This window comes from Rhodosalinus sp. FB01, from assembly GCF_041365715.1.
Lineage (GTDB): Bacteria > Pseudomonadota > Alphaproteobacteria > Rhodobacterales > Rhodobacteraceae > Rhodosalinus.
Map to the genome: position 1 here is coordinate 501,370 of NZ_JBGFSH010000001.1, position 53,209 is coordinate 554,578.

General features: G+C 68.3%; 53 protein-coding genes, 2 tRNA genes and 2 pseudogenes. 23 read left to right on the plus strand and 34 right to left on the minus strand.

The genetic code is table 11. The annotated features are described in order from the left end of the window. Window positions 1-17 precede the first annotated feature (17 nt). A complete protein-coding gene (locus tag AB6A65_RS02410) occupies window positions 18-1,187 on the minus strand; it encodes a 2OG-Fe(II) oxygenase (RefSeq protein WP_371036752.1) in 1,170 nt (389 codons plus the stop codon). Window positions 1,188-1,354: 167 nt separating this feature from the next. Here AB6A65_RS02410 and AB6A65_RS02415 point away from each other — a divergent pair. Continuing rightward, window positions 1,355-1,429: transfer RNA gene (locus AB6A65_RS02415), tRNA-Gly, on the plus strand. A 97-nt stretch (window positions 1,430-1,526) separates the two neighbouring features. Here AB6A65_RS02415 and AB6A65_RS02420 read toward each other — a convergent pair. Then, the gene (locus AB6A65_RS02420; RefSeq protein WP_371036753.1) at window positions 1,527-1,766 is read right to left on the minus strand and encodes an Lrp/AsnC ligand binding domain-containing protein; all 240 of its coding nucleotides are present in this window, start codon (window positions 1,764-1,766) and stop codon (window positions 1,527-1,529) included. Window positions 1,767-1,897: 131 nt separating this feature from the next. Between AB6A65_RS02420 and hisB the strand changes: the two genes are divergently transcribed. Next, on the plus strand, window positions 1,898-2,485 hold the full coding sequence (gene hisB / locus AB6A65_RS02425) for an imidazoleglycerol-phosphate dehydratase HisB (RefSeq protein WP_371036754.1): 588 nt from the start codon (window positions 1,898-1,900) through the stop codon (window positions 2,483-2,485). Window positions 2,486-2,489: 4 nt separating this feature from the next. Continuing rightward, window positions 2,490-3,128 carry an imidazole glycerol phosphate synthase subunit HisH gene (gene hisH / locus AB6A65_RS02430; protein ID WP_371036755.1) on the plus strand — a complete coding sequence of 213 codons (639 nt, stop codon included), beginning with the start codon at window positions 2,490-2,492 and terminating at the stop codon, window positions 3,126-3,128. Window positions 3,129-3,143: 15 nt separating this feature from the next. Here hisH and AB6A65_RS02435 read toward each other — a convergent pair whose 3' ends face one another. Then, window positions 3,144-3,530 carry a DUF2147 domain-containing protein gene (locus tag AB6A65_RS02435; protein WP_371036756.1) on the minus strand — a complete coding sequence of 129 codons (387 nt, stop codon included), beginning with the start codon at window positions 3,528-3,530 and terminating at the stop codon, window positions 3,144-3,146. Window positions 3,531-3,677: 147 nt separating this feature from the next. Here AB6A65_RS02435 and hisA point away from each other — a divergent pair, with 147 nt between their 5' ends. Further along, window positions 3,678-4,400, plus strand: a complete 723-nt coding sequence (gene hisA / locus AB6A65_RS02440) for a 1-(5-phosphoribosyl)-5-[(5-phosphoribosylamino)methylideneamino]imidazole-4-carboxamide isomerase (RefSeq protein WP_371036757.1) — start codon at window positions 3,678-3,680, stop codon at window positions 4,398-4,400. A 2-nt stretch (window positions 4,401-4,402) separates the two neighbouring features. Here the strand turns inward: hisA and AB6A65_RS02445 are convergent, their stop codons facing one another. Beyond that, a complete protein-coding gene (locus AB6A65_RS02445) occupies window positions 4,403-4,855 on the minus strand; it encodes a DUF302 domain-containing protein (RefSeq protein ID WP_371036758.1) in 453 nt (150 codons plus the stop codon). A gap of 135 nt (window positions 4,856-4,990) precedes the next feature. Here AB6A65_RS02445 and hisF point away from each other — a divergent pair, with 135 nt between their 5' ends. Continuing rightward, a complete protein-coding gene (gene hisF, locus AB6A65_RS02450) occupies window positions 4,991-5,752 on the plus strand; it encodes an imidazole glycerol phosphate synthase subunit HisF (protein ID WP_371036759.1) in 762 nt (253 codons plus the stop codon). Further along, the gene (locus AB6A65_RS02455; RefSeq protein WP_371036760.1) at window positions 5,749-6,063 is read left to right on the plus strand and encodes a phosphoribosyl-ATP diphosphatase; all 315 of its coding nucleotides are present in this window, start codon (window positions 5,749-5,751) and stop codon (window positions 6,061-6,063) included. The genes hisF and AB6A65_RS02455 overlap by 4 nt, the downstream gene beginning before the upstream one ends. An 11-nt stretch (window positions 6,064-6,074) precedes the next feature. Here AB6A65_RS02455 and AB6A65_RS02460 read toward each other — a convergent pair whose 3' ends face one another. The 5 genes from AB6A65_RS02460 to ectA all read right to left on the minus strand — a co-directional run bounded on the left by AB6A65_RS02460 (window position 6,075) and on the right by ectA (window position 10,565). Beyond that, window positions 6,075-6,557 (minus strand): CoA-binding protein, encoded by a 483-nt coding sequence (locus AB6A65_RS02460; RefSeq protein WP_371036761.1) that lies wholly within the window; start codon window positions 6,555-6,557, stop codon window positions 6,075-6,077. A 177-nt stretch (window positions 6,558-6,734) separates the two neighbouring features. Then, window positions 6,735-8,210 carry an aspartate kinase gene (locus AB6A65_RS02465; RefSeq protein WP_371036762.1) on the minus strand — a complete coding sequence of 492 codons (1,476 nt, stop codon included), beginning with the start codon at window positions 8,208-8,210 and terminating at the stop codon, window positions 6,735-6,737. A 100-nt stretch (window positions 8,211-8,310) separates the two neighbouring features. Next, a complete protein-coding gene (locus AB6A65_RS02470) occupies window positions 8,311-8,709 on the minus strand; it encodes an ectoine synthase (RefSeq protein WP_371036763.1) in 399 nt (132 codons plus the stop codon). Window positions 8,710-8,713: 4 nt separating this feature from the next. Further along, window positions 8,714-9,988, minus strand: coding sequence for a diaminobutyrate--2-oxoglutarate transaminase (ectB, locus tag AB6A65_RS02475; RefSeq protein ID WP_371036764.1), 1,275 nt, complete (start codon window positions 9,986-9,988; stop codon window positions 8,714-8,716). A 64-nt stretch (window positions 9,989-10,052) separates the two neighbouring features. Beyond that, window positions 10,053-10,565, minus strand: coding sequence for a diaminobutyrate acetyltransferase (gene ectA, locus AB6A65_RS02480; RefSeq protein WP_371036813.1), 513 nt, complete (start codon window positions 10,563-10,565; stop codon window positions 10,053-10,055). A gap of 263 nt (window positions 10,566-10,828) precedes the next feature. Between ectA and AB6A65_RS02485 the strand changes: the two genes are divergently transcribed. Continuing rightward, window positions 10,829-11,344 (plus strand): MarR family winged helix-turn-helix transcriptional regulator, encoded by a 516-nt coding sequence (locus AB6A65_RS02485; protein WP_371036765.1) that lies wholly within the window; start codon window positions 10,829-10,831, stop codon window positions 11,342-11,344. Between the two features lie 132 nt (window positions 11,345-11,476). On the opposite strand, the gene AB6A65_RS02490 is transcribed toward AB6A65_RS02485, so the two are convergent. The 9 genes from AB6A65_RS02490 to AB6A65_RS02530 all read right to left on the minus strand — a co-directional run bounded on the left by AB6A65_RS02490 (window position 11,477) and on the right by AB6A65_RS02530 (window position 23,336). Next, window positions 11,477-12,601, minus strand: a complete 1,125-nt coding sequence (locus AB6A65_RS02490) for an ABC transporter permease (RefSeq protein WP_371036766.1) — start codon at window positions 12,599-12,601, stop codon at window positions 11,477-11,479. A gap of 4 nt (window positions 12,602-12,605) precedes the next feature. Further along, the gene (rbbA, locus tag AB6A65_RS02495; protein WP_371036767.1) at window positions 12,606-15,332 is read right to left on the minus strand and encodes a ribosome-associated ATPase/putative transporter RbbA; all 2,727 of its coding nucleotides are present in this window, start codon (window positions 15,330-15,332) and stop codon (window positions 12,606-12,608) included. Then, window positions 15,322-16,311: an HlyD family secretion protein gene (locus AB6A65_RS02500; protein ID WP_371036768.1), complete on the minus strand. Its 990-nt coding sequence runs from the start codon at window positions 16,309-16,311 to the stop codon at window positions 15,322-15,324. The genes rbbA and AB6A65_RS02500 overlap by 11 nt, the downstream gene beginning before the upstream one ends. Before the next feature lie 243 nt (window positions 16,312-16,554). After that, window positions 16,555-17,883: a TRAP transporter large permease gene (locus AB6A65_RS02505; RefSeq protein WP_371036769.1), complete on the minus strand. Its 1,329-nt coding sequence runs from the start codon at window positions 17,881-17,883 to the stop codon at window positions 16,555-16,557. Then, entirely contained in the window at window positions 17,880-18,449 is a 570-nt protein-coding gene (locus AB6A65_RS02510) for a TRAP transporter small permease subunit (protein WP_371036770.1), read from the minus strand. The genes AB6A65_RS02505 and AB6A65_RS02510 overlap by 4 nt, the downstream gene beginning before the upstream one ends. A gap of 84 nt (window positions 18,450-18,533) precedes the next feature. Beyond that, window positions 18,534-19,586: a C4-dicarboxylate TRAP transporter substrate-binding protein gene (locus tag AB6A65_RS02515; RefSeq protein WP_371036771.1), complete on the minus strand. Its 1,053-nt coding sequence runs from the start codon at window positions 19,584-19,586 to the stop codon at window positions 18,534-18,536. 41 nt (window positions 19,587-19,627) lie between these two features. Beyond that, window positions 19,628-22,009 (minus strand): xanthine dehydrogenase family protein molybdopterin-binding subunit, encoded by a 2,382-nt coding sequence (locus tag AB6A65_RS02520; protein ID WP_371036772.1) that lies wholly within the window; start codon window positions 22,007-22,009, stop codon window positions 19,628-19,630. After that, window positions 22,006-22,506, minus strand: coding sequence for a (2Fe-2S)-binding protein (locus tag AB6A65_RS02525; RefSeq protein WP_371036773.1), 501 nt, complete (start codon window positions 22,504-22,506; stop codon window positions 22,006-22,008). The genes AB6A65_RS02520 and AB6A65_RS02525 overlap by 4 nt, the downstream gene beginning before the upstream one ends. Continuing rightward, the gene (locus tag AB6A65_RS02530) at window positions 22,503-23,336 is read right to left on the minus strand and encodes a xanthine dehydrogenase family protein subunit M (protein WP_371036774.1); all 834 of its coding nucleotides are present in this window, start codon (window positions 23,334-23,336) and stop codon (window positions 22,503-22,505) included. The genes AB6A65_RS02525 and AB6A65_RS02530 overlap by 4 nt, the downstream gene beginning before the upstream one ends. Before the next feature lie 197 nt (window positions 23,337-23,533). Between AB6A65_RS02530 and AB6A65_RS02535 the strand changes: the two genes are divergently transcribed. Beyond that, on the plus strand, window positions 23,534-24,118 hold the full coding sequence (locus AB6A65_RS02535) for a TetR/AcrR family transcriptional regulator (RefSeq protein WP_371036775.1): 585 nt from the start codon (window positions 23,534-23,536) through the stop codon (window positions 24,116-24,118). Window positions 24,119-24,236: 118 nt separating this feature from the next. Here the strand turns inward: AB6A65_RS02535 and AB6A65_RS02540 are convergent, their stop codons facing one another. The 8 genes from AB6A65_RS02540 to AB6A65_RS02575 all read right to left on the minus strand — a co-directional run bounded on the left by AB6A65_RS02540 (window position 24,237) and on the right by AB6A65_RS02575 (window position 31,273). After that, window positions 24,237-24,887 carry an NAD(P)-dependent oxidoreductase gene (locus AB6A65_RS02540; protein ID WP_371036776.1) on the minus strand — a complete coding sequence of 217 codons (651 nt, stop codon included), beginning with the start codon at window positions 24,885-24,887 and terminating at the stop codon, window positions 24,237-24,239. Window positions 24,888-24,932: 45 nt separating this feature from the next. Further along, complete coding sequence (locus tag AB6A65_RS02545; protein ID WP_371036777.1) at window positions 24,933-25,187, minus strand: hypothetical protein; 255 nt, start codon at window positions 25,185-25,187, stop codon at window positions 24,933-24,935. A 344-nt stretch (window positions 25,188-25,531) separates the two neighbouring features. After that, on the minus strand, window positions 25,532-27,046 hold the full coding sequence (locus tag AB6A65_RS02550) for a sugar ABC transporter ATP-binding protein (RefSeq protein ID WP_371036778.1): 1,515 nt from the start codon (window positions 27,044-27,046) through the stop codon (window positions 25,532-25,534). Beyond that, window positions 27,043-28,044, minus strand: a complete 1,002-nt coding sequence (locus AB6A65_RS02555; protein ID WP_371036779.1) for an ABC transporter permease — start codon at window positions 28,042-28,044, stop codon at window positions 27,043-27,045. Before AB6A65_RS02555 ends, AB6A65_RS02550 begins: the two co-directional genes overlap by 4 nt. 11 nt (window positions 28,045-28,055) lie before the next feature. Further along, a complete protein-coding gene (locus AB6A65_RS02560; RefSeq protein WP_371036814.1) occupies window positions 28,056-29,054 on the minus strand; it encodes an ABC transporter permease in 999 nt (332 codons plus the stop codon). Window positions 29,055-29,114: 60 nt separating this feature from the next. Next, complete coding sequence (locus AB6A65_RS02565; RefSeq protein WP_371036780.1) at window positions 29,115-29,927, minus strand: SDR family oxidoreductase; 813 nt, start codon at window positions 29,925-29,927, stop codon at window positions 29,115-29,117. 82 nt (window positions 29,928-30,009) lie between these two features. Next, window positions 30,010-30,966: a sugar ABC transporter substrate-binding protein gene (locus AB6A65_RS02570; RefSeq protein WP_371036781.1), complete on the minus strand. Its 957-nt coding sequence runs from the start codon at window positions 30,964-30,966 to the stop codon at window positions 30,010-30,012. A 181-nt stretch (window positions 30,967-31,147) separates the two neighbouring features. Then, window positions 31,148-31,273, minus strand: a complete 126-nt coding sequence (locus AB6A65_RS02575) for a hypothetical protein (protein ID WP_371036782.1) — start codon at window positions 31,271-31,273, stop codon at window positions 31,148-31,150. Window positions 31,274-31,346: 73 nt separating this feature from the next. Between AB6A65_RS02575 and AB6A65_RS02580 the strand changes: the two genes are divergently transcribed. From AB6A65_RS02580 to AB6A65_RS02620, 9 genes are all read left to right on the plus strand, one after another. After that, window positions 31,347-32,996, plus strand: a complete 1,650-nt coding sequence (locus AB6A65_RS02580; protein ID WP_371036815.1) for an ABC transporter substrate-binding protein — start codon at window positions 31,347-31,349, stop codon at window positions 32,994-32,996. 27 nt (window positions 32,997-33,023) lie between these two features. Beyond that, window positions 33,024-33,830 carry an SDR family NAD(P)-dependent oxidoreductase gene (locus AB6A65_RS02585; protein ID WP_371036783.1) on the plus strand — a complete coding sequence of 269 codons (807 nt, stop codon included), beginning with the start codon at window positions 33,024-33,026 and terminating at the stop codon, window positions 33,828-33,830. 88 nt (window positions 33,831-33,918) lie between these two features. After that, window positions 33,919-35,217, plus strand: coding sequence for a M24 family metallopeptidase (locus tag AB6A65_RS02590; protein ID WP_371036784.1), 1,299 nt, complete (start codon window positions 33,919-33,921; stop codon window positions 35,215-35,217). A 106-nt stretch (window positions 35,218-35,323) separates the two neighbouring features. Further along, window positions 35,324-36,340: a thiamine pyrophosphate-dependent dehydrogenase E1 component subunit alpha gene (locus tag AB6A65_RS02595; protein ID WP_371036785.1), complete on the plus strand. Its 1,017-nt coding sequence runs from the start codon at window positions 35,324-35,326 to the stop codon at window positions 36,338-36,340. Next, window positions 36,337-37,335 (plus strand): alpha-ketoacid dehydrogenase subunit beta, encoded by a 999-nt coding sequence (locus tag AB6A65_RS02600; RefSeq protein WP_371036786.1) that lies wholly within the window; start codon window positions 36,337-36,339, stop codon window positions 37,333-37,335. Before AB6A65_RS02595 ends, AB6A65_RS02600 begins: the two co-directional genes overlap by 4 nt. Further along, a complete protein-coding gene (locus tag AB6A65_RS02605) occupies window positions 37,325-38,821 on the plus strand; it encodes a biotin/lipoyl-containing protein (protein WP_371036787.1) in 1,497 nt (498 codons plus the stop codon). Before AB6A65_RS02600 ends, AB6A65_RS02605 begins: the two co-directional genes overlap by 11 nt. Window positions 38,822-38,835: 14 nt before the next feature. Then, the gene (locus tag AB6A65_RS02610; protein ID WP_371036788.1) at window positions 38,836-40,293 is read left to right on the plus strand and encodes an NAD-dependent succinate-semialdehyde dehydrogenase; all 1,458 of its coding nucleotides are present in this window, start codon (window positions 38,836-38,838) and stop codon (window positions 40,291-40,293) included. Between the two features lies 1 nt (window position 40,294). Further along, window positions 40,295-41,179, plus strand: a complete 885-nt coding sequence (locus AB6A65_RS02615) for a 2-oxo acid dehydrogenase subunit E2 (RefSeq protein ID WP_371036789.1) — start codon at window positions 40,295-40,297, stop codon at window positions 41,177-41,179. A gap of 359 nt (window positions 41,180-41,538) precedes the next feature. Then, a tRNA-Ser gene (locus AB6A65_RS02620) sits at window positions 41,539-41,628 on the plus strand. A 353-nt stretch (window positions 41,629-41,981) separates the two neighbouring features. Here the strand turns inward: AB6A65_RS02620 and AB6A65_RS02625 are convergent. Continuing rightward, window positions 41,982-42,671 (minus strand): annotated as a pseudogene (locus tag AB6A65_RS02625) (DUF3427 domain-containing protein); the annotation flags it as partial. Between the two features lie 79 nt (window positions 42,672-42,750). Here AB6A65_RS02625 and AB6A65_RS02630 point away from each other — a divergent pair. The 3 genes and pseudogenes from AB6A65_RS02630 to AB6A65_RS02640 all read left to right on the plus strand — a co-directional run bounded on the left by AB6A65_RS02630 (window position 42,751) and on the right by AB6A65_RS02640 (window position 43,730). Next, window positions 42,751-42,969, plus strand: coding sequence for a hypothetical protein (locus AB6A65_RS02630; RefSeq protein ID WP_371036816.1), 219 nt, complete (start codon window positions 42,751-42,753; stop codon window positions 42,967-42,969). A gap of 304 nt (window positions 42,970-43,273) precedes the next feature. Beyond that, window positions 43,274-43,609 (plus strand): annotated as a pseudogene (locus AB6A65_RS02635) (IS110 family transposase); the annotation flags it as partial. Then, window positions 43,587-43,730, plus strand: a complete 144-nt coding sequence (locus AB6A65_RS02640) for a hypothetical protein (RefSeq protein WP_371036817.1) — start codon at window positions 43,587-43,589, stop codon at window positions 43,728-43,730. The pseudogene AB6A65_RS02635 and the gene AB6A65_RS02640, both read left to right, overlap by 23 nt. A gap of 154 nt (window positions 43,731-43,884) precedes the next feature. On the opposite strand, the gene AB6A65_RS02645 is transcribed toward AB6A65_RS02640, so the two are convergent. The 6 genes from AB6A65_RS02645 to AB6A65_RS02670 all read right to left on the minus strand — a co-directional run bounded on the left by AB6A65_RS02645 (window position 43,885) and on the right by AB6A65_RS02670 (window position 49,863). Next, a complete protein-coding gene (locus AB6A65_RS02645; RefSeq protein WP_371036790.1) occupies window positions 43,885-44,754 on the minus strand; it encodes a Brp/Blh family beta-carotene 15,15'-dioxygenase in 870 nt (289 codons plus the stop codon). Further along, window positions 44,751-45,860 (minus strand): lycopene cyclase family protein, encoded by a 1,110-nt coding sequence (locus tag AB6A65_RS02650; protein WP_371036791.1) that lies wholly within the window; start codon window positions 45,858-45,860, stop codon window positions 44,751-44,753. The genes AB6A65_RS02645 and AB6A65_RS02650 overlap by 4 nt, the downstream gene beginning before the upstream one ends. Next, window positions 45,847-46,680 (minus strand): phytoene/squalene synthase family protein, encoded by an 834-nt coding sequence (locus AB6A65_RS02655; RefSeq protein ID WP_371036792.1) that lies wholly within the window; start codon window positions 46,678-46,680, stop codon window positions 45,847-45,849. The genes AB6A65_RS02650 and AB6A65_RS02655 overlap by 14 nt, the downstream gene beginning before the upstream one ends. 14 nt (window positions 46,681-46,694) lie before the next feature. Continuing rightward, window positions 46,695-48,203, minus strand: coding sequence for a phytoene desaturase family protein (gene crtI, locus AB6A65_RS02660; RefSeq protein ID WP_371036793.1), 1,509 nt, complete (start codon window positions 48,201-48,203; stop codon window positions 46,695-46,697). Continuing rightward, the gene (locus AB6A65_RS02665; protein WP_371036794.1) at window positions 48,193-49,017 is read right to left on the minus strand and encodes a polyprenyl synthetase family protein; all 825 of its coding nucleotides are present in this window, start codon (window positions 49,015-49,017) and stop codon (window positions 48,193-48,195) included. The genes crtI and AB6A65_RS02665 overlap by 11 nt, the downstream gene beginning before the upstream one ends. 69 nt (window positions 49,018-49,086) lie before the next feature. Then, on the minus strand, window positions 49,087-49,863 hold the full coding sequence (locus AB6A65_RS02670) for a bacteriorhodopsin-like (protein ID WP_371036795.1): 777 nt from the start codon (window positions 49,861-49,863) through the stop codon (window positions 49,087-49,089). Between the two features lie 511 nt (window positions 49,864-50,374). Here AB6A65_RS02670 and AB6A65_RS02675 point away from each other — a divergent pair. The 3 genes from AB6A65_RS02675 (at window position 50,375) to AB6A65_RS02685 (ending at window position 52,265) form a co-directional block, all read left to right on the plus strand. Continuing rightward, window positions 50,375-50,704, plus strand: a complete 330-nt coding sequence (locus tag AB6A65_RS02675; RefSeq protein ID WP_371036796.1) for a TspO/MBR family protein — start codon at window positions 50,375-50,377, stop codon at window positions 50,702-50,704. Window positions 50,705-50,781: 77 nt separating this feature from the next. After that, window positions 50,782-51,021 (plus strand): hypothetical protein, encoded by a 240-nt coding sequence (locus AB6A65_RS02680; RefSeq protein ID WP_371036797.1) that lies wholly within the window; start codon window positions 50,782-50,784, stop codon window positions 51,019-51,021. Then, window positions 51,018-52,265 carry a chloride channel protein gene (locus tag AB6A65_RS02685; RefSeq protein ID WP_371036798.1) on the plus strand — a complete coding sequence of 416 codons (1,248 nt, stop codon included), beginning with the start codon at window positions 51,018-51,020 and terminating at the stop codon, window positions 52,263-52,265. Before AB6A65_RS02680 ends, AB6A65_RS02685 begins: the two co-directional genes overlap by 4 nt. A gap of 188 nt (window positions 52,266-52,453) precedes the next feature. Here AB6A65_RS02685 and AB6A65_RS02690 read toward each other — a convergent pair whose 3' ends face one another. Continuing rightward, window positions 52,454-52,750 (minus strand): hypothetical protein, encoded by a 297-nt coding sequence (locus tag AB6A65_RS02690; RefSeq protein ID WP_371036799.1) that lies wholly within the window; start codon window positions 52,748-52,750, stop codon window positions 52,454-52,456. Window positions 52,751-53,209: the final 459 nt, after the last annotated feature.

Below are 53,209 nucleotides of genomic sequence, written 5' to 3' on the forward strand. Positions count from 1 at the left end.
GTGCCGGATGCCGCGCGTCAGGCGCCTTCGGCCGTGCTGGGCGCCGGGGACGCGTCTTGCGCCGCCCCGCGATACTGGCCGACGTTCTCGCCGAGATGGGCGTTGTTGGCCTCGCGGATGCGCGCGGCGGCATCGTCGTAGAGGAAGGGCAGGAAGGCGTAGCGCCGCCCGCTCGTGACCGGCGAGACCTTGTGAAGAAGCGAGCACGAGAAGACCACCGCCCCACCGGCGGGCGCCTTGAAGCCGCGCGGGCCGTATTCGGGAAAGCTGACCCGGCCGCCCTCGAAATCGTCGTTCAGGTTGACCGACACCGCGAAACGGCGATGCGCCGTGCCTTTCGTCGTGTTGTCCCGGTGGGCCGAGAAATGCCCGCCCTCGGAGGCGTCGTAGCAGGATACGATGTAACGCTCCATGCGTGTGACCTGGAACTGGTGCACCTTGAAGATTTCCGGCACGACGCGCCGCACGAACCGCGCGCGCAGCGCGTCGCTGAGCCGCCGATCCTCGATCAGGTAATCGCGCCGTCGCTTGTGACTGGCATCGTGAAGGGCCACCGTCTTGCCGTCGACGTCGCGCATGAAGCCCGACTCCTGCCCACCGTTGCGCTCGTAAAGCTGGATGAGGTGGCGGCACAGCTCGGGTTCGAACACGTTGGGAAGAACGAGGACGGGCGCCGGCACCTCGAAGCCGGCGAAGCGTTCGGGCGGCGGCAGGGTGTCGAGGAAGGTCAGAAGCCGGGGGATGTCTTGCTGGTCCTGGCCGAAGGGGATGCGCGCGAGCACGCGCATCGTGGGGTCTATCACCAGCCAGAACCGGCGATGCGGCACGCCCTCGGGCCCCGCCTTCGCGTCGGGCGGCACCGCGCCGTAAAGCTTGCTGACCGCGAGATCGAAATCCCAGAAGACCCTGTAGCCGGGGATCCGGTTGTCGATCCGCGCGGCGGTCTCGTCGCCGGGATCCACGGAGACCGCGAAGAAACAGGCGGTATCGTCGTCGAAGAAACCGGGCCGCTCGGCCACGGCGCGCAGCGCGGCCTGGGCATGGGCGTCCCCGGCGGAGCCGAGGAAGCAGAGCACGAGGTAACGCCCCGCCGCCGTGTCGAACGCGAATTGCGGGTTGGAGGGCGTGCGCTGCCGGAACCAGGGCGCCGGATCACCCGGCAGAAGATCGATCGCGGTGTCCATCATGTCACCCCCGCTCAGGAACGCTCCGAATACTTGACGCAGCGTCATCATAGTCGGCGATCGTGCGCGTGTGAAGCAATGGAAGAGTGGCGTGGGGAAACACTCTCTTTCCCGAAATTTCCCCTTGCAGCGCGCGGCGCGTTTGACTATCCCACGCCTCACCCAAGGATGCGGGCGTAGCTCAGGGGTAGAGCATTACCTTGCCAAGGTAAGGGTCGTGAGTTCGAATCTCATCGCCCGCTCCAATTTCAACAGATCGACACTGGCCGGACCGGCCGCGGGCCGCACCGTGTCGTGGAAGGTTGCGCGCGGGGGCAATCCCCGGCCGAAGCCGGGCGCGGATCAGAACGCCTTGAAGGTCAGCGTGGTCAGCGACCGCTCTATCCCCTCGATATCGAGAAGGCGGTCGTTGATGTACTTGCCCACGTCCTCGCCCTCCGGGATGTAGAGCTTCATGAGCAGATCGTATTCCCCGCTGGTGGAATAGAGTTCGGAGTGGAGTTCGCGCAGCGCGATGTCCTCGGCGACGCGATAGGTGCTGCCGGGCTTGCAGCGGAGCTGGATGAAGCCGCAGGTGCTCATCGGGGCCTCTCCTGTGGAAGCGTGGAGGCTGGCACAGCCGCCACGCCGGCACAATCCCCGCCGGTCGGGGCCTTTCCGCCCGCGCCGCAGGGGCCTATAACCGCGCCACCCGAAACCCGAGGAGCCGCCCCATGCGCGAGGCCCGCATCAGCCGCACCACCGCCGAGACGGCGATCACCGCCCGCGTCGCGCTCGATGGCACCGGGGCGCACGAGATCGCCACGGGCGTGGGCTTCTTCGACCACATGCTGGCGCAGCTCTCGCGGCATTCGCTGATCGACATCGACCTCTCGGCCGAGGGCGACCTGCACATCGACGACCACCACACGGTGGAGGATTGCGGGCTCGCGCTCGGCCAGGCGCTCGCCGAGGCGCTCGGCGAAAAGCGCGGCATCCGCCGCTACGGCGCCTTCACGCTGGTGATGGACGACGCGCGGGTGGAGGCGGCGCTCGACCTGTCGGGGCGGCCCTGGCTCGCCTGGGAGGTGGACTTCCCCACCCAGAAGATCGGCGCCTTCGACACCGAGCTCGTGCGCGAGTTCTTCCAGGCGCTGGCGAGCCGCGGCGGCATCACGCTCCACGTCTCCGCACGGGCAGGGATCAACAGCCACCACATCGCCGAGGCCGCCTTCAAGGCCGTGGCGCGGGCGCTGCGCCAGGCCGTGGAGCCCGATCCGCGGGCGGGCGAGGCGATCCCGTCCACCAAGGGCGCGCTCTGAGCCCATGACCACCGTCATCGTCGATTACGAGAGCGGCAACCTCCACTCGGCCGAGAAGGCGTTCCAGCGCATGGCCGCCGAGACGGGCGCGGGGGCTGTGATGGTCACCGCCGATCCCGAGACGGTCGCACGCGCCGAGCGCGTCGTGCTGCCGGGCGACGGCGCTTTCCCGGCCTGCCGCCGGGCGCTCTTCGAGCAGTCGGGATTGTTCGAGGCGATCGAGGAGGCGGCGATCACCCGCGGCCGGCCGTTCCTCGGCATCTGCATCGGGATGCAGATGATGGCCTCGCGCGGGCTCGAATACGAGGAGACGCCGGGCTTCGGCTGGATCCCCGGCACGGTGGCGCGCATCGCGCCCGCCAACCCCGCGCTCAAGGTGCCGCACATGGGCTGGAACGACCTCGTGATCGACACGCCCCACCCGGTGCTCGACGGGATCGGCACCGGCGATCACGCCTATTTCGTGCACTCCTACCACTTCGTGGCCGAAGCGCCGGCCCACCGTATCGCCCATGTCGACTACGCCGGCGAGGTGACCGCGATCGTGGGGCGCGACACGCTTTTCGGCACGCAGTTCCACCCGGAAAAGAGCGCAGCGACAGGGCTCCACCTCATCGCCAATTTCCTGCGCTGGCGGCCCTGAGGCGCGCCGCCCGGCTCAGTCCACCCGCGCCCAGGTCTGGCTCGCGCAGATGAGCCCGCCCGCCACGCAGCCGCGCAGCTTCAGCCGGTCCCCCGCGAGGTCGATCTTGCCGAGATAGACCTTGTCGTTGGAGGGCCGCCAGACCCGCCCCTCGTAGCGGCCGTCCCCTTGCGGCACCATGCCGCGGACGATCTGCCGCCCGATCGTGTCGGAGCGGTATTCGCCCTCTGCGTTGAAGGTGCGCGCGATGGTCCCGCAGATGGCGTCGCCGCAGGGCTGCATCCTCACATGGGCGAAGGCCCCGTCGTCGGGCTCGGTCTGCCAGGTGCCGAGCACCGGATCGGCGAGCGCCGCGCCGGCCCCGAGCAGGAGCGCCGCGACGGCGGCGAGCATGCGTGTCATTCTTGTCCTCCCTTTTCGGTCCTCCCGGCCGGCATCCTGCGCGGCGCGCGCCCGGCCGATCAAGCGTGACCCCGCGTCGGCGGGCGCGCATTGCATTCGCCGCGCCGTCCGGGCAGAAGCGCCCCGACCCCGAGACGGAGCGCGCCCATGATCCTCTACCCCGCGATCGACCTGAAGGACGGCAAGGCGGTGCGTCTCCTGCGCGGCGAGATGGAGAAGGCGACGGTCTTCAACGACGACCCCGCCGCGCAGGCCCGCGCCTTCGTCGAGGCGGGCGCGGAGTGGCTGCACCTCGTGGACCTGAACGGCGCCTTCGCGGGGCGGCCGGTGAACGCGGGCGCCGTGGAGGCGATCCTCGCCGCCTGCCGCGGCATCCCCGCGCAGCTCGGCGGCGGCATCCGGGACATGGCGACGATCGAGCGCTGGCTGGGCGCGGGGCTCGCCCGGGTGATCCTCGGCACCGTCGCGGTGGAACAGCCCGAGCTGGTGCGCGAGGCCGCGCGGGCCTTCCCTGGCAAGGTCGCGGTGGGCATCGACGCGCGCGCGGGCCGGGCCGCGACGCGCGGATGGGCCGAGGAGACGGAGGTGGAGGCCACCGACCTCGCCCGCCGCTTCGAAGACGCCGGCGTGGCCGCGATCATCTACACCGACATCGACCGTGACGGGGCGATGGGCGGGCCCAACGTGGCGGCCACCGCGGCGCTCGCCCGCGCGGTCTCCATCCCGGTCATCGCGGCGGGGGGCGTGTCGTCGCTCGACGATCTCGTCGCGCTTCGCGACACCGGCGTGATCGCGGGGACGATCTCGGGCCGCGCGCTTTATGACGGGAAGCTCGACCTGAAGGCGGCGCTCGCCGCGCTCGCAAGCTGAGGCTATTCGGCCGCGGCCTTCGTGAACCTTTCGAGAGCGGCGGCCATCGCCCCGATCACCGGGGCATCGGGGTCGATCCCGTCGAAGCGGCCGAGCGCCGAGGCCGGCGGCTCATAGGCCAGCCAGACCCGGCCGTCGCGATCCTCGTAGACCAGCACCTTGAGCGGCAGGGCAAGCCCCGCCAGCCGGTCGGCCTCGATCGCCGGAGTGCCGACCTTGGGGCTGCCGAAGACGACGAGTTGTGAGGCGCCCACATCCGATCCGACGCTTCGGGCGCCCGCGCCGTGATCGACCCGCGCGAACACGGTTACGCCCGCCTCCTCGACCGCGGCGACGAAGGCGTCGGCCGTGGCCACCACGCTCTTGTCGGCGGAAACGCGCGCGATGTCCTGCGCCAGCGATGGCAGCGGGGCCAGCGACAATGCGAGCGCGGCGAGGGAAGTGCGAACCGGCATGGGGATCTCCTTTCCAGCGTTCTGCGCAGCGACAGTCCGGCACCCCGCCCGGCGCGGCCAGTCACGAATTCGTTGCTCACGCAGAGGTGAGTGCCGCCCTTGCCGTGGCGGGGTGGCGGGCGTATCACCCGGGTCATGCTCAAGACCCGCCTCATCCCCTGCCTCGACGTGGCCGACGGCCGCGTGGTGAAGGGCGTCAACTTCGTCGACCTGGTGGACGCGGGCGACCCGGTGGAGGCGGCGCGCGCCTACGACGAGGCGGGCGCGGACGAGATCTGCTTTCTCGACATCCACGCCACCCACGAGAATCGCGGCACCATGTTCGACGTGGTGCGCCGCACCGCCGAGCAGTGCTTCATCCCGCTCACCGTGGGCGGCGGCGTGAAAGGGCCCGAGGACGTGCGCGCGCTGCTGCTCGCCGGCGCCGACAAGGTGAGCCTCAACTCCGCCGCGGTGGCCGACCCCACGGTGGTGCGCCGCTGCGCCGACCGCTTCGGCAGCCAGTGCATCGTGGTGGCGATCGACGCAAAGCAGGTCGCGCCAGGCCGGTGGGAGATCTTCACCCATGGCGGGCGCCGCGCCACCGGCGTGGATGCGCTCGCCTTCGCCCGGCGGGTGGAATCGGAGGGCGCGGGAGAGATCCTGCTCACCTCGATGGACCGGGACGGCACGCGCGACGGCTTCGACCTCGCGCTCACCCGCGCCGTGGTGGCGGCGGTGGACGTGCCCGTGATCGCGAGCGGCGGCGTGGGCACGCTCGACCACCTCGTGGCCGGCGTGAGAGAGGGCGGCGCGAGCGCGGTGCTCGCCGCGTCGATCTTCCATTTCGGCACCCATTCAATCGCCGAGGCCAAGGCGCACATGGCCGCGGCCGGCATCCCCATGAGGGCCGCATGAACATTCTCGAGGCGCTCGACGCGCTGGTGGCCTCCCGCATGGGCGGCGATCCGGAGGAAAGCTGGACCGCGCGGCTTCTCGCCGCCGGGCCCGAGAAATGCGCCGAGAAGTTCGGCGAGGAGGCGGTGGAGGCCGTGATCGAGGCGGTGCGCGGCGACCGCGAGAGGCTGACCGCCGAGGCGGCCGACGTGCTCTTCCATCTGATCGTCATGCTGCGCGCCCGCGACGTGACGCTCGCCGAGGTGCTGGCGGAACTCGAGCGGCGCCAGGGCCGATCGGGGCTCGAGGAAAAGGCGGGGCGCGAAGGGTAGCCCCGCGCGGCTCAGAGCTTCGAGGAGATGACGCCGGTGGCGAAGCCGCCCATGCGAAGCTCGCCGAAGAGGCGCTGATACTCGATCTTGGGGCAGCGGTTCATCACAACGTCGACGCCCTGCGCCCGGGCCATGGCCGCGGCCTCCGGATGCGAGACGCCGATCTGCATCCAGATCGTCCGGAGCGCGGGCAGCACCGCCAGCGCCTCCTCGACGATGGGCGGCACCGCCTCGGAGCGGCGGAAGATATCGACCATGTCGGCCTCGATGCCCGCCTCGGCGACCTCGGTGAGCGAGGCGCGCACCGTCTCGCCGTGAAGCGTCTTGCCGGCGTGGCCAGGGTTGACGGGGATCACGCGAAAGCCCTTGAGCGCGAGGTAGCGCGCGACATAGGCGCTCGGGCGCACCGGGTTCGTCGAGAGCCCCACCAGCGCGATCACGCGGGTGCGGGTCAGGATCTCGCGGAGGACCGAGTCGGGGTAGGTGTCGCTCATGGACGGAGCGTAGCGCCACAGGGGCGCACAAAAAAGCGCCCGGAGAAAATTCCGGGCGCCAGTGTCGGAACGAGGGACAGTGAAGTAAGACGCCGGTGTTCCGTACCGACGCCTTGATGTGTCACTTAGGCCGCGCCGGCGGACGTTTAAGGGCCCTCAACAACTTGTGAATTGCGCTCAGGCCACGAGCTTGGGCGCGGCGGCGGCGCCGATCTCCGACTCTTCGGGCGCCTCCGGGGCCTGCGCGTCGGCCTCCTCGACGAGCGCGCGATGCAGCGCCTTCACCGCCGTGTCGGCGTCCTCGCGCGCCATGACGAACTGGATATCGACGTTGCGCGGCCCCTGGCTGACCGCGACGGGCGCCAGACCGGCCCGGTCGAGCGCGAGGAGCCCGCGGCCGAGCGCCCGGAGGCCGGAGATGTCGCGCCCGATGGCGGAGACCACCGCGAGCGCGCGGGTGGTGACCTCGGCCGAGGGGTGGACCCGCACGAGGTCGGCTTCCACGCGGCGCACGGATTTCAGCGAGGCGTCCACGTAATGCGTGATCGCGTTGGCGTTCGACGACTTCGCCACGATCCGCACCTTGTGCCGTGTGAGCGCCTCGAGGATGGACGCGTCGTAGCCTTTCACGCCCACCATGTCGGGTTCGAAGAGTTCGAGCGCGATCACCGGCAGCGAGGTCACGATCTCCACCGCCGGCGCCTCGGCCGGCGCCTCGTCGATCAGCGTGCCGGGATCGGCCGGGTCGAAAGCGTTGGTCACGCGCAGCGGGATACCCGCCTGGCGCAGGGTCTTGGCCGCCGACGGGTGGATCGCCTCCATCCCCATGTTGGAAAGCTGGTCGGCCACGTCGTAATTGGTGCGGCCGAGCTTGCGCACGTTCTCCAGCCCCACGAGCCGCGGATCGGCGGAAGAGAGGTGGAATTCCTTGTGGATGATCGCCTCTGCCGCACCGGTGGCCGCGGCGATGCGCGAGAAGGTGACCTCGGAATAGCCGCGATCATAGTGCTTCATCAGCCCTTCGGAACACTGCGCGTAGCCCGTCACGACGGGAAGTTCCGTCGCGAGGTCGATATCCTCGAACCCCCGCGCGATCCGCTCTTCGAGCGAGACCTCGGCCTCGTCGCGCCAGCCGGAGAGGTCCACGAACCGCGCGTTGACGCCCGCGCGGCGCAGCAGAAGCGCGGTCGCCTGCGCCGAATGCGCCTCGCCCAGCCCCGAAAGCAGCTCGCGGATCAGCCCCATGTGCTGGTCCAGACGGAAATGCCCGTAGGAACAGAGTCGCTGAAGGTCGATCAGGCAGGACCGTGCGCCCTCGATGCGCTCGCGCACGAAATCGTCGGCCTCCTGGATGTCGCCGGGGGCTTCCAGCACCTCGCGGTGCGCGACCTTCATCGCCTCGGCCACGCGGTTGAGGGCATCCGACCAGCCGTGATCGTTCTCGGCGTTGGCGAAAAGGGCATAGACGCCCGGCTCGCCGCTCTTCTTGTGCTCGAGCAGTAGATCCGTGATCCCGCCATAGGCGGAGACGACGAAAACGCGGTTGTAGGGGTCTGCACCGCCGTGGAGGAAAAGCGGCTCCAGAAGCTCGCGAGAGCGGCTCATGGAGGTACCGCCGATCTTCTCGACGGTGTGGGCGTGGCGCTCGGTCATGGTTCTTGCCTTTTCGAGACCGCGACCGGGCGCGAGGCGCGCGCGGTCGCGGATCATTTCAGGTTTGCCTGCCGCCGGTTCGCGGCGGCCTTGCGCAGGGTCAGGCCTGTTCTTCCGCCGGGGCGTAGGAGCCGTCCTCGCGGTGCACCTCCTTGCCCGTGACCGGCGGGTTGAAGACGCAGGCCATCACGAGTTCCGCCTCGGGATCGGCGCGCACGGTGTGGCGGTCGTGCTTGTCGAGCGCGTACATCACGCCCGGCTTGATCGCGTGGGTCTCGCCGGTGGCCAGATCGGTGATCGCGCCGGTGCCCGACATGCAATAGACGCTTTCGAAATGGTGCTTGTATTCGAACGTGTGCTCGCTGCCGGCGTCGAGGAAGGTGATGTGGAAGGAAAATCCCATCCCGTCATCGGCCAGAAGCATGCGCACGCTCGTCCATTGCGCGTCGCTCACGGTCCTGTCGCCGGTCTTCAGGTCTTCGAAATCACGAACGATCATTGTGTTACTCCGCCGCCATGGGTTTCGCCGTTTCCTCGCGGATCGCGGCCTCCAGGATGTCGAGGCCGCGGTCGAACACCGCGTCCTCGATGGTGAGCGGCGCCAGCACCTTCACCACCTCGTCGTCGGCCCCCGAGGTCTCGATCACCAGACCGTCGCGGAAGGCGCGGGCGCAGATCTCGCCGGCCAGCTCGCCCGAGCCCACGTCGATGCCGCGCATCATGCCGCGCCCCTTCAGCCGGGCGCCCGGGATCATCGCGGCCATCTCGGTCAGACGCTTTTCCAGATGCGCGCCCTTGCGGGCAACCTCGGTCTCGAAGGCGTCGTCGGCCCAGAACTTCTCCAGCGCCACGCGGGCGGTGACGAAGGCATGGGTGTTGCCGCGGAAGGGGCCGTTGTGCTCGGCCGGCTTCCAGATGTCGTGCTCGGGCCTGACGAGGGTGAGCGCGAAAGGCAGCCCGAAACCCGACAGCGACTTCGCGAGCGTGATCATGTCCGGCTCGATATCCATGCCGTCGGTGGCGAAGAAGCCTCCGGCACGGCCGATGCCCGACTGGATGTCGTCGACGATAAGCAGGATGCCGTGCTTGCGCGCCAGCGTCGCGAGCCCCTTGAGCCACGCGGCCGCGGCGGCGTTCAGACCGCCCTCGCCCTGCACCGGCTCCACCACGAAGGCGGCGGGCAGGTCGGCCCCGCTCGACGAGTTCTCGATCATCGCCTCGATCACGGGAAGCGTATCGACATCCTCGCCCAGAGCGCCGTCATAGGGCAGATGGGTCACGTTGCCGAGCGGCTGGCCCGCGCCCGCGCGCTTGGAGCGGTTGCCGGTCAGCGCGAGCGCGCCCAGCGTCATGCCGTGGAAGCCGTTGGTGAAGGCCACCACTTCCGTGCGGCCGGTGACCTTGCGGGCGAGCTTGATCGCGGCCTCGACGGCGTTGGTGCCGGTGGGGCCGGTCATCATCACCTTGTGGTCCATGCCGCGCGGGGCGAGCACGATGCGTTCGAACGCCTCGAGGAAGGCCGCCTTCTCGCGCGAATACATGTCGAGCCCGTGGGCGATGCCGTCGGAGGTGACGTGATCGACCAGCGCGGCCTTCATGTCCGGATCGTTGTGACCGTAGTTGAGCGACGAGCACCCGGCCAGGAAGTCGATGTAGTCCCGGCCCTCGGTGTCGGTCAGGATCGCCCCCTTCGCGGAGGCGAACACCGTGTCGAAGCTGCGGCAATAGCTGCGCACCTGCGACTCGCGTCGGTGGAAAATGGCTTTGTTGGCTGACATGTCAGCGGTCATGAGGATATCCTCGCTTTGAAATTCTGGAATGTGCGGGTGATGGGGACGGCCGTCAGGCCGCGCGGCCCATCGCCGCGGGCAGCTTGATCGTCACCATGTGTTCGGTGGCGTGGGCGCCCTGGAAGTGGGTGTCTTGCGCGTAGTGCGCCTGCGCGTCGAGCTCTGCACCCTGCTTGCTTGCGAAACGCTTGAAGAGCGCCCAGCTCGCGTCGTTGTCGCGGGTGATCGTCGTCTGGATACGCGTCACGTCCCGCGCTTCCTCGCGCAAGAGCAGATGCGTCAGCATGCGTCCTGCGAGGCCCTCGCCGCGCGCCGCCTCGGAAACGGCCACCTGCCAGACGAAGAGCGTCTCGGGGTCGTTGGGCAGCACGTAGGCGGAGATCCAGCCCAGAAGCGCGCCGTCGCGCTCTGCCACCACGCAGGTGTCGCGGAAGTGGTCGCACTGGATCAGGTTGCAGTACATCGAATTCTCGTCGAGCGGCTTGCAGGCCGACACGAGTTGCCAGACCGCGGCACCGTCCTGCGGCATCGGCTTCCGAAAAGCGATTGCGCCGGGGCGGCGCATGTCGATCGAGCGGATCTGGTTCACGGGACTGCTTCCTCTCTTGCTGCGTTGCCGGAAGATATACGCATCACGCAAAGAAAATCAACTAGGCTAAACAAATCACGGCATGTGACGTCTAAAATCTTGTTTTTCTGGTATTTATACCTTTGCTTGGCTTCGCTGCCGGATGGCGACGGCGCCTTTTTCCTTGGAATCCTGCCGCGTTGTCCTTAATTAGACTAACTAATGATATCTTGTCCTACCGGACGGAGGCTGACACAGTCATGACATTTCACCAGCCGATGGGCCCCGACGTGGACCGCACAGACACGAGCCTGATCGCCTTGCGCCGCATCCTGCGCGCGACCGAACTGTACGGCCGGGAGCTTGCCCGCGTCGCGGGCCTTACCCCCGTGCAGATCCGGGTCCTGCAGATCGTCTCGGCACATGGCGTCGTCACGCCGAAACAGATCTCGGCGCAGATGGGGGTGAGCCAGGCGACGATCTCGACCCTGCTCGACCGCCTCGCCGCCAAGGGCATGGTCCGGCGCGAACGCTCGGAGACCGACCGCAGGCAGACCAACGTGGAACTGACGGAAAACGGGCGCGACGTGATCGGGCGCGCGCCCGACGCGCTTCAGCAGCAATACGTGAAGGCCTTCGAGGCGCTCGAGGACTGGGAGCAGGCGATGATCGTGGCCTCGCTCGAGCGCGTGGCCTCGATGCTGAACGCCGCCGACCTCGACGCCGCCCCGGTCCTCGATCACGGAGAGATCCGGCGCGGGTCGAGCACCCACTGAAGGCGCCCTGCCCTGCGCGGCGGAAAGTCGCCCGCGAAGAGCGGTTTCATCATGAAGACCTCCGCCCCGGCTCGCCGCGGGGCACCGCCCCGGGAACGCCGCCGCCCGCCGGCGCGTGCCCAGGTCGCGCGCTCAGCGTGCGGCCGCCATCGTCCCGCGAAACCGGCTGAGGGCGAGGGCGAGGAAAACGCCGCCGATGCAGGCGACGGCCAGGAGTTCCTTCCACACAAGAAGCAGTCCGGCATCGCGGTAAAGGACCGCCTCGGCGAAACTCGTGAAATGCGTGGCGGGCGACAGCTGCATCAGGTTGCGCAGCAGGTCGGGCATCGCCTCCAGCGGCGTCACCCCGCCCGAGAGCAGGTAGAGAACGACGAAGACAGGGATCGCGAGCAGCCCGAATTGCGGCATCGTGGTCGCAAAGGTCGCCAGCATGATCCCGAGCGACGTGACCGCGAAGAGATAGACGGCGGCGCCGACGGCGAAGACGGGGATCGACCCCGGCACCGGAATGCCCATCAGCCCCTCGACCACGACAAGAAGCGAAAGCACCGCCGCGGCGACGATCACCAGCCCGTTGGCCCAGATCTTGGCCAGCATGATCTCCAGCGCGGTGACCGGCATCACCATCAGGTGCTCGATCGTGCCGTGCTCGCGCTCCCGGATCACGGCGGCGCCCGACAGCACCACCGACAGGATGGTGACGTTGCCGATCACCTGCATCACCGCGAAGAACCATTGCGACTGCAGGTTCGGGTTGAACCGCGCCCGCGGCACGAGGCTCGCCGGAAGGGCGGTGCCGGCGTCGTCGCCCGACAGGAAGACGGCCAGTTCGTCCTGGACGATCCGCTGGATGTAGGCCGTGCCGTTGCCCGCCAGCGTCATCGCGGTCGCATCGACGTTCAGTTGCAGCGAGGGCTGGCGCCCGGCCAGCACGTCGGCCTCGAACCGCGCGGGCACGTGCAGCACGAAGCTGTAGCGCCCCGTATCGAGCGCCTGCTCCATCTCGGAGATCCCGATGAGGTCGGCGTCGCGGAACTGCGGCGGCAGGAAAGCCCCGCGGATACGGCCCGACAGGGTCGACCTGTCCTCGTCGACCACGGCGATCGCGGCGTTGCGCACCTCCGTCTGCACGCCGTGCGCCACGGCGTAGACCGCCGCGGTGAAGGTGTAGACCACCAGCGCCATCAGGACCGGGTCCCGGAACAGGCTCCACAGTTCCTTGAGGCCGAGGCGGAAGATGTTGCGAAGAGCGCGCATCGCCTCACGCCTCCTGCTTTTTCAGCAGCAGTGCCGCAAGCGCCCAGAACAGCACGCAGAACCCTGCGAGGGCAAGGTGGTTGAGCCAGAGATCACCGGCCCCGAGCCCCTTGTTGAACACGCCGGTGCTGATCCGCTGGAAGTAGAACGGCGGAAAGGACTGCCCGATCGTCCGGGTCAGCGGGTCCAGCGTCGAGACGGGGTAGAGCATCCCCGAGAAATTGACCGTCGGGATGATGACGATGATCGCGCTGCCGAAGATCGCGGCGATCTGGCTGCGCACGAAGGTCGAGATCACCAGCCCGAAGGCCGTCGCCGCCACCGTGTAGAGCAGGGCGCCCAGGACCAGCGCCGGCAGGCTGCCCTCGATCCGCAATCCGAACACCGCAAGAAGCATGCCCACGAGGATCACGAAGCTGATCATGGCCACGGCGACATAGGGGGCCTGCTTGCCGATCAGGAATTCCAGCTTCCGGACCGGGGCCGCGTATAGATTGGTGATCGAACCGAGCTCCTTTTCGCGCACGATGCCCAGCGCCGTCATCATCGTCGGGATCATGATCAGCATCATCATCAGCACCCCCGGCGGGATGGCGTAATCGGAGGAAAAGCTCTGATTGTAGCGAAAGCGCGGCTCGATGGTCGCGGGATAAAGCGTGGGCACACGCCCGGTTTCGATCTGCGCAAGTTCGCTCAGGAACCCCGCGAAGGCGGCCTCGGCGTAACGCCGCGCGTTTTCGGCGCGCACCGTGTTCGACCCGTCGAGCCACAGCGCCACCTCGGGGTCGTCGCCGCCCAGCAGGTCGCGGCCGAAGTCGGGCGGGATAACCAGCGCCATGGTGATCTCGCCCCGCCGCAGCAGGGCGTCCATCCCGGCGGGCGTGTCCAGTTCGGCCTGCTCGAGGAAATACCGCGAACCCGAGAACTGGCGCCCCAGCATGCGGCTTTCGGCGCTTCGGTCCTGGTCGACGACGGCGTAGTTGATGTCCTCGACGTCGAAGGAGATGCCGAAGCCCACGGCGATCATGAGGATGACCGGTCCCACCAGGGCGAAGGCCAGCCGGATCGGGTCGCGCCCGAGCTCCATCGCCTCGCGCCGGGCGACGGCCCAGGACCGCGCCATGGAGAAGAGGCCGCGCCGGTGCCCGGCGCCTGTCCGCTCCGAACCCGGATCCGGCGCCTGCTCGGGCGTGGCGTCGTCGGCGGCCTCCTCGAGATAGGCGATGAACGCCTCTTCCAGGCTCGCGGCGTCACGGCGGTCGCGCAGGTCGCCGGGCGCGCCGACCGCCAGAACCTCTCCCGCATGCATCAGCGAGATCCGGTCGCAGCGCTCGGCCTCGTTCATGAAATGGGTCGAGATGAAGATCGTCACCCCGTCGTCCCGCGACAGCGCGATCAGCAACTCCCAGAAACGGTCCCGCGCCACCGGATCGACGCCGGCGGTGGGCTCGTCCAGGATCAGCATCTCGGGCTCAGGCAGCACGGCGACGGCGAGTTGCAGGCGCTGGCGCGCGCCGAGCGGCAGGTTCGCGGGGCGGCTGCCGGCGACGTCCCCGAGGGCGAACCGCTCCAGCAGCTCGGTCACCCGCTCGCGCTGCCGCGCGGCGCTCAGCTGGAACAGCTGCGCGTGCAGCACGAGATTCTGCCGCACCGAGAGTTCCGCGTAAAGCGAGAAGGATTGCGACATGTAGCCGACCCGCCGCCGCGTCGCGAGGTCTGAGCTGTCGACCGGCTTTCCGAAAAGTTCCGCGTGGCCCTCCGTCGGCTCCAGCAGGCCCGTGAGCATCTTCATGGTCGTGGTCTTGCCGCAGCCGTTCGAGCCCAGAAAGCCGAAGATCTCGCCCTTCTCGATGCGAAAGCTGACATCGTTGACGGCGGTGAACTCACCGAACCGCTTGGTCAGGCCCTCGGCCTCGATCGCGACGGGGCGGTCGCCTTCGGGGCGCGGCGGCAGGTGCACCTCGCCATGGCCCTCGCGCTTTTCCGGCGGCAGGAAGGCGATGAACGCCTTTTCCAGCGTGTCGGCCCCGGCCTCGCCGCGCAACTCGTCCGGCGTTCCGGTGGCCAGCACCCGGCCCGCATCCATCGCCACCAGCCGGTCGAAGCGTTCCGCCTCCGACATGTAGGCGGTCGACGTGACCAGCGTCATCTCCGGACGACGCTCGCGCAGCCGGTCGATCAGTTCCCAGAACTGCTTGCGCGACAGCGGATCGACGCCGGTCGTGGGTTCGTCGAGGATGAGCAGGTCGGGGGCGTGCATCAGCGCGCAGCACAGCGAGAGCTTCTGCTTCATGCCCCCCGAAAGCTTGCCCGCCGGGCGGCCGGAAAACGGCGCGAGCCCGGTGCTTTCCAGCAGCTCCGCGATGCGCGCCTCTCGTTCGCAAGCCCCCTGTCCGAAGAGCCGCCCGAAGAAATCGACATTCTCGTGGACCGACAGCGTGGGATAGAGGTTCTGTCCCAGCCCCTGCGGCATGTAGGCGATGCGCGAGAAACTCTCCGAGCGGTGCGCGGCGCAGGCCATGTCGCCGCCCAGCACCTCGACGCGGCCCTGCTGGATCCGGCGCACCCCGGCCAGCAGCCCCAGCAGGGTCGATTTTCCCACCCCGTCGGGCCCGATCAGCCCGACCATGCGCCCTTCGGAGAAGCTCAGGCTGACATCGTCCAGCGCCGTGATCGCGCCGTAGCGATGGCTGAGACCGGTGAGTTCCGCGACGACCGGTTCAGCGGGCATCGGGCAGGCGGACGGTCAGCTCTTCGGGCCAGGACGCGGACGGATCGACCCGAACATGCGCCACGCCCGGCACCCCGGTCTTCACCACATCCTGGTAGTCGGCGAGGATTTCCGGCGGGATGCGGAGCTTGACGCGGAACATCAGGGTCTCGCGCTCTTCCTCCGTCTCGACGTATTTGGGCGTGAACTGCGCCTCGCCCGCGACGAAACTGACGCTCGCGGGGATGACGTATTCGGGGGCCGCGTCCAGCACCAGCCGCGCCTCGGCACCGTAGGCCAGGCGGCCCGCGGCACCTGTCGGCAGATACACGGTCATCACCACATCGGTCAGGTCGATCAGCGTCAGCACCCGCGTGCCCGCGCCCAGAACCTCGCCCGGCTCGGCCAGGCGGTATTGCACGCGCCCGGCCCGCGGCGCGTGAAGCGCGTAATCCTCGAGATCGGCGCGCAACCGGTCGACGGTGGCCTGCGCCGCCTCGACCTGGGCTTCGGCGGCCGCGATGCCGGCCTTCGCCGAGGTCACGGCCGCGGCGGCGGACTCCTTTTCGGACAGGCGAAGATCGATGCGTTCCTCCGGCGCGAAGCCGCGTTCGCCCAGTTCGCGCGCGCGGAACAGTTCCTTTTCCGCGAAAACGAGGGCGCTTTTGCGTTCCTCGAGGACCGCGCGGCGCTCCGCCAGCGTCTGGCGGGCCGAACTCACCTGCGCTTCCGCCTCGCGAAGCTGCGCCCTGATCTGCGCATCGTCGAGGCGCGCCAGGATCTGCCCGGCCTCGACCCGGTCGCCCTCGCTCACGAGGATTTCGGCAAGACGTCCCGCGAACTTGGTCGCGACGTCGACGCGCCCGGCTTCGATGCGGCCGTTGGCCTTAGCGAAGCCGGGCGGCAGGTCGTTACCGTCCCTCAAGACCGCGTACCAGAGCGCCGCCCCGGAGAGAGCCAGCACGAGCGCCGCGATCAGGAATCTTGTCGAGCCGGACATGGGTCGCCCTCTGCCTCACCCTTCTGGCGGCAGGCCCCGCCGCCGCGCCACACGCACGCAGGTTCTGAATGCTGCACATGCATAACAAATTGGCAACGGAAAAGCACGGCGTCTTGACGGGGCCGCGCGGCCGGGATGATCGGCGAGCGATCGGACCGACCTCCCGCGGCCTTCCCGGTCGTCTGGTCCAGGCCGAGGGGATGTCGCGGGAGGGTCGGAGCGCAGGCGCCGGCGCGATGTGGCCTACAGGAACACCGTGACGGTTCCCGGCACCAGCGCCACGATGACCAGCACGATCAGCATCACCGCGATGAAGGGCAGCGTCGCGCCGAAAACCTGCTCCACCGTCACGGACGGATCGTTCAGCGTGTTGTGTACGGTGAAGACGGATATGCCGAACGGTGGCGTCAGCAGGCCGATCTCGACCGCGATGACGGTCACGATGCCGAAATGCATCAGGTCGATCCCAAGGCCCTGGGCGATGGGCGCCGCGATCGGCACCATGATCAGCAGGATCGAGGTGCTGTCGAGGATCATCCCCATCAGCAGGATGATGAGCGCGTAGAAGAAGAGGAACTCCAAGGGCCCGAAGCCGGAGTCGGTCACGAGCCCCGAGATCGCGTTGGGCAGCCCGGCGATGGCCAGCATGCGCGAATAGAAGGACGCGGCGATCAGGAGAAGCAGGATGGACACGGAGATGACGCCGGTCTGCTTCATCACCTTCCAGAGCCTTTTCCGATCGAGGCTGCGCCGTGACAGCGCCACGAGAAGCGCGCCGAACGCCCCGACCCCGCCGGCTTCGGTCGGCGTGAAGAAGCCCGTGTAAAGGCCCCCCAGAACCAGGATCACGAGCAGGACGATCGGGACGAGCTTGCGCAGCATCTCGCCCGTGGGCATCGGGGTATGGTCCCGGTCGAGGCGCCGCGCCTTCGTGTCCTCGGGATCGATCAGAACGAATTTCGGAAAGGCGATCGTGATGGCGATCAACATGGCGACGAAACCGCCCGCCAGCATGAAGCCCGGCACGATGCCCGCTATGAACATGCCGCCGATCGAAACCTCGGCCAGCACCCCGTAGATGATCAGCAGGAGGCTCGGCGGAATGAGCATGCCCAGCACGGACGAGCCCGCGACCGTTCCCGCGGAAAAGGCCGGGCGGTAGCCGTGGCGCGTCATCTCGGGCACCGCGACCCGGGTAAAGACCGCCGCGGACGCGATGGAAACGCCGGTGACGGCCGCGAAGATGGTGTTGGCCGCGACGGTCGCGACCCCGAGCCCGCAGATCATCCGGCGCAGCAACTCCTCCGCCACCTCGAACGTGTCGCGCCCGACATTCGAGACGCTGACGAGCAGGCCCATCAGCACGAAAAGCGGGATCGTGGCGAAGAGGTAATCGGCGATCCCGGAATAGGCGGTCAGCTCGAGCATGCGGAACGCCAGCCCGATATTGTCGCGGATCAGCCAGATGCCGACGAAGGCCACCCCGAAGAGCGCGTAGGCGATCTGCAGGCCCATCAGCACCAGGGCCACCAGAACGGCGATCAGGACGAAACCGAAGGCGAGCGTGGTCATGCCGGTCTTCGCATCATTCGAATTTCCTCGCTCGCGCGGTAGAGCGCGCAGAGCACCGCCACGGCCGATCCGACCACGGTGATAAGGCGGAACGGCCAGGTGGGGATCGTCCAGACGCCCTGGACGCCGAAGAATTCGGCCGACGCCCAGCTTTCGACGAGTTTCGGCCAGGACGGCCAGAGGATGAGCGTGAAGACCACGGCCCCGGCGATGCAGAAGAACGTCTCCAGCAGGCAGAGGACGCGCGGCGACACGCGCTCGATCCGGCGCAGCAGGAAATCGGCGCGCGTGAGGCGCTTTTGCAGGATCGCCGCAGGCACCTGAAGGAACACGATCGCGACCACCGCGCGGGCGGCGATCTCGGAAACGCCGGTGACGGGCGCGTCCAGAAAATTCCGCCCGATCACGTCCACCACGATAAGAAGCATCAGCGCGCCGATCGCGGCGGTCCCGATCGCCGACAGTGTCGCCGCGATCGTGGCCAGCACGGCGCCGACCGGCGCGTCGGAAAAGGCCGGAACGAAGCCGTCGTCGTCTTCCAGCCCGGCCGCGTCGTCATTGCTCATTGCCACGATCCCGCCGTCCATGACGGATGCGCCCGGCGCGGTGCGACGGGCGGCATCGCCTTGTCATTGCTTGTCTTCAGCCGATCAGAGACCTTCGTCCCAGTCCCGCAGCGGCGTTGCGCCGCGTTCGCGCAGCGCGTCGAAATAGGCCTTGAGCACGATCCTGCCGTCCTCGCCGGTCTGCTCCAGCCACGGCTCCACGATGTTCGGCAGGCCGTTCACCCACTTGGCCTTCTCCTCGTCGGGCAGCTGGTGAATGGTCAGCCCGGCCTCCTGCATCTCGTCGATCGCCGTCGCGGCAAGATCGGCCACATAATCCCCATGCGCCACCGAGGTGGCCTGCGCGGCCTCTCGCATCGCCTGCTGCACCTCTTCCGGCAGGGCGTCGAAGAAATCCTCGTTGGCCGCGATGCCGCCGAAATACATCGACCCGATGCCCACGCGCGTCAGCTCTGGCGCGACTTCGTAGACCCGGGTCGGGCGGATGCCCGAGGCGAAGGACAGGGTTCCCTCGGTCACGCCGGTCTGGATGTTCGTGTAATAGGTGGTCAGCGCACCGTCGACCGGCGTGGCCCCCGTCTCGCGCAGCCAGTTCGCCGAGGTGCCCGGCGCGTTCAGCTTGCGGTTCTGAAGATCCTCCATCGAGGTCACGGGGAAGGTCGCGTAGATGTCGTAGCTGTCGGTGATGAGCGAGCTGAGATGCACCATGCCGTTCTCGGACCAGCTGTTCTTCAGCGCCGGAAGGTTTTCCGACAGATCGTCGAAGATCTCGATGATCATGCGGTGATCTTCGGTGGCGAAGGGGGTGAAGTAGGTCACGTTCTGAAGCGGCATGTTGGCCCCTTCCCAGACCGTGCCGACCATGCCCACGTCGACGATGCCGTCCATCACCGCCTCGCGGGTGTCGGTGAACTTGTAGAGCGTGCCGGCGTAGCTCTCGACCCAGTTGACCTGATAGTCGTTGCCGTTCTCGGCGAGGATGCGGTTCACCTCGGGCTGGAACGTGTTCTTCATCGCGTAGACCCAGATGTTCTGTTCCGGGTGCGAAGAGCCGATGTTGACGGTGATCTGCTGTTGGGCAAAGGCCGCGCCGCTCGTCAGGATGGCCGTGGCCGTCGCGAATGCCGTGATCTTCATGCGTTTCCTCCCTTTGTCGGGGCGCCTCCCGCGCCCCTGTTTCAGTCGTTGATCTTGCCCAGCGCGCGCAGGATGCGTTCCGGCGTGAAGGGCATTTCGGTGACCTCGGCGCCAAGCGGGCGCAAGGCGTCGTTGATCGCGTTCATCACCGCGGCAGGGGCCCCGGCAGTGCCGGCCTCTCCGGCCCCCTTCGCCCCAAGCCCGCTTTCCGCGGTGGGCGTCTCCACGTGACCGACGATCATGTCGGGCATCTCGGCGGCCATGGGCACGAGGTAGTCGGCCATCGAGCCGCTCAGCAGCTGCCCGTCCTCGTCGTAGTGGATTTCCTCGAAAAGCGCGCCCCCGAGGCCCTGCACGATGCCGCCCCGGATCTGCTCGTCGACGAGCTGCGGATTGATGATCCGGCCGCAATCCTCCACGCACCAGTGCTTCAGCAATGTCACGACACCGGTATCCGTGTCCACCTCCAGATAGGAGGCCTGGACGCCGTTGGTGAAGGCGAAGGGATAGTCCATGGTGATGAAGTGCCGGGTCTGGACCAGTTCGCGCGGCAGGCCCTTGGGCAGCGTGTCGCCACGGAAGTAGACGATGCGGCCCAGCTCCTCGAGCGGCATCCGCGCCTCGCCGGTAGCGGCGTCGACCACATGGCCGTCGCGGATGTCGAGCCTGCCCGCGTCGGACTGGAGCATCGCCGCCGCCACCTCGAGGATCGAGCCGCGCAACGCACGGCCCGCCTGAAGCGCGGCTTCGCCGCCGATCCCCGCCCCGCGCGACGCCCAGGTGCCGCCGCCATAGGGCGTGACCTGGGTGTCGCCCGTGATGATCCGGACCTTGTCGGGCGTGACGCCCACGCTTTCGGCGACGATCTGCGACAGCATCGCCTCCGTGCCCTGGCCCTGTTCCGTCACGCCCGACAGCGCCACGACCGAGCCGTCGGGATCCATGCGGACGGTGCAGCCGTCCTGCGCGGAGATGCGCGCGCCGCCGATCCCGTACATGAACGGAGAGGGGTTCGTCAGCTCGATGAAGGACGCGATGCCGATGCCGCGATGCTTGCCCTGCTTGCGTGCCGCTTCCTGATCGGCGCGCAGCGCGTCGTAGTCCATCAGCTCCATCAGCCGGTCCATCGAGGCGTGATGCGACAGCCCCTCGAACTTCATCTTCGCGGGCGACGTGACGGGATAGGCGTCGTCCGCGTACATGTTCCGGCGGCGGATCTCGACCGGATCCATCCCGATGGCGGCGGCGGCCATGTCCACCAGCCCTTCGGTGATCGCCACGGCGATCGGGTGGCCGACGGCCCGGTACTGGCAGGTCGGCGTCTTGTTCTGGAACACGACCGTGGTCCGCGCCCTGTAATTGGCGAAGTCGTAGGGGCCCCCGCACAGGTTCACGACCTGGTTGCCCTCGATGGCCGAGGTGCGCGGATAGACCGAGTAGGGCCCGATCCCGGTCCAGTCGTCGACGTCGATGGCGAGGATCTTGCCCTCCGCGTCCACGGCGATCCGTGCCTCGATCTCGTGATCGCGGGCATGGATGTCGGTGGTGAAACTTTCCAGCCGGTCGGCGATGAACTTGACCGGACGCGCCAGGACCTTCGCGATGGCGGCGGTGGCCATCTCGTCGGGATAGACATGGACCTTGATCCCGTAGGATCCGCCCACGTCTCCGCAGACCACCCGGACGCGACCCTCGGGGATTCCCAGATGCTCCGCGAACACCGTCTGCATCATGTGCGGGGCCTGCGTCGCGTGATAGGCCGTCAGCTGCTCCTCGGCCGGGTTCCAGTCGACGAGGATCGAGCGCGGCTCCAGGGTCACCCCGGTATGGCGCGCGGTGCGGAAGCGGGCCGACACCACCTTGTGCGCCGCTTCCATGGCCGCGTCGACGTCGCCTTCCTCGTGCAGCCGCCGGAAGGCAAGATTGTCGCCGAGGTCGGGATGGATCACCGGCGTGTCGTCATCCAGCGCGGTCATCGTGTCGGTGACGACCGGAAGCGGATCGTAGTCCACATCGACGAGCGCCGCGCCTTCCTCGGCCGCGGCGCGCGTGGTGCCGACGACGGCCGCCACCGGCTCGCCCACCCAGCAGGCCCGGTCCACGGCCATGGCGTGCTGCGGCGGCGATTTCAGGCCCTTGAGATGCGCGAGCACCGCGACCCAGGGCGTGCAGACATCGGCAAGGTCGGCCCCGGTGAAGACCCGCAGAACGCCCTTCACCGCTTTCGCCGCCTCGGCGTCCAGGCCGCTGATCCGGGCATGGGCCACCGGCGATCGGACGAAGGCCACATGCACCATCCGCGGCAGCACGATGTCGTCGACATACCGCCCGCGCCCCTGCACGAGCTTTTCCGCGTTGGGGCGCGGAACGGTCTTGCCGATATAGGAATTGGGCCGATCGGGGTTTCCGAACTGGATGGTCATGCGGCATCCTTTCCAGCGCGCGCCCGCGCCACGCTTTCGACCGCGTCGATGATCGCCTCGTAGCCGGTGCAGCGGCAGTAGTTCCCCGACAGGTGCTCGCGGATCGCCGCCCGTGTGGGCACATCGCCTCGTGCCAGCAGGTCCTCGGCCGCGACGATCATGCCCGGCGTGCAGAAGCCGCACTGCAACGCGTTTCGCGCCACGAAGGCCTGCTGCAGATCCGCGCTCGTTCCCTGATCGGTCAGCCCCTCCACCGTCCAGACCTCGGCGCCGTCGGCCTGCGCGGCGAGCATCAGGCAGCCGCGCACGGCCTCTCCGTCGACGCGAAGGGTGCACGCGCCGCAGACGCCGTGCTCGCAGGAGGCATGCGCCCCGTTCAGCCCGAGGTCGAGCCGCAGGAAATCCACCAGGTGCTGGCCCGCCGGAACGCGCGCCTCGACCGGCTCTCCGTTCACCGTGAGTTCGATGTCGACCTTGTTCGAGAATGCCGCCGTCATGCCTTCTGTTCCTCGATCCGTGCCAAGGCCCTGCGCAGCAGAACCCCTGCAAGATGTCTGCGATAGGACGCGCTCGCCTGCGTGTCCGAGGGCGGGTCGAGCGCCTCGACGAGCGCCGCCACCGCGCCGTCGAGGTCGCCCCCGTCAAGCGCGGCCATGGCGTCCCGCGCCAGAAGCGGCGTCGGCCCGGCCGAGAACACCGTCACGCGGTGCCCCTCCGCCCGCCTGACCAGGCACAGCCCCGTCAGCGCGTAGTCGCCCGACCGCCGCGCGACCTCTTCGAGAAGCTGCACCTCACCCGGCTCCGCCTTCGGCACGGAGATCGCCGTCAGGATCTCGTCCTCGGCGAGCGCCGTGGTGAAGACGTCCTCGAAGAACGCCTCGGCCGGGATCTCCCGCGCGCCGCCCTTTCCCTCGACATGGATCGTCGCGCCCAGCGCGACGGCACAGGCGGGAAACTCCGCGGCCGGATCGGCATGCGCCAGCGCGCCCCCGATCGTGCCGCGGTTGCGGATGGCGGCATGGGCGATGTAGCCCACCGCCTCCGCCAGCAGCGGCGCGTGCGCCGAAATCAGCGGATCGGCCCCGACCGCCGCGTGGCGGGTCAGCGCACCGATGCGCAGCGTGTCCGCCTCTTCGGTGACGCCCTGCAGACCGGCGATGCGGGAGATGTCGATCAGCATGTCGCCTTCCGACAGGCGCATGTTCATCGCCGCGATCAGGCTCTGCCCGCCCGCCAGGATCCGCCCCGCGCCGTCCGACGCCGCCAGCAGGTCGAGCGCGTGCGGCACGTCCCTGGCCCGGGCATATCCGCCCGCCGATGCCTTCATCCGGTAATCCTCCCCATCCGCGTCCCGCGCCGGTCGCCGGCGTTATTGATCGGATGCTCACCCTTGTTGATCGCATGATCTTTAAAAAGATGCGCGTTTCAAGGAAAAAGTGTTTAAAGGGGCAAGCTGGCAGGATCATGGGTGCCGGGTTGGACAGCGAAAACATACATTCCATCGAAGGCGCGGCGCGTCGGCGCATGCCCCCCGAGGAGCGTCGCAAGCAGATCGTGGCCGAGGCCGTGCGCTTCTTCGCCGAGGTCGGCCTCGAGGGAAACACACGCCAGCTCGCCAAGCGGCTCGGGGTGACGCAATCTCTACTTTTCAACTACTTCCCGACGAAGCACGACCTCCTCGAAGCGGTCTATGAAAAGGTCTACCTCGACCGGCTGTCGCCGGACTGGCCGGACCGCCTCACGGATCGCTCCGTGCCGCTGCGGCAGCGGCTGCTCGCGTTCTACACGGAATACAGCGCCCTCATCTTCGAGCGCGACTGGATGCGGATTTTCATGTTCTCCGGTCTGGCCGGGGCGGCGCTCAACCACCGCTATCTCGAGCATCTGGGCGAGGTGATTCTCCGCCCGGTCCTCGACGAGACCGAGGCGCTGGCGCGCGGCGGCGCGCGGCCGAGCATGGAGGATATCTGGAACCTGCATGGCGGCATCGTCTATATCGGGATCAGGACGCACATCTACGGGATGAACGGCCCCGAGGACCCCGAGGACGCGATCGCCAAGGCGATCGACAAATACCTGCTCTATTTCGGGATCGGGCCCGGCGACTGACGCCGCGGCGGCGCGGGGATCGGGCGCAGGTCACCGCAGCCCGGCCCGTCCCGCGGGCGGCGCGCGCCATTGCCGGACCGGACCGTCGCCCATGCGCTCGAAGCGCGCCGGCGACCGGTCACCCGGAAAACGCCACGGTTTCCCGCCGGTGCCGGCCTTCGGTCAACTCGTCCACGATGAACGCCGCGAGGTCGCCGCGCGAGACCTGCTGCCTGCCGATGGCGCCCTCCGTGCTGGCCGTCCATCGGCCGCTCGCCGCCGCGTCGGTCAGCGCGACCGGCTGCACGATCAGGAAGTCGGGATCGGCCTTCTTCAGCAAGGTTTCCTGCCGCTCCTTGTCGGCCATGAGATCCTCCATGAAGAGGCGCAGGTAGAGGCGATGATACCAGGGCGCGGTCTCGCGCGTGTCGCCGACGCCGAAGGCGCTCACCACGACGATACGGGGCGGCGCGTCCGACGGCATCGCGGCCAGGATGTTCCGCGTGCCGATTTCGCAGACGCGGCTCGAGGCGGCGCGGCGCCGTCCGGGCAACCAGTCGAACGGTTTCGGCCGGTCCCCCAGGCTGATCACGATCGCATCGTGCCCCGGCAGCGCGCGCGCCACGTCGTCCGCGCATGTCGCGTCGCCCGCGACGACGGTCAGGCGCGGTGCGGCCTCCATGCGCGAGGGATCGCGCACGAAGGCCGTCACCTCGTGCCCCGCGTCGAGGGCGCGCGCCACGACGGCCCGGCCCGATCCGCCCGTTGCTCCGAAGACGAGGATGTTCATGTCCGTCCACCCAGTGCGTGTTCCTTTCCCGGAGCGCGCCGTTCCTCACGCGGTGAGGATCGCGATCAGGATGGCGATCAGCACCGTGTTGATGATGTGCAGCACCTGCTCGATGTTCTGCAACGTGGCATGACGCTTTCGCGCGAACCACATCGTCGGGCTGTCGTCGTCCGCGAAGCGCGCCGTTTCGGCCCGGTCCGCGCGCCGCTTGGATCGGAACTCCAGCACGTTCAGCAACAGCAGCACGGCGCCCTCGCCGAGAATCAAGGTTGGCCGCACCCAGTCTTCCATGATCGGCATGTCCTTTGCTTCTTCCCGTCGGGCCACGCATCCGCGGTCCGACGCGCCCACGGCGACCCAGTCTAGCAGCCTGCCCCAGAACTGGCGAAGCGCAAGCAGTTCGCGCCGCCCTAGGCTGCGGGGAGTCGCGTCCAGTTGGTCCGAGCGGATGGTCCCGTCGCCGGATAGCGCGGTTCGTCGCCCGGGGCCAGCGGCGCGGGCTTGCCGATGCGTCTTGGTCGAGGAGCCGGTGCGGACGTCTCTCCGTCGCCGTCCACCGCGCGCGTCCGACTTTCAGTCACCGCGGGAGTCCGGCCTCGTCTGCCGCCCGGCCGTGCCGCAGGCCGGGGTCGCCCGCCCGCCGCTCACGCCGCCCTGTCGTCCGGGCGGATGCCGGAGATCGCCTGGATCAGGTTGTCCTCCGTCACCTCGTCCGAGGTGAAGGTCCGGATCAGCTCGCCGTGATACCTCGCCACGATCCGGTCCGAGACATGGAGCACCTCCGGCATCTCCGAGGAGATCACCATCACCGCGTAGCCCTGCCCCGCAAGATCGCGGATGAGCTTGTGGATCTCCGACTTGGAGCCCACGTCGATCCCCCGCGTCGGCTCGTCCACGATGAGAAGCGTCGGATGCATCGACAGCCACTTGCCGATCACGATCTTCTGCTGGTTGCCGCCCGACAGGTTGCCGACGAGCTGGCGCCAGCCCGGCGTGCGGATGTCGAGCCGGTCGCGGTACTGATCGAAGATCGCGACCTCCGCGCCTTCGGCCACGAAGGGTCCGGCCTTCAGGTCGTTCACCTGCGGCAAGGTCATGTTGTCCCGGCAGTTCATGCCGAGCACCAGCCCCTGCCCCTTGCGGTCCTCGGGCACGAGGCTGATGCCCCGCGCGATGGCGTCGGCGGGCGAATGCAGCCGGACCTCCTCTCCCTCCAGAAGGATCTGCCCGGCGGAGGGGGCGCGCAGGCCGAAAAGCGTCTCGGCGATCTCGGTGCGGCCGGCGCCGACGAGCCCGTAGAACCCCACCACCTCGCCGCGGCGGATCTCGAAGCTCACGTCGCGGTAGAGATCCCCGCAGGAAAGGCCCCTGACCTCCAGCGCCACGTCGCCCGGCTCGGCATGGTTTTCGTTGCGCGACAGGTCGAGCGCGCGGCCGATCATCAGCTGCGTCACCTCGTCCTCGTTCGTCTCCGCCGTCACGAGCGTGCCGCGATACTGCCCGTCGCGCAGCACGCTGATCCGGTCGGTGATCCTGAAGATCTCCTCCATGCGGTGGGAGATGTAGATGATCCCCACGCCCTGGCGCTTGAGGTCCTCGATCACCTCGAAGAGCACCACCTTCTCGGCGTCGGTCAGCGAGGCGGTCGGCTCGTCGAAGATCACCGCCTTGGCGTCCACCGTCAGGGCGCGGGCGATCTCCACCATCTGCTGGTTCGCGATGGAGAGCGTGCCGACCACCGTCCGCGCGTCGAAGCCCACCTTGAGCTGGGCGAGGATCTCGTCCGTGCGGGCGTAGAGCGTCTTCCAGTCCACGCGGCCGAAGGATTTCCGCGGAAGCTCGCCCAGATAGATGTTCTCGGCCACGGTCAGTTCCTCGGCGAGGCTCAGTTCCTGGTGGATGAAGACGATGCCCTTGGCCTTCGCCTCCAGCGGGTTCGCCATCACCACGGGCGCCTCGCCCACGAGGATGCGGCCCTCGTTCGGCTGGTGGATGCCGCCCAGGACCTTCATCAGGGTGCTCTTGCCGGCCCCGTTCTCGCCCATGAGCGCATGGACCTCGCCCGGGATGACCTCGAACGACACCCCGTCGAGCGCGCGCACGCCCGGGAAGGTCTTCACGATGTTCTCGAGCCGGAGCGCCGGTGTCTTGTCGGTCATATCCGCAGGGCCTCCTTGCCCCTCACGTTGAGCTGACGGTCGAGGAAGAGCACCGCGATCAGGATGAGGCCGATCACGAGGTTCACCGTCTCGGTGTCCGCGCCGATATGGTTGAGCCCGCGGCGCAGGATCTGGATCGCCAGCACGCCGCCGAGCGTCGAGATGATGGAGCCCGAGCCGCCCGTCAGCTTGGTCCCGCCCAGGACGACGGCGGTGATGACCCAGAGCTCGTAGAGCGTGCCGTCATTGGGGTTCACCGACCCCGACTCGGAGTAGAAGACCACCGCCGACAGCGCGGCGAGGAAGCCGATGATCATGAAGTTGATCATCATGTGGGGGCCCACGCGGATGCCCGCGTTCACGGCCGCCTCGCGGTTGTCGCCGATGGCGTAGGCGTTGCGCCCGTGGACGGTGCGGTTCATCAGGTACCACATCGCGGCCGTCACCATGAGCAGGAACCAGGTCGCCGTGTGGAGACCCAGGAACTGCGCCTCTGCGAAGTCCACGAGCGTCCAGTTGAGATGCGAGGTCGGCTGCTCGCCGTTGTACATGAAGACGAGCCCGCGGAAGCCGAGCATCGCGCCGAGCGTCACGATGAAGGCGTCCACGCCCGTCTTCCACACGATGAAGCCGTTGATCGCGCCGAGCGCCACGCCGGTGAGCAGCGCGAACATCCATGCGAAGGGGATGGCCCAGTCGCCCATCGCGGCCATGAACGGCCAGGTCATGCTGTCCAGCAGGATCACGGCAGCCAGCGCGAAGATCGCGCCGACGCTCAGGTCGATATTGCCGTTCACCATGACCAGCGTCATGCCCATGGCGATGATGCCCAGCGGCGCCGACTGCTTGAGCAGAAGCAGCATGTTGTCCCAGTTGACGAACGCCTTGTCGGAGATCGACAGGAATTCCCCCGCGACCGAGAAGAAGATCAGTTCGAGGACGATGAAGCCCCAGATCGCGCCGCGCTTCAGGAAGGCGCTCAGTTGTCCCGGTGCCATGATCCCCTCCTTCACGCGACGGGCGAGAGCAGCCGGCCGCGCTTTGCCGCGACGTCCAGCCAGACCGCCAGGATGATGATGATCCACGTCACGACGTACTGGACGTAGAATTCGAGCCCGATCAGCAGCAGCCCGTTCTGGATGAAGCCCAGGATCAGCACGCCGATCACCGTCTTGAAGATCGTGCCCGAGCCGCCCATCAGCGAGGCGCCGCCCAGGATGACGGCCGCGAGCACCTCGAGCTCCATTCCCTGCCCCACCGTGTTCTGCGAGCCCATCGAGCGGCTGGCCTGGATGAGCCCGGCCGTGGCCACGCAGAAGGCCGAGACGAGGTAGCAGGAGAAGACGACCCGCGCCCGCCGGATGCCAGAGAAGGTGGCGGCGGTGCCGTTGCCGCCGACTGCATAGACCTTGCGCCCGAAGGGCGTCTTGGCCAGCACGATCCCCAGAAGGGCGGCCAGAAGCGCGAAGATGAGGATCGGCACGGGGATGCCCATCGCCTCGCCCTGTCCGAACACGGCGAACCAGGTCTCTCCCTTGTCGGCGATGTCCATGTTCTGGCCGCCGGACCAGGTCAGCGTCAGGCCGTGGATCGCCGAAAGCATGCCCAGCGTCACGATCAGTGAGTTGAGCCGCAGATACCCCACGAGAAAGCCGATGACCGCCCCGATCGCCAGCGTCATGGCGAACATCGCCGGGATCGCCAGCGCCGGCCCGATCTGGTCGTGCAGGTCGAGGACCACGATCGTCGAGAAGCTCATGAGCGAGCCCACCGAAAGGTCCAGATTGCCGCTGATCACCACGAAGGTCACACCGAGCGCCATGACCCCGAGAATGGCCGAGGACCGGATCACGCCCAGGATGTTGTCGGGCTGAAGGAACCGGTCGTTGGCGATGGTGAACCCGATCATGAAAAGGACGAAGGCGATCAGGATCCCCTGGCGGGCGAGGAACGTCCCCACCCTCGCCCCCGTCAGGCCGCCCGCCCTGGCGGCGGGCCGGCTCTGCATGGCCTCGCTCATGGCTCAACTCCTCCCGTGCCCCGGCGGGGCGAATGGCGGGCAGGTCCGTCAGACGAGGGTCATGCCCCCGTCGATCATCACGATCTGCCCCGTCATGTAGTCGCTGTCCCTGGACGCCAGGAACGTCGTCGTGCCGGTGATGTCAGCGGGCGTCGCCACGCGTCCCTTCAGGATGTCGGCGGCGAACTCCTCCATCGCCTGGCCGGGCCGCTCGGCGGCGCCGATCTCCATCAGGTCGTGGTCCACCTGGTCCCACATCTCCGTGGCCACCACGCCGGGCGCGAAACCCGTCACGGTGATACCATGGCGCGCAAGGTCCCGCGCCCCCGATTGCGTGAGCGAGACCACCGCCCACTTGGACGCGCAGTAAGGCGCCACGTTGTCGAAGCCCTGGCGGCTGGCGATCGAGGCGGTGTTGACGATCTTGCCCGCGATCCCGTCCGCCCCCCGGCCCTGCGCGATCATCTGGCGCGCGGCCTCCTGCATGCCGATCAGGCAGCCGAGACCGTTCACGCCCATGACGAAGTTCCAGTTCTCCTCGGTCACGTCCATGAAGTTCATGGGCTTGTTCACGCCCGCATTGTTGAACGTCACGTCGAGCCGCCCGTAGCGCTCCGCCACCTTGGAAATCGCGTTCCGCACCGAGGCGCGGTCGCGCACGTCGAGCCCGACGGCCATGGCGTTGCCGGCATTGCCGTTGAGGCGCGCATTCGCCGCCTCGGCGACTTGCGCCGCGCCATCGCCGTCGAGATCGGCGAAGCAGACCTGCGCGCCCTCCGACAGAAGCGCCTCGCCAATGGCTCGCCCGATCCCCCGGGCCGCGCCCGTCACCAGGCAGCCCCGCCCCGATACGCGTCCCATGCCGACCTCCCGCTCGACGTCTCCGTGCCTTTTCGGAAGCGGCCGCGGCGCCGAGGCGCCGCAGCCGGCCAGGGAGGCCCGCTCAGAAGACGGGCTTCGAGAAGTCGCCCATGTTCTCCTGGGTGATCTTCGGCGTGTCGAAATAGTTCAGGAAGGGCACGTCCCCGCCCTCGAGCACGTCGATCGCCGTTTGCAGCGCGGCCTCGGCGTCGTCCACGGGCGACTGGTAGATCGACCCCCAGTAGTCGCCGGCGGCCATCGCGTCATAGCCCACGGCGAAGTTCGTGGCGCCGACGAAGACGATGTCCTCGGCGCGGCCCGCGGCCTTCGCGGCGTTGAGCGCACCCACGCCCATGTTGTCGTCGCCGGCGTAGACCCCGTCGATATTGTCGTACTTGACGAGGAAGGCCTCCATCACCTGCTGGCTCTTCTCGCGGTTCCAGTCGCCCGGCTGCGTCTCTATGAGGGTGACGTTCGGGCAGACCTCGGGCAGGCGATCCTCGAAGCCCTTCGCGCGCTCGATCGCGGTGGTGTAGCCGGGCTGGCCGGAAATCTGCACGATCTCGGCCTCGTCCTCCATGCCCATCTCCTTGAAGCGGTCGCACATGATCTCGGCAGAGCGCGCGCCCTGGGTGATGTTGTCCGGGCCCGAGAAGGAGGCGACGAAGTCGAAGCCCTGCTCGGCGATGTTGGAATTGGTGACGATCACCGGGATATCGGCCTGAAAGGCCTTGCGGACCGCCGGGATCACCGCCTCGCCGTTCGTGGGCCAGATGATGATGGCGTCCACCTCCTGCTGGATCAGGTCCTCCATCTGCGCGATCTGGCGGGCCACGTCGCCGCCCGCGTCGAGCACCACGGCCTGCACGGCGTCGTTGGCTTCGGCCGCGGCGATGAAGGCCTTCTCGTAGGTGGTCTGGTAGCTGTCGACGCCCACGTTGTTCTGCGTGATGCCGATCGTGTAGTCCTGAGCGGCCGCGGCGCCGGCAAGGCCGAGGCCCGCGGCGGTGGTGGCGGCAAGGGTGCTGCGCAGTTTCATTCGGTTTCTCCTCCCGGTTCGTCTGCAATCCGTTTTCGCCCCCCACGCTCCTCCAGGCGGGGGAATCGCCGTCTTTCGAGGCGGCGAACGACGTTGACTTTGCGTCGGGGCGTCCGGCGGCGATGCCCGGAACATGTCCATATTGAATAGTATAATGTCCATTTCGGATAAGGTGGTGATATCAAGCTCCATCCGGAATGAACATGCTGTGGAGGTCGTCGATGACGCAGCCGAAAAAATTCAGATCGAATAAAATCGCGGGCGCCAAGGCGCCTGCCCCGCCCAGAGCGACCTCCGCCGTGACCATGATACGCCCTTTAGATGCAGGTTCCAAAGCGCCGCCCGCCGTGAAGGGCGACGCGCTGCGCCTGATCGGCTACATGGAGGATCTCTGCGAGGAGGTCGAAGGCACGCTCGACCTGGTCTCGACCGATCCGCATCTGCGCATGGCGCTCTACCTGCTGCGGAGCCATTTCGAGGGCCGAACCGTCACGCCGACCTCGCTGATCGGCGCCAGCAGCGTTCCCTACGCGACCGCGAACCGGCGTCTGCGCGACATGGTCGCGGCCGGGCTGGTCGAGCAGCGCCCGCGCACGGCGAGCGGCAAGACCTTCTCGCTTCATCCCAGCCCGACCCTTCTGGAGGCCTGGACGCAGCTTTCCGACCGGCTCCGCCGGCTGACCGAGGCGCGCCTCGGCCAGGGCGCGCGCGACCCCGCGACGGAAGACTACTACTACGGCGGCTCCTACCGGGTGGCCTACGCGCTTCCGGCACTCGGCGTGCGCAACGAGCCGCTGCGCCTGGCCGGGGGGCTGCGGGTGCTCGCGCATGGCGACCCGACCTTCATGGTGATGGACAATCTCAAGCGCCAGTTCGAGCAGTCGATCGGCGTCTCGATACACCAGCGCGCCTTCTCGATCGACCGGCTGCGCGACGAGGCGCTCAAGAACGCGGAGCGTGCCGCCAGCCGCTACGACATCGTGGCGGTCGACCTGCCCTGGATCGGCGAATTCGTCGAGAAGGGCGTGCTGCTGCCGCTCGACGAGGTGATGGACGTCGCCCGCCTCGATCCGGCCGACTTCCACACCGCCGGCTGGGCGGCCACGCATTGGGGCGGGCGTCCCTACGGCGTGCCGGCGCAGACGACGCCCGAGCTTCTCTTCTATCGCAAGGACATGTTCGCGCGGGCGGGGCTGGAGCCGCCGACGACGACAGGGTCCCTGCTTGCCGCAGCGCGCGCGCTGCACGACCCGGCGCGCGGCGTGCACGGCATCGCCTGGAACGCCGCGCGCGGCACCGCGCTCGGCCACACGGTGCTGATGACGCTTGCCGATTTCGGCCAGCCGGTGCTCGACCTCGCGCCGATCTCGGGCGGCTACGACTGCGCCGACCTCGCCAGCGGCGACCATCGTCCGACGATCGACACCGAGGCCGGGCTCGCGGCCGCGGAATTCCTGCGCGAGTTGCTCGACTACTCGCCGCCCGACATCCTTTCGATGTCCTGGTACGAGCGTATCCGCCCCTACGCCGCGGGCTCGATCGCGATGACCTACGGCTACACGCTGCTCGCGCCCTATTTCGAGCTCGACCCGTCCTCGCCGGCCTGCGGGCAGACGGGCTACCTGCCGCACCCGCCCGGGCCGGGCGGCAGCCCGGTCGCCCCGGTGGGCGGTTACGCACTCGGCATCCCGGCCAATCTCTCGCCCGAACGGCGCGAGGCCGCCGCCGAGGCGCTGACCGTCTTCACCTCGCCCGAAGCGCAGAAGCTCTTCGTGCTCAACGGCGGCCGCACGAACCCGCGCTATTCCGTGGGCGCCGACCCGGAGGTCCGCCGCATCTCGACCATCTTCGAGGCGGTGGAGGCGATGTCGTGGCGCGACGAGCTTCAGTTCTGGCCGCGCCCGCCGATCCCCGCGATCAGCGACATCATCCGCATCTGCGGCGAGGAATTCCACGACATGCTGCGGGGCCTGAAAACCCCGCGCGAGACGCTGCGCGCGGCCCAGTCCCGGGCCGACGCGCTGTTCTGAGAGACGCGGGACCAAGGGAGGAACGGAATGGACCCCAACCGCCTGAAGGGCAAGAACATCCTGATCACCGGCGCCGCGAAGGGCATGGGCGCGGCCAATGCCGAGCACTTCGCCGAGCAGGGCGCGAACGTCTGCATCGGGGATATCGACATCGACGAGGCGCAGCAGGTGGCCGAGGCGATCAACGCCCGCGGCAACGGGCAGGCCGTCGCGGTGAAGATGGACGTCACCCGGCGCGAGGACAACGCCGCCGCAGTGGCCGCCACGGTGGACGCCTTCGGCGAGATCAACGTGGGCCTCTTCAACGCGGGCATGAACAAGCCCCGGTTCTTCATGGATATCGACGAAGACAACTGGGACATGATCATGAACGTCAACACCAAGGCGATGTGGCTCGGCATGCAGGAGACCGCGCGCCAGATGATCGCCCAGGGCAAGCGCGACTATCCCTACAAGATCATCAACGTGGGCTCCATCGCCAGCCGCAAGCCGCTGGTCGACGTCACCGTCTACTGCACCTCGAAATACGGCTGCCTCGCGCTCACGCATTGCGGCGCGGTCGCGCTTTCGGAGCACAACATCACCGTGAACGGCTACGCGCCGGGCGTCGTGGTGACGCCGCTCTGGGAGCAGCTCGACAAGGACCTGATCGACATCGGCTTCAAGGAGCGCGAGGGCCAGGCCTACGACGACATCGTGCGCGACGCGCTGCAGATCAAGCGGGTCTCCTACCCCGACGACGTGAAGGGAACGGCCGCGTTCCTCGCAAGCGGTGACAGCGACTACATGACCGGCCAGATGATCCACATCGACGGCGGCTGGTGCATCCAGTGACACCGCGGGGAGCGTGCTTGCACGCCCCCCGACCCCGAAACCCCCGGACGACACTGCGTGCAGACACGCAGCCTCAGGGAGAACACCCATGAACCTCGCCCTAAAACCCAACGTGCTGACGCCGCAGGACCTCGAACCCAACTGGCGCTGGGAGGGACGCCTGCCCGCGCCGGGCCACATGTCGGTGGATTTCGAGCGCCGCATCGACCATGACCGGCTTCGCCGCTACCGCCTCGCCCGGACGCGACAGGCGCTCGAAGCGTCGAACGCGGGCACGCTGCTGCTCTTCGACGTGAACAACATCCGCTACGTCTCGGCCACAAAGATCGGCGAATGGGAACGGGACAAGATGTGCCGCTTCTGCCTGCTGACGGGCGACGAGTCGCCTTATGTGTGGGATTTCGGCTCGGCCGCCGTGCACCATCAGAAATTTTCCGACTGGCTGGAACCCGACCATTGCCTCGCCGGCGTCGTCGGCATGCGCGGCACCATCCCGCCCGAGTTCGGGCTGATGCGGAAATACGCGCGTCAGATCGCCCAGCTCATCAAGGATGCGGGCATGGCGGACATGCCGGTGGGCGTGGACTACGCCGAGACGGCGATGTTCCACGCGCTGCAGGAGGAGGGGCTGCACGTCGTCGACGGCCAGCAGATCATGCTCGCCGCGCGCGAGATCAAGAACTGGGACGAGATCCAGCTTCTGACCCAGGCGGCCGCCATGGTCGATGGCGTCTACCACATGATCTACGAGGAGCTGAAGCCGGGCATCCGCGAGAACGACATCGTCGCCATGTCCAACAAGATGCTCTACGAGATGGGGTCGGACGACGTCGAGGCGATCAACGCGATCAGCGGAGAGCGCTGCAATCCGCACCCGCACAACTTCACCGACCGCTACTTCCGCCCCGGCGACCAGGCCTTCTTCGACATCCTGCAGTCCTACCAGGGCTACCGGACCTGCTATTACCGGACCTTCAACATCGGCCGCGCCACCCCCGCCCAGCACGACGCCTACGTCAAGGCGCGCGAATGGATCGACGCCTCGATCGAGATGATCAGGCCGGGCGTCACCACCGACAAGGTCGCCGCCGTCTGGCCCAGGGCCGAGGAGTTCGGCTTCCCCTCCGAGGACGCGGCCTTCGGCCTGCAGTTCGGCCACGGGCTCGGCCTCGCGCTGCACGAGCGGCCGATCATCAGCCGGGCGGTCAGCCTCGAGCACCCGATGGAGATCCAGACCGGCATGGTGTTCGCACTGGAGACCTACTGCCCGGCGGCGGACGGCTATTCGGCCGCCCGGATCGAGGAGGAGGTGGTGGTCACCGAGACCGGGGTGGAGGTGATCTCGCTCTTTCCCGCCGAGGAACTGCCGATCGCGAACCGTTACTGACCGTCGGCTCGGACCGTGGGGGGCGTTCCGCCCCCCACACCCCCCGAGAGTATTTTCGCCAAGAAGAAGACAGGGGCGCGGCATGGCCCGCGCGGGAGGCAAACCCATGGCCGAGGCCAAAGCCAACACCGAGGACTACCTGCGGATGTATCGCCAGATGGTGCGTATCCGCGCCTTCGAGGACAACGCCAACCAGCTTTATCTCTCGGCCAAGATGCCGGGGCTCACCCACATGTATTCCGGCCAGGAAGCGGTCGCCGTGGGCATCTGCGAGGCGCTGACCGACGAGGACCGGATCACCTCCACCCATCGGGGCCACGGGCATTGCGTGGCCAAGGGCGCCGAGTTCCGCGAGATGTTCTGCGAGCTTCTGGGCCGCGCGGAGGGCTATTGCCGCGGCAAGGGCGGCTCCATGCACATCGCCGACCAGGCCCACGGGAACCTGGGCGCGAACGCGATCGTGGGCGGCTCCATGGGGATCGCCACGGGGGCGGCGCTCAGCGCGAAGCGCCTCGGGCTGGACTTCGTGGCCGTCTGCTTCTTCGGCGACGGGGCCACGGCGCAGGGTCTGTGGTACGAGGTGATGAACATGGCCGCGCTCTGGAAGCTGCCGGTCATCTACGCCTGCGAGAACAACGGGTATTCCGAATACACGAAGACCGAGGAGATCGCGGCGGGCTCGCTCACCGCGCGGGCGGAGGCCTTCGGGATCGAGGCGCACAAGGTGGACGGCCAGGACGTGCTCGCCGTGAACGCTCTGGCGCGCAAGCTCGTGGAGCGCGCCCGCCGCGGCGAAGGGCCCTTCTTCGTCGAGCTCGACACCTACCGCTATCACGGCCACCACGTGGGCGACATCAACCGCGACTACTACCGCTCGAAGGACGAGGAGGCCGCGTGGAAGGAGCGCCGCGACCCGATCGTCAATTTCGGCAAGTGGCTGGAGGCAGAAGGGATCCTCGGCGCGGAAGAGCTCGTCGCGATCAACGACGAGATCCGGGCCGAGGCCGAGGCCGCCGTCGCCTACGCGCTCGACGCGAGATACCCCGACGCGGGCGAAGTGGACATGCATGTCTTCGCCGGCGTCGAACACGCCCTGCCCTATATCGACGGAGAGCGGACATGACCCGCGAGATCACGCTTGCCAAGGCCGTGAACGAGGCCATCGCCGAGGAGATGCGCCGCGACCCGACCGTCTTCCTGATGGGCGAGGACGTGGCCGAGGCCGGCACCCCCTTCAAGGTCCTGGCCGGGCTGGTGGACGAGTTCGGCCCCGAACGGGTGATCGACACGCCCATCTCCGAGCCCGGCTTCGTCGGCATGGCGGTGGGGGCGGCGATGACCGGCTCGCGCCCGATCGTGGACCTGATGTTCGGGGATTTCCTCTACCTGGTGATGGACCAGCTCTGCAACCAGGCGGCCAAGACCCATTACATGTCGGGCGGCAAGCTCAAGGTGCCGATGGTGCTGCGCACCAATCTCGGCGCCACGCGGCGCTCCGCCGCCCAGCACTCGCAGTCGCTGCACGCGCTGGTGGCGCATATCCCGGGTCTCAAGGTGGCGATGCCCTCGTCGGCCTACGAGGCCAAGGGTCTCCTGAAGACGGCCATCCGGGACGACAACCCGGTCGTCATCTTCGAGGACAAGCTGATGTACCAGGACAAGGCGGCCGTCCCGGAGGAGGCGTATCTCATCCCCTTCGGCGAGGCGGCGGTGCTCCGGGAGGGGCGCGACATCACCTTGGTGGCGACCTCCTCCATGGTGCAGGTGGCGCAGCAGGCCGCGGAGGCGCTCGCTGCCGAAGGCATCTCGGCCGAGGTGATCGATCCCCGCACGCTCGTGCCCTTCGACGAGGCGACCATCGTGGAGAGCGTGAAGAAGACCTCCCGCGCGATCGTCATCGACGAGGGCCACAGGAATTTCGGGGTGACGGGAGAGATCGCCAGCCGCATCTCGGAAAAGGCGTTCTACCATCTCGATTATCCCGTCCAGCGGATGGGCGCGATGGACGTGCCCGTGCCGTTCAGCCCCGCGCTCGAGGACCTGACCGTGCCCACGCCCGACGCGGTGGCCCGGCGCGCCGGCGCGGCCGTCAGGGGAGAGCTGGCCGATGCCGCATGAAGTGATCATGCCGGCGCTCGGCATGGCGCAGGACTCGGGCGTCATCGTCGCCTGGCTGAAAAGCCCGGGCGATGAGGTGAAGGCCGGCGACGCGCTGATGGAGGTGGAGACCGACAAGGCCACGATGGAGGTGGAGGCCGCCCATGACGGCTTTCTCGCCGACGTGCGCGCGGCGGAGGGCGCGACCGTGCCCGTGGGCCAGATCGTGGCGCTGATCGCCGAGACGGCGGATGGCGCGGGCGAGGCCCCTGCCCCGGCCGCGCGCACAGAGGACGGGCCGAAGCCCGACGGCGAGGCGGCGCTGCCCGGGGGGCACCAGGTCATCCTGCCAGCGCCCGGCATGGCGCAGGATGCCGGGATCGTCGTGACCTGGCTGAAGGGCGCGGGCGAGGCCCCGGCCCCGGCCGCGCGCACAGACGACGGGCCGAAGCCCGACGGCGAGGCGGCGCTGCCCGAGGGGCACCAGGTCATCATGCCAGCGCTCGGCATGGCGCAGGATTCCGGGATCGTCGTGACCTGGCTGAAGGACGCGGGCGAGGCGGTGGCCGAGGGCGACGCGCTCCTCGAGGTGGAGACCGACAAGGCCACGATGGAGGTGGAGGCCGACCGGGCGGGCTATCTCGCCGCGATCCTCGCCGAGGAGCGCGACGACGTGCCGGTCGGACAGGTCATCGCCGTGATCTCGGCGGAGGCGCCGGCGACCCCGGTCCGCCGCGCGATGTCCGCCGCGCCCGACGCTGCGCGGCAAGAGGCCGCCCCGGCGCAGCCGGACGCGGCGCCGGACAAGGGCGCCGAGCGTCCCGCGCCGGCCGCGCCCCGCCCCAAAGGGCCTGCGACAGCCGCCGCCCCGGCGGGGCGCATCCTCGCCTCGCCGAAGGCGCGCAGGCTCGCCGCCGAAGAGGGGCTGGACCTCGCCCGTCTCGCGGCGGCGGGATACCCCCAGCCCTTCCACGTCGCGGACCTGGAGACGCTCCGCGCCCTGCCGAAATCCGCCGCGCCCGCAGCGGCGCCTGCGGGCGGCGAGGTCGGGGTGATCTCGGCCGAGATCGACGCCGCCGCCTACGACGACTTCCGCGCCTGGCTGGCCACGGCGACCGACACGCCCCCGGGCGGGCCGCACCTGCTCGCGGCCTTCGCGGCCGGGGCGATGCGCGCGGCCCTCGGCGCGGAAGGACCGCTGACGATCGCAGCGGGGGCGCTCGGCGCGCCCGCGGCGATGGACGATGCGGACCTCGCGCCGCTCTCGGCCGTGCCCGCGCCGTCGGAGGCTTCGCCGGCGCTCATCCTCCGCGACCTGACGGGCACCGCGCTCACCGCCGTGAAACCCGCCGCCGCGCCCGTTCCGCAACTAACAGTCACCCGCAGGGGCGACACACTCGCCCTGCATCTGGCCCACGACGCCGCCGCGCTGCCGGAAGAGGCCGCGCTCGCCCTCGTCGCGGGCCTCGCCGACCGGCTCTCCGAGCCCCTGCGGCACCTGCTCTGACACGGGAGACCCCAATGACCAAGCTCGACCGGATCTTCGAGACCCTGCCCACCGAGCTCTACATCGGCGGCGACTGGCGCCCGGGCGCCGAAGCCGCGCGCTTCGACGTGATCAACCCCGCCGACGAGACCGTGCTCGCCTCCGTCGCCTCGGCCACGGCGGTGGATGCCGACGCGGCGCTCGACGCGGCCGAGGCCGCCTTCGCCGACTGGGCCGCCGCCAAGCCGCGCGAGCGCGCCGAGGTGCTGCGCCGGGCGTGGGAGCTGATGACCGCGCGGCTGGCGGATTTCGCCCGCCTCATCACGCTGGAGAACGGCAAGGCCCACGCCGACGCGATGGGCGAAGCCACCTATGCCGCCGAGTTCTTCCGCTGGTTCGCCGAGGAAGCCGTGCGCGCCGACGGGCTCGTCCCCCGCGGGCCCTCGACCGGCGCGCGGATCGTGGTGCAGCACAAGCCCGCGGGCATCGCCGTGCTGGTCACGCCCTGGAACTACCCGGCGGCCATGGGCACGCGGAAGATCGCCCCCGCCCTGGCGGCGGGTTGCCCCGTGATCATCAAGCCGGCCTCCGAGACGCCGCTCACCATGCTCGCCCTCATGCCGCTTCTGGAGGAGGCGGGCGTGCCCAGGGGCCTCGTCAACGTGCTGCCCTCGCGCCGGAGCGGTGCGCTGGTGGATCACCTGATGCACGACCCGCGGGTGCGCGTGATTTCCTTCACCGGCTCGACGCAGGTGGGCCGCAAGCTTCTCCACGGTGCGGCGGACCAGGTCCTGAAGCCCGCGATGGAACTCGGCGGCAACGCCCCGCTCATCGTCTTCGAGGACGCCGATCTCGACCAGGCGGTCGAGGGCGCGATGCTCGCCAAGATGCGCAACCTCGGCGAGGCCTGCACCGCGGCGAACCGCTTCTACGTCCACGAGGCGGTGGCGGAAGAGTTCGCAAGGAAGATGACCGAGGCGATGGGCGCCCTGAAACTCGGCGACGGGCGGGAGGAGGGCGTGGACGTGGGCCCCCTCGTCAACGCCGACACGCGCGACAAGGTGCACGCCTTCGTGGAGGACGCCGTCGCCAAGGGCGCCCGGCTGCGCCTCGGCGGGCGCCTTCCCGGCGGCAAGGGCTTCTACTACCCGCCCACGGTGCTGACGGACGTCCCCGAGACGGCCGACTGCGTAAGGGACGAGATCTTCGGCCCGGTCGTCGCGATGCAGACCTTCACCGACACCGAGGACGTGATCCGGCGCGCCAACGACACGGAATACGGCCTCGTGGCCTACGTGTTCTCGGGCGATTTCCGGCGTGGCCTCCAGGTCTCCGAGAGGCTCGATTACGGCATGGTGGGGCTCAACCGGGGTCTCGTCTCGGACCCGGCGGCGCCCTTCGGCGGCACGAAGCAGTCCGGCCTCGGGCGCGAGGGCGGCCATGAGGGGATGCACGAGTTCATGGAAACCCAGTACATCTCGGCGGAGTGGTGAGATGGCCGACGTGATCGCCAGCCCCTCCGTCCGCAAGCGCGCCGCCGAGCGGGGCGTGGACCTCGCAGCGCTCGCCCGCGATCTCGGCCGCGAGACGATCGCGCAGGAGGATGTGACGGGTGCCGCCGGGCCGGCCGCGGCCGCCCCCGCCGCCGACACGAGCTACTGGGAGGTGGACCACGCCGCCTGGGGCCCTGTGCGCGAGGCGCCCATGAGCCGCTTCGCCCGCGTCGCCGCCCAGAACCTCGCCGCGTCGCAGGCGCTCATCCCCGCCGTCACCCATCATGACCGGGCCGAGCTCACCGCCGTCGAGGCGTTCCGCGCCCGGGTCAGGGACGAGGCGCGCGCCGAGGGCGTCCGGCTCACCACGCTCGCCTTCCACGTCAAGGCGCTGGCGCGCTGCCTGCGCGACTTCGAGCGCTTCAACGCCTCGCTGTCCGCCGACGGCGAGACGCTGATCCTGAAGGATTACGTGCATGTGGGCATCGCCGTGGACACGGTCCACGGGCTCATGGTGCCGGTGATCCGCGACGCCGACCGCAAGGGGCTCTTGCGCATCGCCGCGGAGATCGGAGACCTCGCCGCCCGCGCGCAGGCCCGCAAGATCCGCCCCGACGAGATGGGCGGCGCGTCCATGACGATCTCCAACCTGGGCGGCATCGGCGGCACCGCCTTCACGCCCATCGTGAACCCTCCCGAGCTTGCGATCCTCGGCATCACGCGCACCGAGACGGTGCCCGTCTGGGACGGTGAGGCGTTCCGGCCCGTCCTCATGGCGCCGCTCGATCTGAGTTACGATCACCGCGTCATCAACGGGGCGGACGCCGCGCGGTTCCTCGCCGCCCATGCCGGCTACCTCGCCGACCCGCGCCGGATGCTGGTCTAGCCCCGTAGATATCGGCCGGGCGGGCAGGACTGCCCCCGTCACCCTTGCCCGCCGTGGCCGCCGCCCGACGACTGCGACCCCGCCCTTCCCCGGATGCGGCCTCCTCGGGCGGCGAAACCCGACGATCGAAGGTACCGCAAGGGCGCTGGCGGGCGGGCGAACTGTCGGGTCTCCGAGCCAGAATCCTGGTGCCGAGGACCGAAGGCAGCCCGATCGGACCGTCTAAGCGCGAGGACCACCGTTCGGTCGCGCAGCGTGGAACCGGGCGTCACGCTGCTCCACGGCCGGAGGCCACCCGAGCCAAGGAATTGCCCAATCCGCCCTTGCCACCTGCCAGACCTCCCGGTAGACGAACAGGTGGAGACGTGGCCGAGTGGTCGAAGGCGCTCCCCTGCTAAGGGAGTAGACGGGAAACCGTCTCGAGGGTTCGAATCCCTTCGTCTCCGCCACTTGCCCCCGCGAAAGCGTTCTCCCCATCCGGCTGCGGCCGGATTTTCTCGTTGTTTTCGAGGGTTATGCGGGTGAGGCTGAGCACTGGCCCTGCTGCCAAGTGGCCCGGAAGCGGTCTCTCAGCGCCGGTATTCTCCGGACCTGATGACTGCGCGGATTTGGTGAATAGCCTTTCAAGTCATTGAAATTGCGAGTTTCCGGACCGTTTCACGCGATTGGCTTCGAAGCGGGTCGCGTTAGGTGATTGAGACTGAGATCCAAATAAGCTGTCGATTGACGCGGCGGGCTTCGCCACCGCTCGATGCCTCAACGTCATGATCGGCTTCGGCTGGATCAAGCTTCACGGACGAGATCACTGCTCCACCCCATAAAGCGCCCTCAAGTGCCTGGGAACCGGCTCTGCCATGTCCCACTGCACCGTCATCGGTGCTTCGCCCTCCCATCCGGCGAACCTGACCGGGCCCGCGTAGCGGAAAGGAGCCGCGCGGCCGTCGCGCAGTTTCGACTTCCGTAGGAACAGGTGAACCGTCCAGCCGGTTTCCGCGCCGGAGATGATCCGGCCGCGCAGGTCGTCGCGGCGGGTGCTGGTCTGGGTTTGCCAGACAAAACGCGTGGGGCTGGCGAACTGGTCGGCATAGTGACCGCCGACGGACATGCTGCCCTTGTCCATCGTCACCAACAAGATCATGGCCCGCACGCCTTTGAGGACCACGATACCGGCGTTCCATGAGCCGGTGTTGAACTCCGCCCCGAAATGGGGAGCGATCTGGTCGCGCTGGTATTCCTGCCAGAGGGTAAGGCCCTTGGCGGGTGCATTGGGTGCTGGGGCGGCATCTTCGGCGGCTTCGGCCAGGCTTGTGCCGTCGGGCATGGCGTCGGCGCGGACGCGGCTCTTCTTGCGGTCGCCGCCGTCCAGTTCCTCGCCGAGCCGCTCCAGCCGCCGGATCGTCTCGGGCTTCAACCCGCCATAGGCCAGTTCCTGGATGCGGTAGGCCAGTCGGCTCTCAAGGTAACGCCGGTTGAATGGCGGCGGATGCGGATCTGCTGCTGGTGGCGGGCGTGGTGATCGTGGTGATCGCCGAGGGCGCCTATGCGCTGGCGCGGCGCCGGGGCTGGGCGACGTGATCGCCCGGCTGAAGCTCTGGGCGCCGGCGCTGGGCGCGGCGCTCGTGGCGCTCGCGGTGGCGGCGCTGCGGCTGCGGCGCTCCGGGTATGGGGCGAAGAAGGCGGAGGACGATGCGGAAACGATCAGGCGGCTGGAAAAGGGGCGCGGTGCGGTGCGCGATGGTCGCGGCGACGATCCCGATGAGCGGCTGCGCCGCAACGATGGTCAGGGGTGACGCGGGGTGCGCGGCCTATGGCGAGGCGCGTCTGTCGATGCCGCGCGAGGCGCCTCTGCCGGGTGGCGCGTGGGGCGGCTGGATTGCGGATCTCGATGATCGGATGACCGGCACCTGCCGCTGAATTCGCGCCGGGGGCGGTTTCACAATCGCCCTTTGTTCCCCTGTTTCGCCCGCTTGATGGGCTCTGGTGGAGTGAGCGCCCCCCGGACGGCGTCTGCTGCGCCAAGTGTATCAGCGACGAGCCACGAGGAGGACGGTGGTGTCGGAGATTACCAATGTCGGGCTCGATCTGGCGTAGACTGTGTTCCAGCTGCATGGGGCGGACACGTCCGGCCGGGCTGTGCTCCGTCGCAAGCTGAGGCGGGGGCATGTGCCTGAGATGCTGGCCGGACTTCCGCGCTGTGCGGTGGCGATGGAGGCGTGCGGGGGCACGTCTTTCTGAGGGCGGGAGATCGGGAAGCTGGGCCATGAGGTCCGGCTGGCTGATCCCGCCGGCCTATGGGAAGCCGTTCTTGTGGCGGCAGAAGAACGACGCGGCGGATGCGGAGGCGATCGGCGAAGCGGCACAGCGCCAGACATTGGCTTCGTTCCGGTGAAGAACGAGGACAAGCAGAGTGCTGTGGCCGTATTCCGGGTGGCTGCAGACCATGGTGGCGCTCACCGCCGGTGATACCGTCGAGCTGCAAGGCAACTTCCGTGCCGCAGACGGCTACTTCGCTGCCGATCACACGTCCTTCTGGGGCGCGAAGATCGGCTGAGGAAGGCACGCCATGGCCTCACAACGGCCAAAGGACGGCTTTGGCTGAATGCCGAGGGGCGCGAGGGAGAGCCAGCCGCCGAAAACCCGTCAGGTAGACGACTTAGCTGGTGATCGGGCTGCCCCCCGGCTTGCACGCAGGAGAAGCCTCATGGTCATTCGGTCCTGGTGTCCGCGCGACGGAAGCGATCCACGAGGATCATGTGCGGCACGGTCAATGCGGCCAGGCCGATGAAGATGACGCGGATGCCCTGCTCGGTCGTTTCCGCCAACGTTCCGGTCATGCCATGGCGCAGAGCCAGCAATGCGGCCAGCGTGACGATTACGGACAACACCACCGCCGAGCCAAGCGCGCGTCGCCCGTTCGGGACGGCACTCATCGTCGCCGTGAAGTGCCGGATGGAGTGGAGGGCGCAGAAATAGACCGCGAAATACATCAGCGGCGGCAGCGCCGCCGCGGTCGCCCAGAGCACCGCCAGTTCCAACGCGGCCGGACCGCGTGCGCGAGGGGACGTCAGGATGGAGACGGCCAGCAGCGCCAGTGCGACACCGCCTGCCAGCGCCGCGGCATCGGCGGCCAGCGCGGCGCCCCACTGCGCGAGCATTGAGAATATCGCCTCGACCTGGGCGTGGTGCAGCAGCGCCGGCGCCCCCACGGTCGCAAGGCCCCCCGACCATCGCAGTGCCGGCGGATCTTCAGCCCAGTCGTCGGAAAAGTGCAGCATCGAATAGGCGAGAAACGCCAGCAAGGCGAAGCCGGGCAGAAGCAGCCAGACCGCGACCACACCACCCGCGAGCCCGAGATAGAGCGCTGCGAACATTGCCTGTCGCGACCGGGATCGGAGCGGCCAGAGCGCCTCGGCGATCGGCAGATCGAGCGCCCCGTGCGGCAGGCCGAGGATGGCCACCAGGGGCGCGAGCATCAGCACCTGCGCCGGCAGCGACGGGTCGAAAAGGGCATGCACGGCCATGATGCCCACGGACGCCAGCGCGAACAGCGTCGTCTGCCAGTGCGCCGCGATCATGCCGGGCGCAGGGCGGCACGAAGGAATGGCACCGTCGGAAGCGATGTCATGACCGACAGGCGATCCACCGGATGGATCGATCCGGACAGGAAGTGTTCGAGCCGGTCGGAAGCCGTGTTGCGAAACAGGCTTTCGAACAGGGCCGGTCCGCGATCCGGCATGGTCTGGATAACCTGAAGGAACACCCTGTCCATGAAGCGGCTGAAGGGCCCGTCGAGCGTGCCAGGTACGTCGCTGTCCGTGGCGAGCGCCCGCGCCACGAGGTCGGCCTGCCGCTGGATCCGCGCGAATGCGTAGCCGGTGGACGGGCGCGCGGCGCCGCCGCCCAGCCCCATGCGGATGCACCCGTCAGGCGCCGGGTCGTGAAAGCCGACCTGCATCGGCAGCGCGCCGTGCTCTTCGCGCAGCACTTCGTGATGGCCGGCCTCCAGCGTGTCGATCTCCTCTGCAAGCCAGGTCTCGAAGACGTCCCGGCCCGGCGATCTCGGGGCGAAGGACGTGACCTCGACCAGCGCGAGATCGCGCGCATAGGGCAGGATGTAGACGAAATCGACACCGGCGCTGCGGGCGGGCCGGAACTGCATCAGCTGCACGACGTCCGGGTCGAACACCGGCCGTTCGGTCCGGATCTCGCGGCCAAGGAAGAACTGCCCGTAGCCGGGCACTCGTTCCGGCGGCCGCGTGTCGATGACGTGGCGGGCGGTGAAGGCGCCGGTCCCCGTGTCGATCTGCCAGCCCTGCGCGGTCCTGGCGACGTCCTGCGCCGCGGTTCCCAGCGAAAGCTCGGCCCCGCTCGCGTCGTCCAGCAGCGCCTGCGCGCGGTCGTAAAAGGCCCCGGCGCCTACGGTCTGATACCACAGGTTTCGCGACGACCGGCGCACATGCCCGCCGGGGCCGGTCACGTCCCAGGCTGTCCACGAGGTGCGCACGCAGTCTTCGAACGGATCGGGCGCGGTGCGCCAGAAACTCCAGGCGCGATCCTCCGAATAGGCCGCGCGCGGCTCGACGATGCGCAGGCTGCGCCCAGCCGCGGCAAGCCGCACCGCGACGCTGAGACCTGCGCAGCCCCCGCCCAGGATAGCGATGTCGACGTCAGGTCGCGGCATGGTTTGCCTCCTGCCGATGGATCACACCAATACGAAGCTGCGCGGCCGCGGCCGTCACGAAGAGCCGCGCCTTGCGATGCCGTGGCACCACGACACGCCCCGACAGGGCGTCGCAATCGCGCGCCCGCAACTCGTCCCCGATGCCGGCATATAGCTCCGACGCCACCGCGACGGCCAACCGAAGCCGTGGCGGAAGGGCCGGTATCCCCGACCGGCCGGATCGGTAAAGCGCGTCCGCCCGCCGGAGCAGCGTGGCCACCGCCGCCTGCACGTCGCGCGCGACCTCGGGGGCCCCGCCCGCGATCGCATCGGGCGGATGCGGGCACAGCGTTGCGGGCAGATAGCGGCGGCCCGCCTCGGCATCCGCGCGCACGTCGCGGCAGATATTGGTCAGCTGCATCGCCTTGCCCAGGTCGCTTGCCGCGGCATGCCAGCGCGTGTCCACACCGAACAGGACGCAGACCATGATACCGACGGTCCCCGCCACGCCCATGCAATACTGATCGAGCGCGGCGTCGTCGGCGACTGCACAGGGCCCGGTGTCGTCGGCGACCGTCGCGACGAGCTGGCCAAAGGCGGCGAGTCCCGTGGCGTCGCCGGCGAAGAGATCATACGCCTCCCGGGCGAAGGGGTCATCGCCGTGCGCCCAGGACAGATCCTGTTCCAGATGGACAAGGCGCGCGCGAACTTCGGGCCCGCCTATGGTGTCCGCCAGGTCGTCGACGGTGCGGCACAGCGCGTAAAGCCGGGCGACCCGCGCGCGGTCCCTGCGTCCCAGCAGGCGCGCCGCAGGGGCGAAGCTGCGCGCGTGATGGCGCATGATCTCCTCTGGCGTCATGGGGCACCGACCGGGGCCGGCACGACAGTATCCAGCACCTTGGCCGACGACACCACGCCCGGTAGTCCCGCGCCGGGGTGCGTGCCCGCGCCCACGAAATAGAGCCCGTCCACGCCCTCGGCCCGGTTGTGGAACCGGAACCATGCCGATTGCGAGAAGAACGGCGACAACGAGAATCCCGCCCCGTCCACGGACAGGTAGTCGTTGCGGAAATCCTCGGGCGTCATGGCGAATTCGGCAGTGATCGCCTCGGACAGGCCGGGCAGCATGGTCTCGTCCAGCGCCTTCACGATCCGGTCGCGCAGTTTCGGACCCTCGACCGACCAATCCTGCCCACCGGCAAGGTTCGGCACGGGGCAGAGCACGTAGAAGCTGTCACAGCCCTCGGGCGCGAAGCTCGGGTCGGTCGCGGTCGGGCGGTGGACGTAGAGCGAAAAGTCGTCGGCCAGCACTTTTTTGTGGAAAATGTCGCTCAAAAGGCCCTTGTAGCGTTCGCCGAACCAGACGGTGTGGTGGGCGACGCCAGGCCAGGTCCGTTTGGCACCGAAGAACAGGACGTAGAGCCCCATCGACAGGCGTCCGTGACGCGACCGCAGTTTTGCGGTGGAGGAGGGAAGCTCGGCGGGCAGCATGTGCCGGTAGACGTGCACCGGATCCATGTTCGACACGACAACATCGGCGGGCAGGTGCCACCCGTCTTCCAGCACGACGCCGGTGGTGAGCCCGTCCTCGACGGCGATCCTGTCGATCGTCGTGTCGAGCGAGATCCGGATGCCTTCCTCGCGCATCAGCGCCTCCAGCGCGTCGACCAGCGCGCCGGTGCCACCCTTGGGAAACCAGATGCCGTGCGCGCGTTCGAGATGGTTGATCATGCCGTAGATGGCCGTCGTATCGAATGGGTTTCCACCAACGAGAAGCGGCTGGATCGAGAAGGCCCGGCGCAGCCGGTCGTCCTTGATGAAGCGGCTGACCATCCCCCAAACGCTTTCATAGGACCGCAGGCGCAGCAGGTGCGGGATCTGCTGCAGCATGAAGCCGAAGGAATGGAACGGTGCCGTCGACAGCCGTTTGAAACCGATGTCGTAGATCTTCTTGGACCAAGCACCCATGCGGCGATAGCCCTCGACATCACGGGGCGACAGGCGGGCGATCTCCGCCTCCGTCGCGGCCTCGGTCGGGCCGTAGTCGAAGGTCTCGCCGTCGTGGAAATGGAACCGGTACCAGGGATCGGGTTCGACCAGTTCGACGTAATCTTCCATGCGCCGACCGAACAGTGTGAACAGCTCTTCGAACAGGAACGGTGCGGTTAGCACGGTCGGACCGGCATCGTGGCGAAAACCGTCGTGTTCGAACACCTGTCCGCGCCCGCCCAGGCGGGGGCAGCGGTCGATCAGGTGCACGTCGTATCCGCGGGCGCGCAGGCGCAGGGCAGCGGCGATGCCGCCAAAGCCTGCGCCCGCGACGATCGCGCGCGGCTGCGGGTTCAGACTCGTGTCACGCGGCATTTGCATGCTCCGCCATTGCGCTGTCCAACCGGTCAGCGAGGTTGCAGAAAGAGGTTCCAGCCTGTCCCGGCAGGTCCAGCGCGTGCACACGCACGGAGTGCAGCGCCTTTCGGGCGACCGTATGCACCTGCGACACGCACCGCATGCCCGGCTCCGGCACGCGACAGATGTTGACGCGGTCCGCGGCCAGGTCGGCGTCGCGGTCCTTCAGGTCGTCCAGCACCTGATATGCGAAGGCGAGCATATCGCCGATCTCGACGGCGGCCGTGTCTCCCTCCAGGTCTGCCGCCGCCAGCGCGAGGCGGACGGGCAAGGCAAACAGCGGCCCGGTCTTTTCGGCCACCAGTCCGCGGTACGACGCAAGATCCAGTCGAGGTTTCATCAAATCGCGCGCCTGCCCACGGGCGGTTCGCGTGATCGCGTCGTGCAGCAGGGCGATCGCTTTCGCCGGGTCAGGGTGGTGCGCGGCCGAGGCGAAGGCCGCGGAGATCATCACGTCGCCGACGCTGATTGCCGCGGCTGGGCCAAAGCGCTGCCAGACGGCGGGATGGCCGCGGCGCGTGGTATCCTGGTCCTGCAGATCGTCATGGACCAGCGATGCGTTGTGCAAAAGTTCCGGCCCGCAAGCGCAGGCGTCAGCAACCGCATCCGGAAGCCCCAGCGCCCGTGCCGCGTCCAGCCCAAGCCTCGCCCGTACGCGGTTGCCGCCGGTCGAGAGGTGATACCGCACTGCTTCGGTGACAGGGCCTGTGCCGCAAAGTTCGATCATGCGCCGGTCAACCGCATCCGGGACGGCCGTGGTGTGGCGTGACATGCTGAACCCCCGAAATCATGCTGTGGTGCGTAAAGCGGCCGCCCGCAGTCCAGCGGGCGGCCGTAGCAGTCACTCGGCCGGCTGCGGCGCTGCCTTCATGCCCTCGAAGTAGGCCTTGCTCTTGCGCTGCGCGATCATGAAGATCAGCACGCCGAACACGGCCTTGGCCACGATATCGGCGATGGTGTAACCCACCTCGATCACGGTCGTGGCGGAGGCGCCTTCAAGCCCGACGGCCCCGGCGAAGTAGACGACCGGATAGAACGCCCAGCTGCCGATCACCACGTAGCGCGCCATGCTGACGAGCCCGCGCGCATCCTCGGGCTGGCTTTCGATCGACTTGGACAGCCCCACGAACAGTTCGTAGACGATCCACAGGAACGGTATCATCGACGCGATGCCCCAGAACCACCGCGCGCCGGCCGTCGTCGCAACCTCGCCCGGGTAGCCGAGCGCGATCATCAGTGCGGCCAGCAGGCCCAGCCGCGTCGCGCGCGACACGGTCTCGGACCGGCTGAGCCCCATGACGAGGATCAGTTCGACCAGCAGCAGCGGCACGGTCAGCAACCAATCGACGTAACGGTAGGCCTGGTTGAACGCGTAGCCGGTCGTCGTGATGGTGCCATCGGCCACGTTGAACGCGGCCTCCCAGCTCTCGAAGATCCGAAAGTAGTGATATGCTGCGATGAAGGTCACCAGACCCGTGATCGTCATCGCCGTTCTGTATTGCGGCGCGACCTGGGACCGGCCAAGCCAAAAGAAGATGGTGGCCGCCGCCAGCGTCGCGAACGCAAACGAAAACGCGTTGTAAATGAGGTCGTATTGCCCCACCGACAGATTTTCCATGGTTCGCTCCTTTGTGCATACGTTCGTGTACGCAACCCGCCAGCTAGAGGTGTCTTGCCGACTGGACAGGTGGTGCGACGAACTGTCAGGGCGCGGCCACCTAAGTAGCTTCCCTGAACAAGGTCAGAGCGGTGAGCTTGGGATTTTCCGCTTGTGATGGGCCATCCAGATCGAGCCCTCGCCCTGAACTAGGCCTTAGGCCGTCGGCCAGCAGATTTCCGTTTCCTCGCGACTGGTTGAGCCGGGACATACATGGGTCGAGCTGTGATAGGTGGCCCCTTGGTAGGTTTGCATGCTCCGGTTGTCAGGGATCCCATTCCGGGCCTTCGCCTGCTTATCCGTAAGGGGCACCGGCAACCGGAAATCTAAACGGCGGATATGCCATGACGCTTTTTCCACTGTATCTGGCCATCTGCGCGGTGCTCGCCACAGCGGGCTGCTGTTCAAGCCGGGGGCATGGTACCGCGACCTCGACAAACCCGCTTGGACGCCCGCGGATCGCCTGTTCCCGGTGATCTGGGCCGTGCTTTACGTGCTGATGTCGCTCGCGGCGTCGCGCGTAGCGGCGCAACCCGACAGCGCCTTCGCCCTCGGCCTGTGGTCGTTGCAGATCGCGATCAGCACGCTCTGGTCGGCCGCGTTTTTCGGGCTCCATCGCGTCCGGACCGGGGCGGTGATCATCGCGGTGCTTTGGGCGGCAGTTCTCACGACCACGCTTGCGTTTCTCGCCCATGACGGTCTCGCCGCGCTTATGATGGTGCCTTACCTCGCCTGGGGAACATTCGTCCTCGCGCTCAACATCTCGGTCTTGCGGCGCAATCCGCAGGCCGAGATGACATAGCTTTGCCGAGAGCTCTTCTGTCTTCAAACAGGGTCATGATTGACGCGCTCCTCGACGACCAGCGTCTGGGGCCTGCGATGATCGACGAAGTTCTCGCCACGCTCGCCGGATCGGCATGGGCGCGCACGGCGCTCCGCTACGGCGTTACCGCACTTGCGATCCTTCTCTTCCTGCTGGCCCTGCGCCGTTCCGGGGAGCGTGCCGGTCGGCTGGCCGGACTCTGTGCCGTGCTACAACGCCGGGTCAGCCCGGGGATGGATCGGCCGGGACGATGCGGTATCGTCGCGGCAGGTACGGGCGAGGGGGTGGCGCGATGAGCAAGCAGACTGCAGAAGCTCCGGTCGAGGCCGGGCCGGAGTTGCCCATCGACGCGGTTCTGTTGGGCGCGGCACTGGTGCTGGGCGCAGCGTCGGGGGCGGTGGCGGCGCTGACCTATTGGGCAATGTTGACGCTGCAGCACGGGATCTGGTCCACAGCGGGCGAGAGCCGCTGGGCGATCCTGCCGCTCTGCCTGGCGGGGGGCGCGCTGATCGGCTGGACGCGGCTGATGGCGGCAGGGCCCGATCTCGAGGCGCAGATCACTCGCGCCCGCGATCCGGCGTCAGTGTACCCGCGCGAGACCGGCTGGGTCGCGTTGGGAGCTGTCTTCGCCGTGGGCTTCGGTGGCGCCATCGGACCCGAAGCGGGGATCATCGCGGTCACGGCACAGCTGTCGTCCATCGTCGCGCTCAGGCTACGCCGCAGCGCCACCGACCGTCGGCTGCTGGCCGAGGCCGGCATGGCCGGCGCACTCTCGGGCTTCTACGCCTCGCCCGCGGGCGGATCCGTGCATGCGGAAAGCGAAGCGCGCCTTCCAAGACCGCTGGTGCTGGCCGCAGGGGCGGCAGGGTTCGCGGCCTTCGTGCTGGTTGCGGAGACGCTGCTGCCCGGCGCGCTCGAGACGATGCGCCTCCCGCGGCTGACGGCCGATACCGGACAATGGGACGCGGTCGTGGCCCTCGTCGCGGGACTTTCGGGGGCGCTCGCCGGCGCGGGCTACCTTCTGGCGAAGACCGCTTGGGCGCGGGCGCTGGATTTCGGTTCGCGGGCGCGTTTTTGGCAGCCGGTCGCGGGGGGCCTCGCGCTGGGACTCCTCTGCACGGCGGCGCCGATCCTGCTCTTCTCGGGCCATGAGGAGATGCGCGAGATGCTGCGCCTCGGGGCGGTGCACGGGCCGGAGCTTCTGGTCCTGCTGGCGCTTGGCAAGGCGCTGGCCTGCGCGCTCTGCACCGGCGCTCATTGGCAGGGCGGCGTGGTCTTTCCGATGTGCTTCGCCGGCGGGGCTACGGGCGCAGCGACTCTGGCGCTGTTTCCTGGGCTCGACCCCGTGACGGGAGTGGCGGCGGGCATGGCCGCCGCCTCAGCGGTGGGGGTGACGCGGCCCGTGGTGGCGGGTCTCATGCTGCTCTTCGTGCTGGGCGGCGCCCTCGCCGTACCGGTCTTCGTGGGCGCTCTCGCCGGATGGGCGGTCCTGCGCGCACTGCCCCAGTCGCTGGTCGAGAGCGCGCGCGGCGGGCATTGATGGCGGCCATCAGCTGCCGATCGCTGCTTTGGGTGCCGTGTCGGGGTACGACGGAGCCCGCGGCCACTGGGCGCTTCGGCCAGTGCCGCGACGTCGAGCTCCATGCCCGAGACGACTAAGAAGACCGGCACGAAAATGCGTANGCGCTTCGGCCAGTGCCGCGACGTCGAGCTCCATGCCCGAGACGACTAAGAAGACCGGCACGAAAATGCGTAGTATCCCGTCGAAAGCTGCTGCATCAGCTCCTCGTGCTGGTCATTGGGCAGCAGCGCGTGCATCACCATCCCCGCGACGTAGGCCCTGAGCACAGGGTCGAGGCCGAGGCTGGCACCGAGTAAGGCGAAGAGGGACCTCGGGAAGAGCGCCAAACGGATCGGAAATTGCGCCGCCCTGTTCATGGTCAGTCGCAGCACCGGCGGCAGGACCATGCGCTCCAGCCGCCCGGCAAAGGCCACGGTACCCGCGGCGGTGGCGACAAAGAGCACGGAGGCAGCCCTGCATCGCGAAGCCCGCGCTACCTGCCTGTGCCAGTGACAGCGCCACCAGAGGCAACGCCTCCCTACCGCGCCCGAGGCCAGCACGAAGCGCCTGGGGGCGGGCGAACCAAACCCTCACCGTACGGGCTCAGTAGCAGCGCGCCAATGGTGATCGTCAAGATGGCGATGGCGATGAAGGCGGACACCGGCAGGGCGACCGGGTTTGCCGTCAGGCGGCGCGAACCAGGCCACCTTCTTGTCCAACAACTCAGTAGCGAGGCACGCTCGGACACTGATGCAGCATAGATGGACCAGTTTGTGTGCAATAGAGAGCGGAGTATGGCTTCGTCATGTCAGCCTAATATATTGAAGTTACAATCGGAATTCCTGACGGTAGAGTTAGGAAATAATGCCGGTGCAAAGGCGGCCTAGGTTCTCGCCGAGTGACCTGCTCCCCTGAAACGTCCT

Excerpts from the sequence above, each read along its gene's own strand:
- AB6A65_RS02410 (WP_371036752.1), bottom strand. The coding sequence starts at position 1,187 with ATGATGGACACCGCGATCGATCTTCTGCCGGGTGATCCGGCGCCCTGG.
- AB6A65_RS02420 (WP_371036753.1), bottom strand. The coding sequence starts at position 1,766 with ATGAGCACCTGCGGCTTCATCCAGCTCCGCTGCAAGCCCGGCAGCACC.
- hisB (WP_371036754.1), top strand. The coding sequence starts at position 1,898 with ATGCGCGAGGCCCGCATCAGCCGCACCACCGCCGAGACGGCGATCACC.
- hisH (WP_371036755.1), top strand. The coding sequence starts at position 2,490 with ATGACCACCGTCATCGTCGATTACGAGAGCGGCAACCTCCACTCGGCC.
- AB6A65_RS02435 (WP_371036756.1), bottom strand. The coding sequence starts at position 3,530 with ATGACACGCATGCTCGCCGCCGTCGCGGCGCTCCTGCTCGGGGCCGGC.
- hisA (WP_371036757.1), top strand. The coding sequence starts at position 3,678 with ATGATCCTCTACCCCGCGATCGACCTGAAGGACGGCAAGGCGGTGCGT.
- AB6A65_RS02445 (WP_371036758.1), bottom strand. The coding sequence starts at position 4,855 with ATGCCGGTTCGCACTTCCCTCGCCGCGCTCGCATTGTCGCTGGCCCCG.
- hisF (WP_371036759.1), top strand. The coding sequence starts at position 4,991 with ATGCTCAAGACCCGCCTCATCCCCTGCCTCGACGTGGCCGACGGCCGC.
- AB6A65_RS02455 (WP_371036760.1), top strand. The coding sequence starts at position 5,749 with ATGAACATTCTCGAGGCGCTCGACGCGCTGGTGGCCTCCCGCATGGGC.
- AB6A65_RS02460 (WP_371036761.1), bottom strand. The coding sequence starts at position 6,557 with ATGAGCGACACCTACCCCGACTCGGTCCTCCGCGAGATCCTGACCCGC.
- AB6A65_RS02465 (WP_371036762.1), bottom strand. The coding sequence starts at position 8,210 with ATGACCGAGCGCCACGCCCACACCGTCGAGAAGATCGGCGGTACCTCC.
- AB6A65_RS02470 (WP_371036763.1), bottom strand. The coding sequence starts at position 8,709 with ATGATCGTTCGTGATTTCGAAGACCTGAAGACCGGCGACAGGACCGTG.
- ectB (WP_371036764.1), bottom strand. The coding sequence starts at position 9,988 with ATGTCAGCCAACAAAGCCATTTTCCACCGACGCGAGTCGCAGGTGCGC.
- ectA (WP_371036813.1), bottom strand. The coding sequence starts at position 10,565 with ATGCGCCGCCCCGGCGCAATCGCTTTTCGGAAGCCGATGCCGCAGGAC.
- AB6A65_RS02485 (WP_371036765.1), top strand. The coding sequence starts at position 10,829 with ATGACATTTCACCAGCCGATGGGCCCCGACGTGGACCGCACAGACACG.
- AB6A65_RS02490 (WP_371036766.1), bottom strand. The coding sequence starts at position 12,601 with ATGCGCGCTCTTCGCAACATCTTCCGCCTCGGCCTCAAGGAACTGTGG.
- rbbA (WP_371036767.1), bottom strand. The coding sequence starts at position 15,332 with ATGCCCGCTGAACCGGTCGTCGCGGAACTCACCGGTCTCAGCCATCGC.
- AB6A65_RS02500 (WP_371036768.1), bottom strand. The coding sequence starts at position 16,311 with ATGTCCGGCTCGACAAGATTCCTGATCGCGGCGCTCGTGCTGGCTCTC.
- AB6A65_RS02505 (WP_371036769.1), bottom strand. The coding sequence starts at position 17,883 with ATGACCACGCTCGCCTTCGGTTTCGTCCTGATCGCCGTTCTGGTGGCC.
- AB6A65_RS02510 (WP_371036770.1), bottom strand. The coding sequence starts at position 18,449 with ATGAGCAATGACGACGCGGCCGGGCTGGAAGACGACGACGGCTTCGTT.
- AB6A65_RS02515 (WP_371036771.1), bottom strand. The coding sequence starts at position 19,586 with ATGAAGATCACGGCATTCGCGACGGCCACGGCCATCCTGACGAGCGGC.
- AB6A65_RS02520 (WP_371036772.1), bottom strand. The coding sequence starts at position 22,009 with ATGACCATCCAGTTCGGAAACCCCGATCGGCCCAATTCCTATATCGGC.
- AB6A65_RS02525 (WP_371036773.1), bottom strand. The coding sequence starts at position 22,506 with ATGACGGCGGCATTCTCGAACAAGGTCGACATCGAACTCACGGTGAAC.
- AB6A65_RS02530 (WP_371036774.1), bottom strand. The coding sequence starts at position 23,336 with ATGAAGGCATCGGCGGGCGGATATGCCCGGGCCAGGGACGTGCCGCAC.
- AB6A65_RS02535 (WP_371036775.1), top strand. The coding sequence starts at position 23,534 with ATGCCCCCCGAGGAGCGTCGCAAGCAGATCGTGGCCGAGGCCGTGCGC.
- AB6A65_RS02540 (WP_371036776.1), bottom strand. The coding sequence starts at position 24,887 with ATGAACATCCTCGTCTTCGGAGCAACGGGCGGATCGGGCCGGGCCGTC.
- AB6A65_RS02545 (WP_371036777.1), bottom strand. The coding sequence starts at position 25,187 with ATGCCGATCATGGAAGACTGGGTGCGGCCAACCTTGATTCTCGGCGAG.
- AB6A65_RS02550 (WP_371036778.1), bottom strand. The coding sequence starts at position 27,046 with ATGACCGACAAGACACCGGCGCTCCGGCTCGAGAACATCGTGAAGACC.
- AB6A65_RS02555 (WP_371036779.1), bottom strand. The coding sequence starts at position 28,044 with ATGGCACCGGGACAACTGAGCGCCTTCCTGAAGCGCGGCGCGATCTGG.
- AB6A65_RS02560 (WP_371036814.1), bottom strand. The coding sequence starts at position 29,054 with ATGCAGAGCCGGCCCGCCGCCAGGGCGGGCGGCCTGACGGGGGCGAGG.
- AB6A65_RS02565 (WP_371036780.1), bottom strand. The coding sequence starts at position 29,927 with ATGGGACGCGTATCGGGGCGGGGCTGCCTGGTGACGGGCGCGGCCCGG.
- AB6A65_RS02570 (WP_371036781.1), bottom strand. The coding sequence starts at position 30,966 with ATGAAACTGCGCAGCACCCTTGCCGCCACCACCGCCGCGGGCCTCGGC.
- AB6A65_RS02575 (WP_371036782.1), bottom strand. The coding sequence starts at position 31,273 with ATGGTCACGGCGGAGGTCGCTCTGGGCGGGGCAGGCGCCTTGGCGCCC.
- AB6A65_RS02580 (WP_371036815.1), top strand. The coding sequence starts at position 31,347 with ATGGAGGATCTCTGCGAGGAGGTCGAAGGCACGCTCGACCTGGTCTCG.
- AB6A65_RS02585 (WP_371036783.1), top strand. The coding sequence starts at position 33,024 with ATGGACCCCAACCGCCTGAAGGGCAAGAACATCCTGATCACCGGCGCC.
- AB6A65_RS02590 (WP_371036784.1), top strand. The coding sequence starts at position 33,919 with ATGAACCTCGCCCTAAAACCCAACGTGCTGACGCCGCAGGACCTCGAA.
- AB6A65_RS02595 (WP_371036785.1), top strand. The coding sequence starts at position 35,324 with ATGGCCGAGGCCAAAGCCAACACCGAGGACTACCTGCGGATGTATCGC.
- AB6A65_RS02600 (WP_371036786.1), top strand. The coding sequence starts at position 36,337 with ATGACCCGCGAGATCACGCTTGCCAAGGCCGTGAACGAGGCCATCGCC.
- AB6A65_RS02605 (WP_371036787.1), top strand. The coding sequence starts at position 37,325 with ATGCCGCATGAAGTGATCATGCCGGCGCTCGGCATGGCGCAGGACTCG.
- AB6A65_RS02610 (WP_371036788.1), top strand. The coding sequence starts at position 38,836 with ATGACCAAGCTCGACCGGATCTTCGAGACCCTGCCCACCGAGCTCTAC.
- AB6A65_RS02615 (WP_371036789.1), top strand. The coding sequence starts at position 40,295 with ATGGCCGACGTGATCGCCAGCCCCTCCGTCCGCAAGCGCGCCGCCGAG.
- AB6A65_RS02645 (WP_371036790.1), bottom strand. The coding sequence starts at position 44,754 with ATGATCGCGGCGCACTGGCAGACGACGCTGTTCGCGCTGGCGTCCGTG.
- AB6A65_RS02650 (WP_371036791.1), bottom strand. The coding sequence starts at position 45,860 with ATGCCGCGACCTGACGTCGACATCGCTATCCTGGGCGGGGGCTGCGCA.
- AB6A65_RS02655 (WP_371036792.1), bottom strand. The coding sequence starts at position 46,680 with ATGCGCCATCACGCGCGCAGCTTCGCCCCTGCGGCGCGCCTGCTGGGA.
- crtI (WP_371036793.1), bottom strand. The coding sequence starts at position 48,203 with ATGCCGCGTGACACGAGTCTGAACCCGCAGCCGCGCGCGATCGTCGCG.
- AB6A65_RS02665 (WP_371036794.1), bottom strand. The coding sequence starts at position 49,017 with ATGTCACGCCACACCACGGCCGTCCCGGATGCGGTTGACCGGCGCATG.
- AB6A65_RS02670 (WP_371036795.1), bottom strand. The coding sequence starts at position 49,863 with ATGGAAAATCTGTCGGTGGGGCAATACGACCTCATTTACAACGCGTTT.
- AB6A65_RS02680 (WP_371036797.1), top strand. The coding sequence starts at position 50,782 with ATGATCGACGAAGTTCTCGCCACGCTCGCCGGATCGGCATGGGCGCGC.
- AB6A65_RS02685 (WP_371036798.1), top strand. The coding sequence starts at position 51,018 with ATGAGCAAGCAGACTGCAGAAGCTCCGGTCGAGGCCGGGCCGGAGTTG.